Here is a 55,451-nt window from a genome sequence, read left to right as displayed (position 1 = left end):
CTTCGGCGCATCACTGGCGACCGTCAGCTGGGTATCCGCGAGCTACCTGCTCGCCCTGACCGTGACGATTCCGGTCACCGCCTGGGCCGTCGACCGGGTCGGCGGCCGGCGGCTCTGGCTGGCCGGACTGGTCGTCTTCCTGATCGGGTCGATCCTCTGCGGTCTGGCGTGGAACGTGGAGAGCCTCATCGCCTTCCGGGTGCTGCAGGGCGTTGGTGCCGGGCTGGTCGACCCGCTCATGCTCACCCTGCTCGCCCGGGCTGCCGGAGGCTCCCGTGTCGGCCGGGTGATGGGCCTGATGGGCGTGGTCGGCTCCAGCGGTCCGGTGCTTGGCCCGATCGTCGGCGGCATCATCCTGGAGTCGCTGTCCTGGCGCTGGATGTTCCTGGTCAACGTGCCGATCGGGCTGCTCGCCCTGGCATTGTCGCTGCGCAGCGTGCCCCGCGACGCCGACAAGACGGCCCCGGTCGGCCGGCTGGACGTGATCGGCATCGCCCTGCTCGGCCCTGGCGTCGCCGCCGGTGTGCTGGCCCTGTCCCAGGTCGCCGAGCGCGGCACGTTCACCACCAGCTGGGTGCTCACCCCGCTCGCCGCCGCGGTCCTGCTGCTCGGCGGGTACGCCTGGCACGCCCTTCGCCCGCGCCGCGCCGCGCCGCTGATCGACCTGCGGCTGTTCACCCGGCCCAGCTTCGCCGCCAGCGTCCTGGTCGGTGGCCTGGTCGGGCTCGTTACCTTCGCCAGCATCTTCGCCCTGCCGCTCTACCAACAACTGGTCCGGGGTCACGACACCTTCGAGGCGGCCCTGCTGCTCGCCCCGCTCGGTATCGGTTCAGCGATCTCCATGCCACTGGCCGGCCGCCGCTCCGACCGGGTGGGTGCCCGCCTGCTCGCCCTCGGCGGCGCCATCCTGGCCGGTCTCAGCGCCCTGGTTTTCACGCAGATCGGCCCGCAGACGTCGCAGGTGTGGGTGACGGCGGCCTCCTTCACGATCGGGTTCGGGCTGGGTGCCGTCGGCGCGCCGACCATCGGCTCGCTCTACCGCACACTTCCCGCCGAGCTGGTCCCGCAGGGCAGCTCGGTGCTCTACATGCTCAACCAGCTCGGTGCCTCGATCGGCATCGCCGCCGTCGCCGTGGTCATGCTGACCGCCGGAGACGGCAATCCGCTGAGCGGCTTCCACGCCGCGTTCTGGACGATGGCTGGCGCACTGGCTGTGCTCATCCTCGCGAGCAACCTGCTGCCCGGGCGCCTAGCGCCCCAGGAGCCGCAGGAGCAGCCGCCGGCCGGCAGCGAGACCTCCCTGGCCGGTGCGGAGAAACCAGCATGAGCGTCGTCGTTGTCGCCGGCGGCACCGACGGCATCGGCCGTGCCGTGGCATTGCAACGGCTGGCCGCCGGCCACACCGTCGTCCTCGTCGGCCGCGATCCGGTCAAGGCCGACGCCGTCCGGGCGCAGGCGTTTCAGCTGGGTGCGGGGGAGCGGCTCCACTTCGTGCACGCCGATCTCAGCCTGCTGCGCGAGACCTCCCGCGCCGTCGAGCACATCCGCACGGCGTACCCGTCGGTGGACGCCGTCGTCCTGTGCGCCCGCCACTACCACTCGCGACGCAGCGTGACCACCGAGGGTGTCGAGGAGAACTTCGCCCTCTTCTATCTCAGCCGCTACCTGATCAGCCACGGTCTCGTTCCCGCGATGCGCCGGGCGCCCCGAGCGGTGGTGGTCAACGTGGCCGGTCCCGGCGCCGAACTGAGCGTGGTCCGCTGGGACGACCTGGAACTACGCCGGGACTACCACGGCGGCGCCGCCCTGGGGCAGGGAGGCAAACTCAACGACCTGCTCGGCGTCGCGTTCACCGACCAGCACGGCCCGGCCGGCCCCCGTTACGTGCTCATCCATCCCGGTGTCACCGCGACTGGCTTCTCCGGCACCTACGACACCGCCACGCTGCCGCACATCCGCGCGATGCAGCAGAACGCCAAGCCGGTCTCGGCCGTGCTGCCACCGATTCTCGCCGCCCTGGACGATCCGCCGGCCGATCCGCTGAGCGCCTTCGTGGAAGGCGTCCGGCTCCGCGTCGACACCGCCGGATTCGATCCCCGGGCCGCGCGGCGCCTGGACGAGCTGACCCGGAAGCGGCTGGCCGCCCTGCACCTCGATCTTCACGAGGATTTGGGCGACTCCTGAACCACCGGCCAAAACCTTGCGAACTCCTGACGGTACGACCCTCCGGCCGGTCGGTGTGACCCTGCAGGCTCAAGGAGTCACACCGACCGCGCCGCCAGTTTGGAGCCCCTCGATGACCTCGGTTCAGCCCTCTCCGCGCCCCATCCTGGACGATCCCGGCACCGCCGTCGTGCTCGTCACCGTCGTCAAGGCTCGCAACCAGCAGCACCAGCAGGAGCTCGCGGACAGTGCGATCCGGCACTGGCAGAGCGCCGCCGCGCGGGATGCGGAACGTCGTGGGCAGACACCCCACTCGACGCGACCGGTGGCGCTCAGCGTGTTCGTCAGCGGCGACGGCCACGAGGTGCTGGCCTACGCCCGATACACCGGGGACAGCCCGCCGCCGACCGGGCCGGCCGCCCAGGGCGCGGGCGGACCCCGGTGGTGGACGTACGGACCGGATGAGCCGATGTCGATTCCGTTCCGGCCGTACCGCGTCGTTCGCGGCAGTGCCGAGGATGGCGCGACGTCGCCGGAGTCCTTTCCCGTCGCCTTCTTCACGATGGATGAGCAGACCTCCGCCCAGAGGTGGGTGGACGACATGCTGCGCGGGGAGGAGGAACGCGAGGGCGCCGACCGCGACTATCCCGGTGCTCTCGCCGCTCACCTACAGGTCAGCTTGGACGAGCGGCGGGTGCTGAGCTTCTCCGAGTGGCGCAGTGAGGCCCAGGCCGCAGCGCACATCGCTGAGGTTTGGGCGCCGTTCCTGGAACGGCTCGGTGCCACCGGAGCCCTCTACCGGCATTACCGTACGGTGGCCGCCTGACCCGGCTGGTGCTGTCGGCGGTAACGGCGCGTGGTCGCGGCCGAGGAGGTCGCGGGATGCCGACCTCGATCTCTGGATCGAGGTGGTGATGGAGTTCAACACCAAGGTCCCGGGTGAGAAACCCGCGAAAAAGACACCGACAGGTCGGCGCGGCCCGGGCCCAACGTCCCGGCTTTTCCGATCCCCGGCGGCGCGGGCCCTGGTTGCGCCGCCGCTGGACGGCGGGCGCTGCGCCCGGTGGCGGCGGCGACCTTCCAGCCGCAGCGGGTGACTTCGCTGACCAGCACGAGCCCAAGCCCTCGGGAAGCGCCCGCACGCCTTCCAGATCGCTCATTCGGTCCGTTACTCCCGAGCTGCGGGCTAGTTTGCCTATAACTATTAGGCAGGAGCATAATAGGCATAGGTAGTTAGGGGGAGGGTGATGGAGAGGCTAGGGCTGACGCCGGCGCGTCTGACCCGAGCGGGGGCGGAGCTGGCCGATGAGGTCGGCTTCGACGAGGTCACCGTCTCGGCGCTCGCCCGGCGGTTCGGCGTCAAGGTCCCGAGCTTGTACTCGCACCTGAAGAACTCGCAGGACCTCAGGATCCGCATCGCGCTGTTCGCGCTGGAGGAACTCGCCGATCGCGTCGCCGACGCCGTCGCTGGTCGTGCCGGCAGGGACGCCCTGGCCGCGTTCGCTCACGCCTACCGCGAGTACGCCAGGGAGCACCCGGGCCGGTATGCGGCCGCCCGGCTCCGGCTCGGTCCGGAAACAGCGGCCGCCAGCGCTGGCGGCCGGCACGCCCAGATGGCCCGGGCGATCCTGCGGGGCTACGACGTGGACGAGCCGGACGCGACGCATGCGGTCCGGATGCTGGGCAGCGTCTTCCACGGCTACGTCAGTTTGGAGCTGGCCGGTGGTTTCGAACACAGCGCTCCCGCTGCGCAGGAATCCTGGGACTGGATCGTGGATTCGCTCGACTCGCTGTTACGTAACCGCAGCTCTACCTGACCCGGACAACGGCCGCACCACCGCAAGCGGTTCGCTGCGCGGCGCGCCGATGAACACCGAGATTCGGTCGAAAGGCTTGAGGCAATGACCACCGAACGCCAATGGATCACCCCGGTCACCGCGGATCTCCTGCGCGGCTTTGTCGACCTGGAGTCGACCGCGCGCGGTCTGCTGCCGCATCGGCTGACCACCCAGGCGCGCCGGCAGATCCCCGACGACCAACTGGCCATGGCCGAGGCCCAGCCCTCCGGTGTGCGGCTGGCGTTCCGTACCCGGGCCACCACGATCGAACTGGACACGCTACCCACCAAGCGGGTCTACCAAGGCTTCCCACCACCGGCGGACGGCGTCTACGACCTGCTGGTCAACGGCCGCCTGGCCGCACAGGCATCGGTGCCCGGGGGCAACGTCCGGACCGTTACCGACATGTTCACCCAAACCTCGGTGCTGACCGAGGGGCCGGCCGGCACCGCCCGCTTCGCGGATCTGCCGGCGGGGGAGAAGGACATCGAGATCTGGCTCCCGCACACGGAGATCACCGAGCTGATCGCGCTGCGTACCGACGCGCCCGTTGAGCAGGCCCCGCCCAGTGGGCGCAGGACGTGGCTGCACCACGGCAGTTCCATCAGTCACGGCTCGAACGCCGCTCATCCCAGCGCCATCTGGCCGGCCCTGGCCGCGGCTGAGGGCGGCGTGGAGTTGGTCAACCTGGGGTTCGGCGGGAGCGCGCTGCTCGACCCGTTCACCGCCCGCGCGATGCGCGACATCCCGGCGGACCTGATCAGCCTGAAGATCGGCATCAACATCGTCAACAGCGATGTGATGCGTCTGCGCGCCTTCGCTCCCGCGGTCCACGGTTTCCTCGACACTGTCCGCGAGGGGCATCCGACCACACCTCTGCTGGTCGTGTCGGCCATCCTGTGCCCGGTCCAGGAGGACACGCCCGGCCCCCTCGCGCCCGACTTCGAGGGCGGGACCCTGCGGTTCAGGGCGACGGGGGATCCGGCCGAACGCAGCGCTGGGCGGCTGACGCTCAACGTCATCCGTGCCGAACTCGCCCGGATCGTCGAACAGCGCACGGCCGACGACCCGAACCTGCACTACCTCGACGGACGGGACCTGTACGGCGAGGCGGACTACGCCGAACTCCCGCTACCCGACGAGGTCCACCCTGACCCTGCTGGACATCGCCGCATCGCCGAGAACTTCGCGCGGCTCGCGTTCGGCGAGGGTGGCCCCTTCGCCGCCAAGACCGGCTGACCAATTGGGGTGCGCTGAGCAGCGACGGCCACACGCCGGTGCTGCTCGGCGCAGTCCGTGCCGGGTTGTCCCGATCGGCTCGCGCATGGGAAACAGGCGCGAGCGCGCTGGGATCGGCGGACACAACGTCGATCACTGGCCTTGCTCTCAGTGTGCTGATGGTGCCTTCCATGCCTCGGACAACTCGCGCTTGAACGCATGGACTTGGCACCTCGAAATGCCGAGACTGCGAATACGCACACGTCCTCCTCGGTCGGCCGTATGGTGACCGAGAGACTGCCGTCGGGACATCTTCCATGCTGAAGGGGCGTCGGTCGCGATGCGAGAAATCAGCGACGAATTTTTCTTTACCATGGCAGAGGTTTCTGGTGCTCTTGTCGGCACACTTCTCGTCGGAGTCTTCTTCTACCTCGACTCCGACCTGCACAAGACCCGCAAGGGCTCAGCTGCGGCCGACCGCTACATGCGCTCAGGAGTGCGGTGGATCTTCTTGGTCTCGGCCGTGCCGCTCATCGTGTCGCTCACACTCGCCGGCCTGGAGCCGATCTGGGGTGCTCTTACTTTCATCGCGCTCTCGGTCGTGCTGGTTGCCTCAACTGCCGACACGACCTACCGCACAGTCGCTCGCGGCAGCTCGGCCATATCAACCGCGTTCATTGTCAACGAAGTCGCCACCACGGCGGCGGTTGTCGTACTTGTCACGCTGCCCTGGGTGCTTGGTGGCTGGGTGCCACCGCCAGCTGCCTTCGTGCCCTCGCTTCTGCTGGCCTTGGGATCCGGCTTTTTCAGCATTGTGGCGCTCGTCATGACTCTCTTCGGGCCAGCCCGGCACGACGACGCCCCTGCATAGCACCCGCCCTGCGCTCGTGCAGGCTTCGCCCTGCTCGAAGGGTGCCGCACCGTGCTATGGCCGATTACGGAAGCTGGGGTCCTCGCTGGAGAGTTGCTCATTCACGCCATGGCGGGCGCGATGATCGCGCGAACGGCTCCGAAGATTTGCTCGACGGCCCGGGAAGTGGTCATTCATCCAACCGGGATGTATCAGGGTATGAACTGCGGCACCACGTCGGCGAGTGCATGGTCGAGGATTTCCAGGCCCAGGTCCAGCTCCGCGTGGGTGGAGGTGAGCGCTGGCGCGATGCGGAAGACGCCGCCCATGCCGGGCAGCTGCACCACGTTCATGTGCAGGCCCAGCTCCAGGCAGCGCCCTGTGACCGCGGCGCCCAGCGCGTCGGCCGGTCGTTTCGACTCCCGGTCGCTGACCAGTTCGAGCCCGACCAGCAGCCCGCGGCCGCGCACGTCGCCGACCACGGGGTGTCGTTGGCTGATCTCCTGAAGACCCTTGCGCAGGTACGAGCCCAGGTGCGCCGCCTGTTCGTCGAGCCGGTCGGCCTCCAGCACGTCCAGGACCGTGTTGCCGACCGCGGCCACCAGCGGGTCCGAGACGTGGGTGGTGAAGAAGAGGAAGCCGCGCTCGTGCGCCGTCTGCTCGATCTCCGGGCTGGTGACCACAGCGGCCAGCGGCAGGCCGGCGCCGAGCGTCTTGGACAGGGTCAGGATGTCCGGCACGACGCCGTCGCGCTGGAACGCGTACCACTCTCCGGTGCGGCACAGACCGGTCTGCGCCTCGTCGAGGATCAGCAGCCCGCCCCGCTCGTGCACCTTGTCGCGCAGCGCCAGGAGGTATCCCGGCGGCAGGTCGATCACGCCGCCGGAGCTGAGGATCGGCTCGACGATGCATGCCGCCAGGCTGCCCACCGACTGGGCGTCGAACAGCTCGAAGGCGAACTCCAGCTGATGCCGCCAGTCCAGCTCGCCGCTGGGAGAGGTGAAGTCGGGCCGGTACGCGTTCGGCGTGGGGATCGCGAAGTTGCCGGGCGCCGCGGGCCCGTACCCCTTGCGCCCCGAGCTGTAGGTGGCGCTCGCCGCAGCCTGCGTCATCCCGTGCCAGGACCGGGCGAACGAGATGATTTCGTGCCGGCCGGTGACCAGCTTCGCCATCCGGATCGCCGCCTCGTTGGACTCCGCGCCGGTGGTGAGCAGCAGGACCTTGTCCAGCGGCGCGGGCAGCGAGCCGGCGAGGCGGCGTGCCAGGTCGACCACGGGCCGGCTCAGCATGCCACTGAACAGGTGGTCGAGAGTGGCTGCCTGCCGCTGGATCGTGGCTACGACGGCCGGGTGGGAGTGGCCGAGGATCGCGCTCATCTGCCCCGACGTGAAGTCGAGCAGGCGGCGGCCGTCGGCGGTGAAGACGAAACTGCCCTCGGCGCGGTCGATGATCTCGCGGACGAAGCTGCCCGCGCCGATGTAGCGGACCAGGTGACGATCGGCGTCGGACCAGAAGGAATCAGCCATGGATCGACGCTAGGCAGCCAGGACAGGCACGTCCATCGCACATTTCCGCTGTCGCTGTTAAGCAAAGCCGTACAGTCGGCGGTCATGACGCTGAATCCGTGGCGACTGCGCCTGCTCGCCGACCTGGCGACCTACGGCACCGTCCGGGCCGTTGCGCAGCGCGGCAACCTGAGCCCGTCGGCGGTGTCGCAGCAGCTGACCACACTGGAACGGGAGACCCGGACCGCGCTGCTCGAACGCACCGGGCGGCGGGTGCGGCTCACTGCGGCCGGAATGTTGCTCGCCGGCCGGGCTCGGGAGATCCTCGCTGCCATGGACGCGGCCGAGGCGGAGCTTCGCCGCCTCGCCGACGAGCCAGCCGGCACGGTCACCGTGGCCGCGTTCCAGAGTGCGGTGCAAGCCCTCGCCGAACCGGCGCTTGTCCGTCTCGCGGCCCGACACCCGGATGTGAGCGTGGTGTTGCTGGAGTTGGAGCCGCACGAGAGCATGCCGGCGCTCCGTCGCGGCGACGTCGACCTGATCATCACCACGGCCGACTTCGCCGGCGCCGAGCTCTCCCCGGAGATCCACCTGGTGCCGCTCGCCACCGACCCGATCGTGCTCGTACTGCCACCGGAGCATCCGCTGACCAGCGCCGAGGCGATCGCCCTGGAGGCGTGCGCGCAGCAGCGCTGGACGTTCGACGTCGCCGGCTCGTACATGTCCGAGCTGTCCACCCGGCTGTGCCGGGAGGCCGGCTTCGAGCCCGTGGTGATCTGTCGGTTCAACAACTACATGCTGGCGCTCCAGCACGTGGAGAACGGCCGCTCGATCACCATGCTGCCGAAGCTGGCGGTGGACCCGCGATACCGGGTGGTGACCCGACCACTGAGCCCACCGCTGACCCGGCGCATCACCGCCGGCGCCCGGCGAGCGGCCGCGTCACGCCCCGAGGTGACGGCCGTACTCAATGCCCTGAGAGCAGGTGACTGACCTTGGCCGGACCGTCGGTCGGGCCAGCGCCCGCTCCTCGGCCTCGCGATCGGACCCGGTCAGCCCGCCGCCGTGCGTCTACAGTCATAGACGGCCGGGGGTGATCGGCCTGGGGTACATCGGTACAGCGGTTGACGCTAAACCGGTGGTCGAAGGCGGGTGACTTGCCGCCGTTGCTGGCCATGGCAGCACGACGGGCGATCTGGTCCGAGCGTTCGGGGACGACGTGCCGGATCCCGCGCCGCCGTAGGGCTCGGCGGGTGGAGTCGTGCGCGTAGCCCTTGTCGGCGATCAGCACGCCCGGGGCGCTTGCGGGGCCGTCCGGGTCCGAACTCGTTGACGCGGATCGCGTCCAGCAATGCCAGGAGCTGGGGGTTGTCGCCGGCTTGGCCGGGGCTGAACAGGATCGACAGCGGCCGGCCGCGTCCGTCGACCGCGAGGTGCGCAGCTTCCACAGAATCCCGTTGATGACCTGACGGTGATCACGCCACCGCCCCCGCGCAGCACCCGGGGGGACGCCGAGCCATTCGGTCACAGCGGTGACGGGTCGTCGCGCAGCCGGCTGTAGAGCCACCCGTCGCGCCAGGCGCCGGCCCGGAACTCGCAGGCCCGCACGACCCCCTCCAGTTGGAAGCCGGCCTTCTCCAGCGACCGCTGCTCGGCGGCGTTCTCGGCATGGGTGCTGGCCTGAATGCGCTGCGCCGGGGTGTGGCTGAACAGGTAGTCGCAGAGCAGCGCCTGGGCCCGCCAGCCGATGCCCTGGCCGCGCCACTCGGGCAGCAGCACGATGCCGATCTCCCAGTAGGGCGCCCGCCCACCGTACTGGCCCTGGAGATAGCTGAGGTAGCCCGCCCGGGCATCCGCCGCCGACTCGACCTGCACGACCAGGCCGCCAGTCCGCTCGCCGAGATAGCCGTCCTCGGCGAAGCGGCGGGCCGGCGCGGCCGCGTCCCGGAAGCCGGCCCAGTCGAGCCCGATCAGCCCGGGTTCGACCGCGAACCGGCGCAACATCGCCAGGTCGTCCTCGGCCACCGGGCGCAACCGTACGGTCGAGCCGGGCGCCTGGTGCACAATGCCGGCCACCAGCGGATGGGAACTGTCCATCCTCCGCACCGTAGTGACGGGCCGGGCCGCCCGCTGCCCCGGGCCGGCGGCCGTCACGTGGTAGCGCAGCATTCCCGGAGGGTGACCACGCCAGTGCCGGTGAGGTCGTCGCAGTACACGGCGCAGCCGGCCATCGCCATGGTCAGCGCCAGCATGCTGCCGCTGACCACCGTGCCGGTCGGCGGCGAAGGGCCCGCCCGTCGCCGCCACCCGCAACCCCTTGACGACGCTCTACTGGGCCAAGTCCACCACCTCGGCCACGTAACACGGACATCGAGCTGTGGGCATGCGCTTGACCAGACCAGGCAGAAGGATGCCGGACATGGTCCGCACGCCGCCGGTCCACGCCGGAGCATTGGCCGCGGTCGAGACGTTCTCGATTCGCCCGTCGGCGCCGATGTCGACCACCGCGTCGCGCAACACCGTGCACGTGATGTCGCACGGAATCACGATCGGAGCGCGGAGCCGCAACGGAACGCGTTTCGCTTCCACAGATGCATTGCAGACCGTGTGCCCAGAACAAGGTCAACCCCCATGCCGTACTCCTCGGTCACGGGCAGCGCCGGCGGCGCTCTTCAAGCCCGGCGTGGCGCGGCGGGCGCTGCCCGGGGCGAGACGGCAAGTGCGGACACTCCCTTGACCGTGTGGCGGCGACAGGGTTTTCACTGGTACGGCAAGTCTTGGATAGGGGAGTCAGATGCGAAAAACCTTGTCGGTCGTGCTCGTTTCGGCGGTCGCGGCAATGTCGCTGGTGTCGGTTCTGGGGGCTTCCCAGGCGACAGCGCAAAGCGGGTTGACGTGGGGTCCGTGCCCCGCCGACAGCGCGCTGCCCGGACTGGAATGCACGACGGTCCAGGTCCCCCTGGACTATCGGAAGCCGCAGGGGCGGCAGCTCGACGTGGCGGTCTCCCGTCTGCCGAGCAAGGACCCGTCGCAGCGGCGGGGCGTGTTGGTGACCAATCCGGGCGGTCCCGGCGCCGGGGGACTGATCTACCCGGGCCTGCTCGCCGGCAATCTGTCACCGCAGCCGCTGCCGCGCAGCGTCCAGGACCAGTACGACGTGATCGGATTCGACCCGCGCGGAGTGGGCCACAGCTCGCCGGTGACCTGTGACCTGACGCCGGAGCAGATCGCGCGGCGCAACCTTTGGTACCCGGCTGACGCGGCCGGCGTACGCAAGGACGCCGAGATCGCGAAGGCGATGGCCCGGCAGTGTGCGACATCGGAGACGGCCGCGCTGCTGCCCCACATCACCACCGCGAACACCGCACGGGACATGGACCGCATCCGGGAAGCGCTGGGCGAGCCGAAGATCTCTTACCTCGGTGTGTCGTACGGCACCTACCTCGGCGCGGTCTACACGACGATGTTCCCCCAGCGCAGTGACCGGTTCGTGCTCGACAGCAACCTCGGCCCCGGTGGTTACGACCTCACCGCCATGCGACGGGTCGGCCGCGGCCTGGAGGACCGGTTCCCGGACTTCGCGAAGTTCGCCGCCGCCAATCCCCAGTACGGGCTGGGCACGACGCCGAAGCAGGTGCGCGCGAAGTTCTTCGACCTCGCCGCGCGGCTGGAGAGGTCACCGGTGCAGGGCGTGGACGGTTCGTTGTTCCGGGGGATCACGTTCGACCACCTCTTCAGCGACGTGAGCATGCCCACCCTGGCCGCGGTGTGGAAAGCGCTCGACACGAATCAGCCGATGCCGCCCGAGCCGCCGCCGGCGAATGTCGACAACGCCGTCTCCGGCCGCCTGCATGTCATCTGCGGCGACTCGAAGTGGCCGAGTTCCGTCCGCGACTACCAGCGGGCCGTCGCGGTCCACCGGGTCAAGTACCCGTTGGTCGGTGCCGCCGCGGCCAATATCGGTCCGTGCGCGTTCTGGCCGTCCCCGGTCGAGCGGCCGGTGCGCATCGGTGACCGAGGGCCGTCGAACGTGCTGATGGTGCAGAACGTTCGCGACCCGGGGACCCCGCTGGTCGGCGCCCGCGAGCTCAGGAACGCGTTCGGTGCCCGGGCGCGGATGGTGACGGTGGACCAGGGTGGTCACGGCGCCTACTTGCTCTTCGCCAAGAACATGTGCGCCAACAACACGGTGACGGCCTTCCTCACCACCGGCCAGCGTCCGCGGCACGACGTCACGTGTGCGGCCGAGGCCGGCTGAAGGCTGACGCGTGGCGAGTCGATCAGTCGTACGGGTTCGGGCACCGGACAGCGTGACCGCCGATGCCCGCGACGGTCGCCGGGCGCGTTAGCGCCCGGCCCGCCGATCGGCCCGGTCCACGACGGACATCAGGGCGGCGGCCTCGGCATAATCGGTCACCGCGACGGTGACCGGTTCGGCACTGACGTCGGCGAGACCGGCAGTGAGAAGTCGGCGGCGCAGCGTGCGCCCGGTCGACGTTGCTGCCGGCAACGCGGGAGCGAGCTGTCGGTATGTCTCACTCAGCTGCGGCGTCCCGTCGAACAGCTTGGACTCCCAGTCGGTGTCGATCAGGCACGCCCGGCCGCCGGGACGCAGCACCCGCACCATCTCGGCGATGGCGGCATCGGGGATCGGTGACGTGTTGTAGCACGCGCTCGCACCGGACTCCGTCGAAATGATCGTCCGGGTACGGCAATGCGAGCGCGTCTTCCTGGTCGTACCGCGCTACTGCGGCGTTCGCTCGCTCGTGGGCGAACGCCGCGGCGGCCTCCGAGTTGTCGACGCCGATCACCTGGCCGGCCGGGCCGACCAGTGCTTTGAGGTCGCACACCACCTCACCTGCGCCCGAGCCCACGTCCAGCAGCCAGTTCGGATCCTGGAGGTCCCAAGCCTCCAGCGCCCTTCGGCGGACTCGGCGGATCGTCGGCAATTGGGCGGCCACCTCTAAGTGTCGCAACAGGAAACGCCGGTTGTCGGTGGTCTGTTCGTCCAGAGCGGTGAAGGGGGTTCGAACGTTGTTCACGTCCTCTGCGACGTGTCGGGGAGGCCGCAGTTCATGTCTGGTAAACCTCTCCTGGCTTCTATCTCAGTCGGTGACCTTGCTCCGGGCCTGGTACAGCAGGTCCTGGTACTCGGGGTGCCGGGCGATCCACCCCGTGTAGAACGGGCAGATCGCCAGCACCCGCAGGTTCGCGGCGCGAGCCTCGTCGAGGGAGGCCCGGGCGAGCGCCGCCCCCACTCCCTTGCCTTCGTATTTCGGAGGAACCTCGGTGTGCACGAACGCGATGAGCTCCGCCGTGCGAATGTATTCGGCGATGCCCGCCAGATCGGACTCTCCTTGCCGGGCTTCGTACCGTTTGGCCTCGGGAACGTCTCTCACGTGTACTGCCATATGTCCTCCATGTGTCTACTTCGGAGATCGAAGCCATCCGAGCCGTAGGGTGAGCTTGTGGCCCGCGTCCAGGGGGTTCCGCCAGGCCGGTGATGACATCGACCTCGGCTTCGATCGTCATGTCCGGCTCGAACCGCCGCCGTCAGCTGCCGGGCTGGGCCGGAGCTCCGCGCGCTCGACGGCCGTCAGGTGCTGCGGCACGCGTTGTCGCAGAACGGTCGCTCCAATGATCGGCCGCAACCGCACAGCGTCATCCGGTGTTTCGGGTGAGGTCGCGGGCCGGCGCCGGTCAGCGTCAGGTTGCCGTGCAGCAGGATCTGCCCGCGCTCGTTCGCGGTCACGACGGTGGGGTCGGGCGGTGTCTCCTCGGCGCCCCCGTCGTGCCGGCTGTATTGCAGCGCGCCGCTGGGGCAGCGTTCCACGACGGCGACCAGCGCGGCGCCGCCGGCGTTGTCCGGGGCGATCCAGGGCCGTGCGGCGACATCGAACACCTCCGGGAGCCCTCGCACGCACTCGGCGAAGTGCAGGCACCGGTCGCGGTCGAACGTGACCGTGATGTCGGATCCCGGGTACGACTTCAGATTCGGCTCACTCATCGTGCTCGCCCAGAACAGTGCGGGAGCTCTGGCCGCGACGGGTCAGATCCTGACACTCCGGGTGGATCTTGATGAACCTCGCGAAGAACGGGCACGCCGGCACCACCCGCAGGCCCCTTCCGCGTACGTCGACGTCGTCGTTCATCGTGTCAGCCAACACCGTGTGGTCGGAACACGGTCAAGCACCACCGGTCGGTACGCGGGCGGGTCTTCAGAGGCGGCGTTCTTCGAGGTTCATGGCGATCAAGGTCCGTCCCCTCCGATTGACTGTGTCCCGAGGACACGGTCTTGAATGACCGGGTGTTCGACGATTGGCGGCGGCGCCGAGCCATCCAGCGCATCAAGGCCGGGGACGGGCGCGCGCTGAAGAGATTCCGTTGGTGGCAGTCGCTGTCCCGGTCCCTGTTCTACCTTCCCGCGGACGCCGGCGCGGGCCGGCCGGTGGAATACGCGGTCGACGTGAACCACATGAAGAGCAACGACAACCTCGACACCGAAGCCCACCTGTACCGCGACGGCCGGCGCTTCGAGCGGGCGAGGCTCCCTGCGGTCTTCCCGATCGAGGGCGGCGCGATCGAGGTGAGGACGTCGGCCTTCGGCCTCCGGCGGTGCCACTTCGTCGCCGACGACGGGACCGAGCAGCAGCTCGTGCCGGATCCGCGCTCGGCCGAGGGGCGCCGCGCCCGGCTCGACCGTGAGCGTCCGTTGCTCAGCCGCTGGATCGGCGTGATCTCCCTCGTCCTGATCGTCGTGTCGCTGGTCCTCGGCCTTCCGCAGACCGTCGAGTCGATCTCCCGGTTCCCGCCGCTGGCCGAGCGGTTCGGTGTTCTCGAGTCGCCGATCGACGCGTCGGCCTGGCTCAACATCGCGCTTGCGGTCAGCGCGACGGTGGGTAGCACCGAGCGTGCTCTGCGCCTGCGGTACAACCGATGGCTGGACGCGGTGGCGGACTGACGGCGGATCGGGCTTCCGTCCGCAACTGCTGGCGGGCCAGCTCTTTGGCGCGGTGGATGACGTCGAACTGGGCCTCGTTGTGGAGTTCCCGCAACGCGTCGACGAACGTCTGCCGCGTCACGGCTCCCCCCGACGACACGTGCGCCATCGCGTCGTTGTCCATCCACGGATAGTCACGAAGGGTACGGACCAGGGACGGCGCATACTTCTCGGCGAGGTGCTGCCGCGTCGCCTCGTCGGCGTCCGCGGGCAGCGCGTCGAAGTCGGCGCTGACGTCGTCGTCGTCGCTGTTGTTCTCCACCGCGTGCCGCACGTCGGCCAGGGCCTGGTCGTCGAAGAACTGCGTGTACATGTGGATAAGTGAGCGATCGGCCTCGGACAGGCGGGCAGCGACGGGCTCGAAGCCCGGTGGCGTGTCAGGCGGCGCGTTCTCGCTCAGGATGGCTGCGATGCTCTGCCGGGCCTTTTCCAGCCGTTCGATGGCGGCCGCGTGGTCGACGTCGATCTGCTGGAGCGTCTCGGGGGAGCCCGCGCTCGGCTCGTTGATCCGGGACAGCGGCACGCCCAGCTCGACCAGCCGGCGGATGTGCAGCAAGCGTACGAGATGCGATATTTCGTACTGTTTGTAACCGTTGTGGCGGCGATCGGGCTCCTCGAGCAGGCCCAGACGATGGTAATGCCGGATCGTGTTCACCGTGGTGCCCGCGAGTGTCGCGAGTTCGCTCGTGCTCCAGGCCACGTCGATCCCCTTCCCGGCCCCTCGGGTGCGGACCTCGGCCGCAGGCGACAAGTACCGGGTGGTACTCAAGAAAGCCCGAGGTTAACAGCTGATTGCCGGCCGGCCTGAGCGTTCCCCGTCACTCTCGCGGGTCCTCGGGCAGGGCTCCGCGATGACGTTGACTGTGTGGCCAGCACACGGTGGGCCTCGACGTGTTCACCACCGGCGAGCACCACAACGTGCCCTTCGTGCCGTCCTCGCCGACCACCATGCTCGGCTGGATCGCCGCCCGTACCGAGAAGCTGCTGTTGAGCACGGCCACGACGCTGATCACCACAAACGACCCGGTGAAGATCGCCGAGGACTACGCGATGCTGCAGCATCTGTCGGACGGGCGGGTCGACCTGATGATGGGCCGCGGCAACACCGGTCCGGTCTACCCGTGGTTCGGTAGGGACATCCGGGCCGGCATCCCTCTGGCCATCGAGAACTACGCGCTGTTACGCCGGCTGTGGCGGGAGGACACCGTCGACTGGTCGGGTAAGTTCCGTCGCCAACAACACCCTCTGGCCCACCTCGCATACCCAGCGCATGGTCGGGCTCTACCGCGAGCGTTTCGCCCACTATGGCCACGGCGAGCCCGACCGGGCCATTCGCCGCCCGCAAACCGGCGCACGCCGGACGCCCCGACGCACGAGTCCCTGAAGAAGGCTGCGGCCACGGCGACGAGCACCGACTGAACACCCCCCGGGGTCCACCCGTGAACCGCCACGCCGATTCACGACGACCTGGGCAGACCGTCCTCTGGCAATCCGTCCGGGTACAGAAAATCCACGCTCAGGTGATCTTCCTCGGTCGGGCTGGAGACTGCTCCCAGCGCAAACCGTGTTCCACGAAAACAGTCAAGGCGATAGCGCCGGACGGGCGCGGCGGGCCGACCGCTTGACCCGGTTCCTGGAACAGGGTGTCGCATACGGGAAGACATTCATGGAAGGAGCCGGCATGACACTGGAAGCTGCGATCCGTTCCGACGACGCGGCGGCGGTGGCGGAACTGCTCGAGTCGGGCGCAGACCCGCACCGCCGCGGCGCCGGTGACCTCACACCCCTGATGGTCGCCTCCGGTCTCGGTCGACAACGCCTGGTGGAGCTGTTGCTGGAGGCCGGCGCGGACGTGTCGATGGTCGAGCCGCGCATGGGCGCCACGGCGTTGCACAAGGCGGCGCAGGCCGGTGCCGACGGCGTCATCGGCCTGCTCCTCGACCATGGCGCCTTCGTCGACCAGCAGTCGCCCCGGCTCGGTCACACGCCGCTGATGGACGCGGTGCAGTACAAGCACGAGGCGGCGGTCCGGCTGCTACTGGCCCGCGGAGCCCATACCTCGGTGCGGAACCACTGGCAAGAGACGGCGCTCGACCTGGCGGTGCGCGACGGCTCGGAGGCAATCGCCGCTCTCCTGCACGCGCGGACCGCGGCCGACGCCGACCGGATCCGGTCGCTTCAGCTGACGGCGGCGGTCAAGGCCGGCGACCTCACCGCAGTGCAACGGCTCATCGGGGCCGGTGCGGACCTCGACGAACGAATGCCGGCCGTCGGCGATCACGATGACGACTACACGCCGCTCGGGATCGCCGCTCGCGACGGGCACATCGGCATCGTCCGCGTGCTGCGTGCGGCCGGTGCGGATCCGCGCCGGCTCAACGGGCTGATGGGCGCGACGCCGGGCCATGAGGCCGCCTTCGCCGGGCACGCCGAGGTCGTCCGGGCTCTGACGACGCGAGGCCCCAGCGGTACGGCGACGCTCGAGATCGACGCGCAGGGCGCCTACAACGGCTTCACCGCCTTGCACGACGCGGTGTGGCACGGGCACCGGGAGGCAGCACAGGCCCTGGTCGAGGCGGGCGCCCGCCTCGACCTCACCTCGCACACCGGTCACACACCCCGGCAGCTTGCGGTCCTCTACGGCTACGACGATCTCGCGGCGTACCTGGCCGAGGCCGAGAGCGAAGCCGTACGGCCATCCCCCTTTGCCTTCCCCGAGGCCGCGCTCGACGATCTGCGCGAGCGGCTTCTGCGTACGCGATGGCCCGATCCCGAACCGGTGGAGGACTGGAGCCAGGGCGTGCCGCTGCGCAGGCTTCGAGCGCTGTGCGACTACTGGCGGGACGGCTACGACTGGCGGGCCTGCGAGGCCCGGCTGAACGCGCTCAGTCCGTCGACGACGCGCATTGACGGACTCGACATCCACTTCCTGCACCTGCGGTCGCCCGAACCGGAGGCAATGCCGCTCGTGATGACCCACGGCTGGCCCGGTTCGGTCATCGAGTTCCTGAAGGTGGCGCCGATGCTGGCCGACCCGCGGGCCCACGGCGGCGACCCCCGGGACGCGTTCCACGTCGTCCTGCCCACGATGCCCGGCTTCGGACTGTCCGGCAAGCCGACCGAGACCGGGTGGGGCCCCGATCGAGTCGCGGAGGCTTGGGTCGAGCTGATGCGGCGGCTGGGCTACGACAGCTTCGGCGCGCAGGGCGGTGACTGGGGGCACGCGGTCACGACCGCGCTGGGCGCCATCGGCGAGCCCACCGTGCGAGCCATCCACTCCAACATGTTCCCCACGTACGGCACCGAGGAAGTCACCGACGAGCAGGAGGAGCGCGCGCTGCAACGCTGGCGCGACTTCCAGGCCAACGAGTCGGGCTACCAGCACGAGCAGATCCAGAGCCCTCAGACGATCGGGTACGCGCTCACCGACTCGCCGGTGGGGCAGGCGGCCTGGCTCTACGAGAAGTACGAGCAGTGGACCGACTACGACGGCGATCCGGATAACCTGCTCAGTCGCGACGAGATGCTGGACAACATCACGTTGTACTGGCTGACCGGCACCGCCGCCTCCTCGGCTCGCATCTACTGGGAGAGCTTCCGCACCTACCGCGACCCGAAGGTCGAAGTGCCGGTCGGCGTCAGCCTCTTTCCCCGCGACATCTATCTCGCCAGCCGCCGCTGGGTGGAGCAGCGTTACCCGAACCTCGTGCACTACAACGAGCTGCCCAGGGGCGGGCACTTCGCCGCCTGGGAGCAACCCGAGCTGCTGGCCGCGGAGGTGCGTGCCAGTTTCCGTCACGTCCGCCAGAGATAAGCAATGCAGAGGACCGACGCTTCGTGAACTCGACCCCAACCATCGCTCCCCCCGACAGCACCACCCGTCCCTTCGGTACACACATCCGGATGGCCTGGTGGAAGTCGGTGATCGTCATCGCCGCGATACCCCTGACGTTGCTCCTGCTTCAGATCGTGCTTTACCAGCTGGCCAGTTCGATCGAGGGGAGCGACCCTTCCGAGCCGACGCTCACCCCGCTCAAGCTGCTGGCGGCCAATCTCAGCACCGGCCTGACCGCGCTGCTCGCCGTGGTGCTCGTTTCCCGGTTCGGGAAGGTGCCGTGGCGCACGATTTTCAGCTCGCCACGGCACTTCGACAAACGGCGCCTGGCGCTCTATTTCGGCGGTTCCGTCGTGCTCGTCGGGGCCGGCCTCGCCGTCGGGGCGACCTTTGCGCCCGACGCCATGAACTGGGTGGGTTTCGGGTTCACCGGCACCACCACGGCGCTGCTGGTCGTCGTAGTCGTCTCCACACCGATCCAGTCGGCCGGCGAGGAGATCATGTTCCGGGGCGCGATGCTCCCGGCGGCAGCATCGTGGTTCCGCGCCGTACGGCTGGCGTTCATCACCGGACTCGTGGTCTCCAGCCTCGCGTTCGCCCTCACGCACGCGGCCGGCGACCCTTGGCTGAACGGCTACTACCTGTTCCTGTCGGCCTGCACCGCCCTGATGGGCTTGGTCAGCCGCGGACTCGAGGCCGCGATGGCATTTCACGTCGCGAACAACGTGGTCGCAACAACCATCAACGCCCTCATGGCCGGAGGCGACGCCATCGTCGTCGACCGCACGGAGAGCGCAGGCGGCGGTCCTGCCCTGATCATCCTGGCCGTCGTCAACCTGGCAGTGCTCACGTTCGTCTGGCTACGCGAACGGTCGCGTCGCATCGGTCCGGAGCGAGGGGTGTAGCTCGTTCATCGCTTGGCCGGGACGGCCGCCGCGAGTATCACGTTGTTGACGGTGCTCGCGGCGGAAGCGGGTGGGGTCGGCGCCGGAGAGCGGCTTCAGTCGTTACTGGTTCTGCGGCGGAAGAACAGCCGCAGCGACGATCACGTTGCTGACGATGGTCGCGGTGATGGTGCGGGCGACCGCTTCGGCGGCAGCCTCGGCTCCCCAGTTGTCCTGCTCGAGCTTTCGGGCGCGGGTGATGACCGAAGCGGTCCAGGGGATCTCGGGATCGAACTGCGGAAGCGTACGGCTTCCCGACAGCAACGCCGCGAGCGCGACGACCCGGGGTTGTGGCTCCACACCGTCGACCAGCACCGCCCGCACGTCGGAGAGCAGACCGGCCCGCCGGCCGGATCCGCCGTCCTCGAGGACCTTCATGTCGAACAAGCCGAGCGCCTTGGGGATGGACTCGCGGATGTCGCCGCGGATGATGAGCCGATCGAGCAACGGGCTCCGCAGGGTTGGCCCGATCGCGGCGAGTGTGGCCTGCACACCGCGAGGCTTCACGGCAACGTAGTCCCACGCCGATCGCAGAACGTCGTCCGCGGGGGGACGGTCCGCGACGGCCTCCACCCGGGTCGATCCTCCCCAACCGGGGATGGTTCGCACATGTCCGCCGAGGCCGAGATCGGCGAGCACCGCACCCCCGAGAACGTAGACGAGCGTGTTCTCGCCGGCGATGACACCGGTGCCCCGCATCCCCGCGTTCGGCTGGAACAGAAGCAACAGGAGGTCTTCGCCCAAGGTGGCGGGCCCGAGCTGAGCCATGGTGCCTTCCTTTCGATTCGGGATGCTACGCACGAGGTCAGGCCGGAGGGTCCAGCCCCTGGTCGCGGCGCAGTTGCTCCTGAGCGAGGATGCTGGCCCGGCCCAGCACATCGACCTGGGCGGGGTTGTAGAGACCGACGACGGCGTCGATGAACATCTGGCGCGTGACGTGCTGGCTCTTCGACAGATGCCGGGCGGGGTCGCGCAGCCAGGGATAGTCGACCAGATGCTGCGCCAGGAGCCCGGCGAGCTTCTCGGCGAGGTTCTGGCGGGTCGCCTCGTCGGCGTCGGGTGGCAGGGTGTCGATGTCGTGGCTGATGGGATCCGTGTCGGCGTCCGCCATGCGCCGCAGGTCCTTCATCACGTCCTCGTCATAGAGTTGGGTGAAGACGTGGATGAGCGAGGTGTCGGACACGGTCAGCCGCGCCGCGACCGACTCGAAACCGCCGGGCGCGTCGGCTGGCGCCCCGTCGCGCAGAATGATCGCGATGTCCGAGCGGGCTCGGCGCAGACGCTCGACCTCGGCCGCCAGGTCCGCGTCGACCTGACGCAGCACTTCCGGGGCGGGGGCGCCGCCCGAGGTGATCGCGCCGATCCGGGACAGGGGCACGCCCAGCTCTACGAGCCGCCGGATGCGCAGGAGGACGACGAGATGCTGCACCCCGTACTGCTTGTATCCGTTCGGCCGGCGCTCGGGCTCGTCGAGCAGTCCGAGCCGGTGGTAGTGCCGAATCGTGTTCACCGTGGTGCCGGCGAGTTCCGCGAGCTCACGGGTGCTCCAGGCCACGTCGATTCCTTCCTGGTTCTGACCCGGCGGTCGGCGGTCAAGTGCTGGCTCGCAGTCGACACCGTGTTCCCACCACAGAGTCAATGCGCCGATAACTCGGATCTTGAAACTTCCGCAAGTCGCGGCTGCGCTTCGAACACCGCCGTGTCCAGCTCCGTCGTCCGGGCTGGTGCGTGCCGACGTGCGCAGAATCGGAGGCAACGATGCGAAGGGCTTCCCGTGCCTGACCCGGTATCCGGGTGCTGGCGGCCATCGGCAGGTCGGGTTTCCGGGCATCCCGCGGCGATCAAGCCGCCGGCGCCTTCCCGGGCACCTCGGTGCCGGAGGCCCAGTTGGTCGGCACCACCGGACGGATCCACCACTTCGAGGGACCGGGTGGGCAGTCCACCCGCGACGGCTCGCTCATCACCGAGAAGAAGCCTGCCGAGAGCGCACGGCCGGGGACCATTCCTTCTCGGCGGCCAAGCGCGGCTACCGATCCCGGCATCGCCGGCCGGAAAGGGGCTTGGCGGTCTGGCGGACGTTCGCCTGGACGGCTGCGAAGATCGGTGTCGAGCCTTGAGTGAGCTCGAGAATCTGCCGCCTCAGGCGGGGCTCGTGCAGTAGTTCCAGGAGAGTCGCCGGTCCAACAGGTGGTCGAATTAGCTAAATTACGACATTTATTGGCGACAGCGTAACAAGGATGAATTTTGCCAGGAACATTCCTGCCCTTCCGCCTCTCAGCGAGGCTGGACCAGGCCATTGTCGTACGCGAAGATCACCGCCTGGATCCGGTCACGGGCGCCGATCTTGAACAGGACCCGTCCGACGTGCTTCTTCACTGTCGACTCGGTCAACGTGAAGCGTTCGGCGATCTCGGTGTTGGTGGCGCCCTGGCCGATCGCCTCGAGCACCTCGCGCTCCCGCTCGCTCAGCGTGCTCAGGCGGGGATTCTCGGAGGTGGCCGGCGCCGGTTCCTGCAGGTAGGCGTCCATCAGCTTGCGGGTCAGGCTGGGGGCTACCACTGAGTCTCCGCTCGCGACGGCGCGGATACCGGCGATCAGTTCCTCGGGGCGCGCGTCCTTGAGGAGAAAGCCGCTCGCTCCGGCTCGCAGTCCGGCGTATACGTATTCGTCCAGATCGAATGTGGTCAGGATCAGCACGCGGGTGCGGGAACCGGACGCGGTTATGCGGCGGGTGGCCTCGATGCCGTCCATGCCGGGCATGCGCACATCCATCAGCACCACGTCGGGCCGGGTCTGATCGACTTTTCGCACGGCCTCGGCGCCGGTGGCGGCCTCACCCACCACGGTGATGCCGGGGGTGCCGTCGAGCAGCATCTTGAAGCCCATTCGTTGCAACTGCTGGTCGTCGACGATCAGGACGGTGGTCATGAGGGCTCCTGGAGGACTACGTCAACGAGCCAGCCGTTCTCCACCGGGCCAGCGGTCACCACCCCGCTGTACATGGCGGCGCGTTCACGTATGCCGAGCAGGCCGTGGCTTGGAGGGGCCGGGATGGCACGGCCGTTGTCGAGAACGCGTACCCGTACCTCGCCGCGGCAGGCAGCGAGAGTGACTGTCGCAGACGCGCTGCGCCCCCCGTGTTTGAGGGTGTTGGTGAGCGCTTCCTGGACGATGCGGTAGACCGCGAGCTGCAGCCCCTTGCCGAGGGTGTGCAGCTCACCCGAGGTGGAGTAGGTGACTGGCAGCCCGGCTGCCCGCACGCTTGGCAGCAGCCGGTCGAGATCGTCGATGCCGGGCTGCGGCCTCAGCTGCGGACCAGGGTCACCCTCGCGCAGCACGCCGAGCACCCGGCGCAGCTCCGCGAGCGCCTGGCGGCCGGTCTCGCCGATCAGCCGGAGCGGTTCGGCGGTCTGCTCCTGCCGCGATCTGGCGAGGGCGGCGCTGCCGTCGGCGAGGCCGACGATCACCGACACGTGGTGGCCGACGATGTCGTGCATCTCGCGGGCCACCCGGGCCCGCTCCTCAGCGACGGCCAGGCGGGCCTGCTGATCCCGCTCGATCTCGAGGCGGGCGGCCCGGTCCTCCAGGGCGATGAGGTACGCCCGGCGGGTGCGCACCGCGACGCCGGACGCGACCGCGGCCGCCTCTGTGCCGATCGCCAGGAGCAGGGTGGTGACGCGGTTCTCCGTCACCGGGTTGATCAGGTAGATCTCGGCGACCAGCAGCGCGAGGGCGATCCCGGAGGCCCAGGCCAGCGACCGCCATGCACCTCGGGAGGCCACCCCGAAGAGCATCACGAGCAGGATCACTCCGGCGCCGACGCCGACGTCCAGCAGTCCCTCGATCAGCTCGATGGTCGCGGCGGCCAGGAACGCCGGGAACGGGTACCGCCGCCGCCAGTAGAGCGGTGGCAGCAGCACCAGGGTCGCGATGGTCGCCGACAGGGGTTCCTCGATGATGTTCGGGATGCTGAAAAGCACGATCGGAACGGCTACCAGGGTGTCCATGACCCACGGGTGGCGTCGGTCGAACGCCCGCAGCCGTGCCTGCCGGTCCACGAGCCATCCCTGCGTGCTCATCGCCCGAGTCTCCCTTACGCGTCGGTCTTCTTGAGCCGATAGGCGGTAGCGGCGAGCGTCACGACCACGTACCCGGCGAAGACCGCGAGACCGGCCCACGGACCCAGCGTGCCGTCCGTGGGAGCCAGTGCCATCACGGCGCTGCCCGCGTTGCTGGGCAGGTAGGGGGTGACGGCATCGGCGATCGAGTCCGGCAGCAGCGGGGCCAGACCGGGCACGACCAGCAGCGCGCCGGACAGGATCGCGATGGCGCCGGCGCTGGACCGGACGAGCATGCCGAGCGCGACGCCGAGCACCGCGACCAACCCCAGATAGAGGCCGGCGCCGAACAGGGCCCGCGCGACGCCCTCGGCACCGAGGCCCAGACTGTCGACCTTGTCGTTGAGCACGGCCGACCCCAGGGCGAATGCGGCGAAGGCGGCGATGGTCATCGTCACGAAGGCGGCTGCCCCGGCCACGAGGCTCTTTGACCACAGCACCGGCAACCGGCGCGGCACCGCGGCCAAAGTCGCCCGGATCATGCCGGTGGTGTATTCGCTCGCCCCCAGCAACGCGCCGAGCACACCGACGGACAGGGCTGCCAGGGCGCTGCCCGACAGGGCCAGGTCGATCGGGGTCAGGTTGTCGCCCGAGAAGGACGCCGAGGCGATCATGCCGAAGGCGATGAGGAGGAGGGCGGAGATGCCGGTCGTGATCCAGGTGGAGCGCAGGGAGGAGAACTTGGTCCATTCGGCGGCGGCGACGCCACCAGGGGTGATCTTCATCGGGAGGCCTCGTATTCGACAGCGTCGCGGGTCAGGTCCATGAACGCCTCTTCGAGGGAGGCGTTCTGCGGGGTGAGTTCGAACAGTGGGATGCCGCGGGCGGCCGCGGCCAGCCCGATCTTGCGGGCGGAGGTGCCGGCGACGAGCAGTTCCTCGGCGCCGGTCGAGGTGACGGTTATGCCCGGGCCGGCAATCGTCGTGCGCAGCGCGTCGGGGGCGGGAGTGACGACCCGGACGCCCTCGGCGGTCACGAAGTCGGCCACGGTGGTGTCGGCGAGCAGTCTGCCCCGGCCGATGATGACCAGGTGGTCCGCGATCAGCGAGACCTCGCTCATCAGGTGTGAGGACAGCATCACGGTGCGGCCCTCGGCGGCCAGGCCGGTGAGCAGGTTGCGCACCCAGAGGACACCCTCGGGGTCGAGGCCGTTGACCGGCTCGTCGAGCATCACCACGGCCGGGTCACCGAGCAGGGCGGCGGCGATGCCGAGTCGCTGGCCCATGCCGAGGGAGAACGCACCGACCCGCTTGTGGGCGACGGCCGAGAGGCCGGCAAGGTCGAGCACCTCGTCCACGCGCGAACGCGGGATGCCGTGCGTACGGGCCAGGGCCAGTAGGTGGCTGACCGCCGTCCGGCCGGGGTGTGCGGCCTTGGCCTCGAGCAGAACGCCGATCTCGCGCAGTGGTGCCTGCGACGACGCGTACGGCTTGCCGTTGACCAGCACGTCGCCGGAGGTCGGCGCGTCGAGGCCGACGATCATCCGCATGGTCGTCGACTTGCCGGCGCCGTTGGGGCCGAGGAATCCGGTGACCTGTCCGGGCTTCGCGGTGAACGACAGGCGGTCGACGACCGTCTTCGCACCGTATCGCTTGGTTACTTCGCGTACCTGAATCATGCTCACCACGCTAGGTCCGGGCACAGCCCCCATCGTGGTACCGCGGTCGGCATTTCCGGCCCGCCGTTGGTACCCAGGTTCTACTGGCCATCGCTACGTAAGGGTGTTTCACCGACGCGAACGCCGCCCCGCCCGCCCGGGTCGGAGATCAGTTCAGCTCGACCCGCCGGGGCAGCTGTGCGGTGGACGGGGTGATGAGCTCGTCGGCGACCCAACGCGCGACGCCAGCGGGGTAGGGCGCCGGCAGTGTGAGCACGATGTGCCCGAAGCCGGCACCGATCGCCCTGCCGATGGCGTCCCGGGTGAGCCCGGGCTGGTCGTAGGAGACGGGCAGGTTGATCGAGCGGGTGATCGACGCTGGGTCGCGGCCGATTTCGGCGCAGTAGCGGTCCAGCAGGGCGCTGCGGCTGACGGCGTCGTCGATGTCTCCGCTGGCGATGTTCCAGATGTCCGCGTGCTCGGCGACCACCCGCAATGTGGCGGCGGAGCGGCCACCGACAACGATCGGCGGGTGCGGGCGCTGCACGGGCTTGGGGCTGGCGAAGGCTCCGGTGAGGTCGACGTACGTTCCGTGGAAGTCGAACGGCTCGTTGTCGGTCCAGAGCCGCCGGATGACCGTGAGCGCCTCGGCGAGGCTGCCCACGGCGTCGGCGGTGTCGGCGAAGGGCAGGCCGTGCGCGGCGTACTCCCGCCGGGCCAGGGGGTGACCAGGCCGTGACCCGACGCCGATGCCGAAGTCGAGGCGCCCGCCGGAGACGATGTCGACGACCGTGGCGATCTTGGCGAGCATCGCGGGAGGCCGGAAGCGGTTGCTGGTCACCATCACGCCCAGTCGCAGCCGCTCGGTCTGCGCGGCGAGGGCGGAGAGCAGTGTCCAGCCTTCGTACGCCGGTCCGCCCGGGTCGCCGCCGATGGGCATGAGGTGGTCGAACAGCCACGCGTGCTCGATCTCGGCGATGGCGTCCGCTTCCTGCCATACCCGCAGGATGTCGTGGTAGCCGACGTGCATCGGGGCGGTCATGAGCCCGAAGCTGGGCGAGGGCTTGCTTGGCATGGGTCCGTGCGTCCTTTCGGTGCCGAGCCTGGAAGATCTGGCGGGTCAGGCGGCAGTCGGACGCTCGGGCGCACGTCCGCCTGCCGCCTGGTCACTGGTGTGCCGGGTGGTCAGCGGCGGCGCAGTGTCGGCTCGAGCAGAGCGGGTGGGGTGTCGTTCTTTTCGTGGGCGGCGAGGTCGACGCCGGGGGCCACGATCGCGTCGATGGCGTCCAGCACGTCGGCCGGGAGGACCGTGTCGGCGGCGGCGAGCTGCGAGCGGAGGTGGTCCGTCGTGCGGGGGCCGATGATCGCGCTGGTCACGCCCGGGTGCGCGGTGACGAAGCCGAGGGCGAGTTGGATGAGGCTGAGGCCGGCCTCGTCGGCGACTGTGGCGAGTTGCTCGACGGCGTCGAGCTTGGCGCGGTTGGCGGGGATGCTGATGTCGTAGCGCTGCTGCATGAAGCCCGAGCGGTTCGTGCTGATGTCCTGGCCGGCGCGGATCGCGCCGGACAGCCACCCCGATGCCAGCGGGCTCCAGGCGAGTACGCCCATGCCGTACTCCTGGGTCGTGGGCAGCACGTGTGCCTCGATGCCACGCTGCAGGATCGAGTAGTTCGGCTGCTCGGTCACGTAACGGCTCAGACGTCCCTCGCGGGCGGCCCACTGCGCCTGCACGATGCGGTAGGCGGGGAAGGTCGAGGAGCCGAAGTAGCGGATCTTGCCCGCGCGCTGCAGGTCCGTCAGCGCCGACAGCGTCTCGTCGTCGCTGGTCGTCGGATCCCACCGGTGCATCTGGTAGAGGTCGACGTGGTCGACGCCGAGGCGGCGCAGGCTGTTCTCCAGCGCGGTGACCAGCCAGCGGCGTGAGCCGCCCCGCTGGTTGCGCTCGTCGCCCATCGGCAGGGTCGCCTTGGTGGCCAGGACGACGTCGTCGCGGCGACCGGCGATGGCCTTGCCGACCATCTCCTCGGACTGGCCGCCGCTGTAGACGTCGGCGGTGTCGATGAGATTGATCCCCGCCTCGAGCGCTGCGTCGACGATGGCGGTGGCGTCCTGCTGGGTGGTGTTACCGATCCTGCCGAAGTTCATCGCGCCGAGTACGAGGGTGCTGACCTGCACGCCGGTGCGGCCCAAGGTGCGGTACTGCATGACTGGTCTCCTTCACGTCCGGCGGTCCACGGTTTGGTGGCAGCCCGTCCGGTCAGTATGGTGAGCAAGCGGAACGCTGTTCCGATAACCAACATACGGAACTGTGTTCCGGTTGCCAAGTGACGTGACGGAGGTAACGCGACGTGGCCGACATCGACAACGGCTCGGCGCAACCGGCCCCGCGCAAGCGAGCCGACGCCCGGCGCAACGAGAGGGCCCTGCTCGACGCCGCCGCCGCGGCGTTCGTCACCTCCGGCGTCGACGTCCCCGTGCGGGACATCGCCGTCCGGGCGGGCGTCGGCGTGGGCACGATCTACCGCCACTTCCCCAGCCGGGCCGACCTCATCGTGGCCGTCTACCGGCACCAGATCGAGGCGTGCGCCGACGCGGGACCGGCCCTCCTGGCCGACAGCGACACCCCGTACGCCGCCCTGGCGCGGTGGATCGACCTGTTCGTCGACTTCCTGGTCACCAAACACGGCCTCGCCGCAGCGCTACAGTCCGACGACGCCACCTTCCAGACCCTGCACGCCTACTTCCTCGACCGGCTCGTCCCGGTCTGCGGCCAACTCCTCGACGCCACCGTCGCCGCCGACGAAATCCACCCCGACCTGGACGCCTACGGGCTGCTGCGCGGAGTCGGCAATCTCTGCATCGGCGCGGGCAACGACCCCCGCTACGACGCACGCCGCCTGGTCGACCTCCTCGTCGCCGGGCTTCGCGTCCGCTAGGTGCGGTGTTCAGGAACGTTCACCGGGTGTCCGCCGCCCGGGCTACGGGTGGCGATGGTGGCAGCCGCGACCAGGTCACGGCGCCCGGAAACCGGCGGTGCGGGCAGTGGTAGAGGTCTCCGGTGTGAAGTTCCAGCTTGGTCGCTGAACCACGCACCGGAGACCTCTCCGCAACATCGACGCCACCGACGAAACGCGACCTGGTCGGCCCGTTCTCAGAGCGCGGTGCCGCCCGAAGCGTCGATGACCTGACCGGTCACCCAGCGCCCCTCGTCGGAGGCGAGGAAGGCGATGATGCTGGCCACGTCGTCCGTCTCGCCGAGCCGGCCGAGGGCTACGCGTGCCGTCTGCTGCGCCGCGAGTTCCGGATTGTCGACCAGGTATTGGCTGTTCCGGGTCATGACGATGCCGGGTGACACCGAGTTGACGGTGATTCCGCGCGGGCCCAAATCCAGCGCCATGTCGTAGCTGAACCAGTTCAGCGCCGCCTTGCTGACGCCGTAGGCCAGCAGATCCGGGCTTCCGACTCTGGCCGCGGTGCTGGAGACGTTGATGATCCGGCCGCCGTCGCGCAGTCGCGGCAGCGCGAGCTTCGTGATGAAGAACGGCGCCTTCACGTTCACGGCCATCACCTGGTCGAACTCGTCCTCGGGGAGGTCGGCCAGCCGGGCGAAGCTTCCCCTGCCGGCGTTGTGGACGAGGATGTCGATCTTCCCGTCGGGCACGACTTCCCGGCCCGCCTTGTCGAAGGTTTCCCAGAAGCGAGCCGCGTCGCCGGGTGTGCCCAGCTCGGTGTGCACGGCGAAGGCACGTCCGCCGTCCTTGCGGATGCGCTCCACCGTGTCGCGGGCCGCCACCTCGTCGTGGCCGTAGCCGACGGCGACCGTCGCCCCGTCACGGGCGAACCGCTCGACGGTCGCCCGGCCGATCCCGTGACTGCCGCCGGTGACGACGGCCACTTTGTTCTCCAGTGCTCCTGACATGACCGCTCCTTTGTTGAATGATCGCTCAAGAGGAACCGTAGCTCGTTCTTGAGTGATCTACCAACAAGTCGCCGACCCACTTTTGAACGATCGCTCTAGAATGGGGTCATGGGCACACCAGAGGTACGGCGAGGCCGGCCGCCGACCTTCAACCGGGCGGCGGCACTGGCGGCCGCCACCCGCCTGTTCTGGGAGAACGGGTACGAGGGGACCTCGATCAACGACCTGACCCGGGAGATGGGCATCCGGCCCGGCAGCCTCTATGCGGCGTTCGGGGACAAGAGGTCTCTGTTCAACGAGGTCATCGAGGCGTACGGTCGCTCCCCGGCCGGCGAGTTCATCTGGGCCGCCATGGCCAGGGAGCCGACGGCCTTCGATGCTTTCCGCCGCATCCTGCTCGACGCGGCGGCGATGTACACCGACGCCGAGACGCCGGCCGGAAATCTGCTCTGCAGCGCGGCCGCGGCCGACACCGATGTCGCCACCTACATGCGCGACCTGCGCAACGCCAGCGTCGGCACCTTCGAGAAGCGCCTGACAACCGCCCGGCACGAGGGCGAAATACCGGCGACAGCCGACCCCCGCAAGCTTGCCGCGTATTTCACGGCCGTCATGCACGGCATGTCCCAGCGCGCCCGGGATGGCGCCACGGCGGCGGAGCTCACCGATACTGCGGAACTGGCCATGGCCGCCTGGCCGGCGCGCTGACCAGGGCGCGTACCGCACGGCCCGCAAGGCCGAGGACGGCATGGGGGCGCGCGGCCGCGGGTGGGCACGGTGGAAAGCACTGATCGTGTACGCCGACTGACCTCGTCCAGGTGGTAGCCGACGTGGGGCAGTTCGGATGTGCGGCCTACCCCTGTGAAGGACCGTCGTCGGCGGTGGCGGCGCGCAACTCCTTGAGCACGTACGTGGCTGCCTTCTCGACGACGCGGATGCCCTCCTTCTGGCTCACGTGATGGTCGGAGAGCACGGCGATCAGCCAGTCGTGACGAGCCTCGACGATCCGCCCGATGCTGTTGACCAGCCAGCGGCCCCCGTCGACGTCGGCGGTGTCCCAGCCGTTCTTGACGTACTCGGAACGACTGCCCGGCTCCCGCGCGGCGGTGACTCCCCATCGCTGCTCGGGGATCACCTTCTTCATGAGGCCCATGACGAAGGTACGGTCCTGCGGGGTCAGCGGTCCCGTCGGCGACGTCAGCGCGGTCAGCAGACGGAGCTGGTCGGCAGCCGTGGTCGTGGTGAGTCCCCAGTGCGTGTTGGGCTTGGTCTCGCGCAGACCGAGCACGCGGTTCGCGGCGGTGAGGCCACGCGAGCCCTCGATGCGCTGCCACAGGGCGACCGCCGCGTCGTTGTCACTGGACACGATCATGACCTCGGCCAACCGCCGGGTGTCAGAGCCCAGGGCCTTGCCCGGCGGGTTCTGGCGCAGCAGAAGGGCCGCGAGGATGTTGACCTTGACGATGCTGGCGGTCTCGAACCGTCTGGCGCCGACCGTCACCGCGGCCGTTCCTTGTCGGTCCAGTGCCGCGACCGCCAGGTGGCCGTCGTACCGCTGCACGTAGGCCTTGATGCGCGTTCTCGCCTGGTCGATCCGGTCGATGGCCGGCGTGGTGGGGATCGGACTGGCCGGGGATGGACCGTGCGATGCCCCGGCCCCGGCCCCGGCGCCGTCGCGGGCGCGCGTGGCGCCGAAGGCGGCTGTCGCGACGCCGGCCAGTGACATGGTGGCTGCGGAGATGACCCAGCGGCGCGGCAGCTGCCGCCCTGCGCGTTCAGTCAAGGCGGGCCACCGCCCTCGCCGCGATCTCGTCCACCACGACCTGGCTGCCCGGATCGGGCAGGCGGACCGTCGAGACCGTCTCGCCTCGCTTGAGCATCACGAAGTACGTGACGGTGTTCGGGGTGTCCGCGTGCGCGATGCGACCTCGAACGAGCATGCCGGTGCCCTTCAGGTAGTGCGGGTCGACGACGTCGAACGAGACCTGTGATCCGAGGACCGGGTAGCTCGCGCACCGCAGGAGGACCCGACGGACGTCCTCGACGTTCCGCTCGGCCCATCCAGGTTCGTACGTCTCCACGACGTGGTGGGCCGGCGACGAGCCGTCAGACAGCCGGTAGTAGCGCTGCACGGCAGCGCGCCGATGTGACTTGGCCGGGTAGTCGCTGCTCTTGTAGTTGGGGCAGCTGCCCTGCTCCCACGGCCACTGCGGCAGACCGGTTCGCGCGTCGTCCTCATGCCAGTCCGCTCCCAGATCGCCCGCCACCAGCAGCCGGCTCGGATCGCCCCGTTCCGCGTTTGCGGTGTGCAGCTCGTCGGGGCCGACACCGGACTCCCCCCGATGGCACCCTGCGGCCATCACCAGCAACGCCGACAGGACCGCGACCGCACCTCGGCCCCTGCCGCGAATCCGGCCTCGGCTCGTCCTGCTGCTCGATACGGACACCGAAAACCTCTCCCACACACAGATACTTGCCACCGCAGCTGGCGCTTCAGCCGACGACGCGTGGCGGCACCTTCGTCGCCGCCGCAGCACCGACGCGGCGGTTGCCGGCCGACGGTTCGACACCATCGGGATCCGCCACACCCCGGCCGCAGACGGGACCGGTCAATGGCGTTCCTCGGCGAACAGCTCGGAACGGGTCTCGCCGAGCAACTCGCGCAGGCGGTTGAGGGAGCGCATGCTCTGGCTCTTCACGACGGCGGTGGAGACGCCCACAACCTCGGCGGTTGCCTCCACGCTCAGGTCGTCCCAGTAGCGCAGGACGATGATCGCCCGGTCCCGTAGTGGCAGGGTGGCGACCGCGTCCAGCAACGTCATGCGCAGCTCGGCAGGGTGTTCCTCGCCCCGCTCCGGCGGCGCCGACATCGCCAACTCGCGGCTGGAGCGACGCCGTTGCTGGTCGATCATGCAGCGCAGCAGGATCTTGCGGGCGTACGCGTGGGGGTCGTCGGCCCGGCGGACCCGCCTCCAGTTGGCGTACACCTTGGCCAGCGTCGTCTGGGTGAGGTCCTGGGCGAGATGCCAGTCGCGGCACATCAGGAACGCGGCGTCGCGCAGCCGGCCGGCGGCCGCCTGCGCGAACTCCACGAAGTCTTCGTCAGCCATTCGACCGGGCCAGCTTCGGGAACCTCTTGGTCCCGTTGATGACGTACTCGGCCGGTAGTGTCGTTCCCCAGATCGGGTTGGCGGCGATCTCGATCGCCTCCTTCACGGAGAGGGCGGGCGGTGCCGGCACGGTTCCCTTGGCGTCCCAGACCAGACAGGTGGAGATCGTGAGATCAACCTGGAGGCCAGCGCGGTGGTGCACGCTGACCATCTGGTTCTGCACGCAGTTGTCGGGTACTTCGGTCAGCTCCACAGTCCCCGGGGCGGGGTCGCCGCCGAGGCGGTCCCGGTAGATGGCGAGCCGCAGCATGCCCGGTCCGTCGCCTCGGTCCAGGTAGAGCTGGACGTACGGCATCCCGGGCCCCGCCCCGCTGCTCTCCAGACTCGCATAGCCGCTGGTCCTCCCCTCGGGCAGCAGCCGGGTCAGCAGTTCCAGGGCACCCTGCGGTGTGGTGGTGAGCAGTTCGCCGTCCGGCCCCTCCCCGATCCTCACCGTGTCGATCACCGTGGTCGACGGGGTCGGCGACACTGATCGAAAGGGGTCTCGTCCGGCGCCCTGCTCGAACCCGCCCGGAGCACCACCGGAGGACCCAGCCGGGGACGGCGTGGCGGTGTCGACCGATCCGCTCGGCAGACCCACGTTCGGACCCCCGGGCTGACCGGCGTCATCCGCTCCGACGCCGAGCGGCCCGGCGGCCAGGCCGATCACGAGCAGCATCGCCAACGCCGATCCGCCGGCGCCGAACTGCGCCAGGCGACGCTGGCGACGAATTCGTCGGCCCTGCACCACCGACTGCTGGACCAGGTCACCCAGTGGCGGGGCGGGATGTTGGGCCAGGTCGTCCCGGAAACGCCCACGCACGTCGCCCATGTCCTTATTCCTCCTCGGCCGACCGCCAGCAGTGGCGATCCGTCACTGACCTGACGGGTTGACTCGCCGATTTGGTTACCGCGTTTCGGCGCGAATTCTCAGCCACCCCGGTCGACTGGCGGGGGTGCCTTCAGTGCGCGCGCGCCCAGCGACACAGAGTTAGGTTTTCCCTGCCAGGGGCGCTACCGCGGAAGGGCAAAGGGCGGCAGGCGCGTTTCGTTCCGCCAGTGCTAGGCGTCGTATCTGAAGGGATGTGCGGCTTGCCGGGAACAGCGCGCCGGACGTTGGCAAGCCCAGCACCCACCAGGAACTCCGAGCGTGGACCAACCTCACCGCCGACGACGGTGGGAAGTCGCTCGCTCCGACAACGTCTGGGCGAGGAACCACAACACCACCGACAACCCGGTGAACGTCAGTGGTCACAGCACTAGATGCGGAGCCTTGCGCGTACGGATACCGGCCGCTGCTGCGGCCACGGTGAGCAGCAGGCAGGTGACGCCGATGCCGAGCAGCGGGAGCCATGGGATGGTGATGGGCACGGCGACGCCGACCAGGTCGGCGGTGATGGCGCGGCGTACGAGCCAGCCGAGCAGCAGGGTGGTGGCACCGCCCAGCAGCAGGCCGGTGCCGCCGACGAGGGCGGCCTGCCAGATGGCTGCTCGCCGGACCTGGTCGGGGGTCGCGCCGAGGAACCGAACCAGGTCGCGTTGCCGGCGCCGCTGGGATCCGCCGATGAGGGTGGCGTTGACGATCGCGATGGCGGCGTAGAGGCCGGCCGGTCCGAGCAGGATGGTGAGGCCGAGGTTGTTGGCCTGGCGGGTCTGGGCCGTGGTGGCGTCGATCCAGTCGCCGGAGTCGAGCATCCGGCTGTCGGTGCCGGCGAGGGTGCGCTGGAGGGAGACGCGCGCCGCGGCGGCGTCGGCGCGCGGTAGGACGAAGACCGTCCCGGTGGCACGTTCGCTTGCGGGCGGGAGCAGGCCGGCCGGGATGACGAGATCGCCGTACAGGTCGGGTGCGTCGGGGATGACGGCGACGACCCGCAACGGGACCCGCTCGCCGGCGATCCAGACCGGGAGAGTGCCGCCCAGGCCGACGCCGGCGTCAATGACCCCCGAGGCGGTGACCGCCACCACGCGTCCCTGGAAGTCGTCGAGGGTGCCGCGGGTGGCGGTCAGGCCCCGGGCGGCGGAGGCGGTGACGGGGTCGAGGATCTCGACCTGATCGCGCACGCCGGGACGGCCCTCCTCGTCACGCTGGAGCATGCCCTGCCGGCGTACGTCGGCGATCGCGACGGCCTTGTCGGACGCGACCGCCGCCGCCGCGGCCGGACTGTCCGCCTCGACGACGAGCGGTGCGCGCAGCCGGGCCCGGTCCTGCGCGGTCGTCCAGTCGGCGAGGAAGCTGAGGGACAGCAGCAGCGACCCGGCGATGGCGGAGATGGCCACGACCGGGGCGGCGACCGCGGCGGTGGTGCGGGCGGCGGCACGCACCTCGTCGCGGGCCATCCGGGCCGTGACGTCCCGGGCGACGAACGGGCGGGCGAGCAGGGCGGCGAGCCGCGGGATGACGGCGTGGCCGATGCTCATCAGGCCAATCACGACCACCTCGGGCAGCAGGATGGAGGCGATCAGGGCGAACAGCGGCGGCATCTCGGCGACGACGACGACCACCACCACCAGGCCGCCGAAGCACAGCGTCGCGACGGCGAGCTGGAGAATGCTCGGCCGGGTTCGTTCGATCGTGGCCTCCCGCAGGGCGGCGCTCGGGGCGATCCGGGCGGCGCGGCGCGAGGATCGCCAGACCCCGAGGAGCGCGATCACGGCACCGGTGGGCACGGCGACCGCCCAGGCGATCCACGGGCGCGGCGCCCGAAGGTCGAGCGTGGTGATCCCGATGGCCTCCACCAGCCAGAGAACGGCGGGGGCCAGCGCCGTGCCGAGCAGACCGCCAACCGTGGTGGCCGCGGCCGCGACGACGAGGGACTCGCCCAGCAGAAGCCGGCGCACCTGCCCTGGCGTCGCGCCGACCAGGCGCAGCAGGCCGAGCTCGCGCCGGCGGCCGGCCACGACGAAGCCGAACGTGCTGCTGACCACGAACAGCGCCATGAACGCCGAGATCGCCGACATCATCCCGAACACCGCGGCCAGGTCGTCGAGTTGGGCGCGCTGGTCGGTGGTGACGCCGGGCCGGCCGCCGGTGGCGTCGACGCTCCCGAGGAGCGTCACGGTGACGGCGATCAGGACGACGCCGAACAGCAGCGCGACGAAGGCGCCCAGGTAGCCGCGCCATGAGCTGCGCACCGTCTGCCGGCTCAAAGTCAGCATCATCGCTCCAAGTCGGTCATCGTCGCGGCGATCTGAGCGGCGTCGGCGTGCGTGAGGTGACCGACGATCTGCCCGTCGGCGAGGAACAACACCGCGTCCGCGTACGAGGCAGCCAGTGGATCGTGGGTCACCATGACGACGCTCTGGCCGCCGTCGGCCAGCGAGCGCAGGAGTTCCAGCACGTCGCGTCCGGTGCCGCGGTCCAGGGCGCCGGTGGGTTCATCGGCGAACAGGACGTCGGGCCGACCGTGCAGCGCCCGGGCGATCGCGACCCGCTGTTGCTGGCCGCCGGACAGCTCCGATGGCCGGCGCCTGGCGTGTTCGGCAAGGCCGACGTGAGCCAGGGCGGTCTGCACGGCGGCCGGGTCGACACGGCGTCCGGCCAGGCGGGCGGGAAGCGCGACGTTTTCGAACGCGGTGAGCGCGTCGAGAAGGTTGTAGGACTGAAAGACGAACGCCATCGACGTGCGCCGGAAGCGGGTCAGCGCGGTCTCGTCCAGCTTGTCGAGCTGAGTGTCGCCGACGAGCACCCGCCCGCCGGTCGGCCGGTCGAGGCCCGCGGCGAGCTGCAGCAGGGTGGATTTTCCGGAGCCGGACGGTCCCATGATCGCGGTGAACGTGCCGCGTTGGAACACATGGGTGACGCCGCGCAGCGCATGCACCGTGCCGGCGCGCGAGCGGTAGGTGCGGGTGAGGCCGTCGAGCGTGACGGCCGCCGGGGATGCCTGGTTCATGCCCTGAGTACACCTGCCGGCGCGGCCCACCACACGGGCTTCGACGCGACTTCGGGGGTAGCGCGCACGCTACCCCGCCCGGCCGGTGCGAACCGTAGGGTTGGGCACGTGGATGATGCCTGGACAGCCGTACGGGGACGCCCCACGCGGTTTCTGGCGTCGGTGTGGCCGTGGCGCTCACTCGCGTACGTGGCCACCACCGTGCCCATCGGTCTCGGCTGGCTGATCCTCCTGCTCGTCGTACTCACAGTGGGCGTGGCCACGATCGTGGTGGTCGCGGGACTGTTCGTGCTCGCCGGCCTTCCGACGCTCACGCACCTCGCCGCCGCGGGCGAGCGGCGCCGGCTCCAGCTGATCTTTCCCGGGCGGCCGGTGAGCCGGTTACCTGCGCCGCGCGATCGGGAACATGGCCGCGTGGCCTGGCCGGAGACGGGCGCCACGGTCCTGCTGGTGACGCTGTTCTGGCTCGTGGACGCCGCGGTGGTGGTGCTGCTGACGGCTGCGGTCGTGCTGATCCTCGCTCCGGTGCTGGTCCGTCACGACGTGGTCGAGGTCGCCGGGTGGCGGGTGGGCAACACCGGTGAGGCGTGGTTGGCGGTGCTCGCCGGCATCCTCACACTCGTCCTGCTGGCGTACGCGGTCACCGCGCTGGCCTGCGGCCAGGCCGCCCTGGTGCGGCACCTGCTGGACCCGCCCGAAGCCCAACTGGCCGAAGCGGTCCAGCAGCTGCGCCGCTCCCGAAGCGGGCTGGTCGACGCGTTCGAAACCGAACGCCGCCGGATCGAGCGCGATCTCCACGACGGCGTCCAACAGCGCCTCGTCGCGCTGACCATGACACTGGGCAGCGCCGAACTGGACCTGACCGACGGCCCCGGCCTCGACCTCGTGCGCGAGGCCCATCAGCAGGCCGAACAGGCCCTCGCCGACCTGCGCACCACGATCCGGGGCATCCATCCCCAGGTACTGACCGACCATGGTCTCGCCGCGGCCGTGCACGAGATCGCCGGTCGGTCACCGGTCCCGGTCCACCTCGATCTCGCCCTCGACGGCCGGCTTCCCCCGGCCGTCGAGGCCGCGGCCTACTTCTTCGTCAGCGAAAACCTCACCAACGTCGCCCGCCACTCCCGGGCCCGATCGGCACAGGTGCACGCGTGGACCGAGGACCACGCACTCATCGTCTCGGTGGTGGACGACGGCGTCGGCGGCGCTGACCCGCAGGCCGGCACCGGCCTCGCCGGACTGCGCGCCCGGCTCGACGCCCTCGACGGCGACCTGCACATCACCAGCCCCGCCGGCGGCCCGACCCAGGTGAGGATGACGTGCCCGATCCACTGACGCCGCCGCCGAAGGCACTGCGCATCGTGGTCGCCGAGGACGCGGCCCTGCTCCGCGAAGGGTTGGTCCGAATCCTCGAACGCGCTGGCCACGACATCGTCGCGGCCGTCGCAGACGCGCCGGCCCTGCTCACGTACGCGGCCAACTGCCGCCCCGACCTCGTCGTCACCGACATCCGCATGCCACCCACCCACACCGACGAGGGCCTGCGCGCGGCGGCCACCATCCGAGCCGCCCATCCCGGCATCGCGATCCTGCTGCTGTCCGCCTATGTCGCCGACGCCTACGCCGACGAGCTGCTCGACTCCGCCCCCGGCGGCGGCATCGGCTATCTGCTCAAGGACCGGGTCGGGCACGTACGCGACTTCCTCGACAGCGTCGACCGTGTCGCCGCGGGCGGCACGGTCATCGACGCCGAGGTCGTCCGCCAGCTCGTCGTCCGCCGGCACACCGACGGTCCGCTCGCCGGCCTCACCGAACGCGAACTGGAGGTGCTGGCGCTCATGGCCGAAGGCCACACCAACCACGCGATTGCCGGCAAGCTGTTCGTCAGCGAGGCCGCGGTGCGCAAGCACATCGGCAACATCTTCGCCAAGCTCCCCCTCGACCCGCACTCGGACCGCCGGGTGTCGGCCGTTCTCACCTACCTTCGCGGCTGACCGAACGGGATCGAGCACGCCTGTCAGGCGTGCCATCGGATCGGCCGGACCGCGGGTGCCGCGTGCGTCGGGGGCGTGGAACTGGAGCTGGTCGAAGTCGACGTCGACCTGGTCACCGATCCCGTCCTCGGGCGCGCGGTCGAAGCACTCGACGCGTGGCGCATTCGCTGGTTCCTCGACGAGACCGCCGATGACGGCTACAACCATGAGGACATCGTCGAGGCGTGTATCCGCCCTGCCCGCGAGGGTTACCTACGCGAGGTGGTCGAGGGCCGTTGGAGGCGCCAGCTTCAAGACCACGAAGTCGAGCACGATCTTCATGGCTTCGCTCGACGTCCGCACCCCTGCGGCGGTCCGGCGGCAGCCCGGCTTCGTGAGAATCCGGGCTACCGCCGGGCGTACGCCCGTTGACCAGGCCGCTTACTCCGGCAGGCGGATTACCGGTGAAGTCAGGCGAAGAGATTGCCGGTGATGTCGGCGTAGAAGTCGGCGGGATCGCGGGAGAGGGAGGCCTTGACGTTGGCGGTGGGCTTGTCAGCGATGACTTCGATCTTGCCTGCTTCCAGTCCGTCGAGGGCCTGGGCGACCACCTCGTGGGGCGCGAGCTTGGGGATGTCGAAGCCCGCCATCATGTCCGTGTCGGCGATCGCCAGCGCCAGGGCGGTGACCAGAGTCTTCTGGTCGGCCAACTCGAGTCGGATGCCGTTCGTCAGGGACCACTCCGCGGCCTTGGAGGCGGCGTAGCCGTTGCTGCCGGGGCTGAAGGTGTACCAGCTCAGCGCCGAGATGACGTTGAGGATGGCGCCGCCGGCCAGCCTGGGCGCGAAGGCGCGGGTGACGTTGAGAGTGCCCCAGAAGTTGGTGTCGAGGTCGCGGCGGATGTTCTCCGTGGAGGGGCCGAGCAGCGGGGCTTCGGTGGAGGTGCCGGCGTTGTTGATGAGGATGTCGAGGTCGCCCACCTTGCCTGCGGCGGCCTCGATGGACGCGGGATCCGTGATGTCCAGCTGGAGCGTGATGGCACCGGGAATGTCGATGCTTTCCAGGCGGCGGGCGGTCGCATAGACGGTGGCGCCCCGGGCGAGGAGGGCCTCGGCGAAGGCCTTGCCGAGGCCGCGGTTAGCTCCGGTCACGAGGGCTGTTGAGCCGTTGATGTGCATATCGCCACGCTAAAACCTCACGTTGACGTCAGGGGCAAACTTGTGCGAGGTGAATCACGCTCGCCCGTGTCAGCGGCGCTCGGCTCAGGGGAGGGAGGTGGTACCGCGGTACTACTCCCGGAGGGCCGTTCGACACCCGCACGAGAGCCCTGCCGCGTTGCTCACCCGGTTTGACGGCTGTGTCGCCTGGGCCCTGCCGACCGGTCTGATCACCGGATTAACGGTCGTCTCAGATTCGCTCGGTACGAAGTTGGCCTCAGACAAGCGACGCAACCCGCCAGGAGGCTATTGATGTCAGTCAACGCAGCGCCGCCCAGGGAGGCGCCGGCCGGTCGGTTGGCAGGCCGGTGGGTGCCGTGGTTGGTGATTGGCCTATGGGTGGCGCTGGCGGCGGTAATGGTGCCGTTGAGCGGAAAGTTGAGCTCGGTCACCACCGACAGAGCCGTGGACACCCTGCCGGCCAGCGCCGAGTCCACCAAGGTGGCGGTGCTGGAGGACAGTCTCCCCGGCGGCGAGGACAACACGTTCGTCTTCGTGTACCACCGCGCCGGCGGGATGACCGACGCCGACCGCGCGACGGTCGAGCGCCACCACAACACCCTTGCCGAGCGGTACCCGCCGAAGGTGGCGGCCGGCGAGGACGACGAGGGCCCGGCGACGAGACTCTCCACCGACGGCAAGGCGATGATGTTCACCCTCGACGTGAGCACGACCTACGGCGCACCGGAGGCCATCGTCGGCCCGTTGCGCGACGCCGCGAAGGACCGCCCCACCGGCCTGGAACTCGACGTGACCGGCCCGGCCGCGATCGACGGTGACATGGACGCTGTCTTCGACGGCATCGACCTGCAGGTCTTCCTCACCACTGTCGTCGTCGTCACGCTCTTGCTCATCCTCACCTACCGAAGCCCGGTGTTGTGGTTCATCCCGCTCGTGGTCGTGGGCGCGGCCGCACTGACCGCGATGGCGACCGTCTACCTGCTCGTCAAGGGCTTCGGCATCGTGGTCAACGACCAGAATTCGGCGCTGCTGACGATCCTGGTATTCGGCGTCGGCACGGACTACGCGCTGTTGCTCATCGCTCGGTATCGGGAGGCACTGCACCACCACGAGAACGTCAGGGTTGCGATGGTCCACGCGCTACGCGGCGCGGCGCCGGCCATCGTCGCGTCCGCGGCCACCGTGATCGCCGGCCTGCTCTGCCTGCTCGTCGCGGACCTGAACAGCACCAGCGGGTTGGGCCCAATCGGCGCGGCCGGCATCCTGTGCGCGCTGGTGGCCATGCTGACGCTGTTCCCGGCGGTGCTCATGGTGCTCGGCAGGCGGATCTTCTGGCCGACCATCCCGCGCTTCAGCACGGCCGTGGAGCAGAAGCCGGGGCTGTGGGGACGGCTTGGCGCCGCCATCAGCCGCCGACGGTGGGTGGCGACGCTCGGCTCGCTCGGAGTCCTCGGCGTGCTCGCCCTCGGGCTGGGGGGCAATACCGGCGCCCTGCGGGAGCAGGACCAGTTCCTGTCCGCGCCGGAGTCGGTCACCGGCTTCACCGTTCTCCGCCAGCACTTCCCGGAGCTCGGCGGCCAGCCGATGACGATCTTCACGCGGCCGGCGTACCAGGAGCGAGTGCTCGACATCGTCAAGGGCACCCGCGGTGTGGCCATGGCCATCCCGGGCCAGACCAAGGGTGGCTGGGCCGACATCTCCGTGTTCCCGACGGACGCGCCGGACACCGTCGCGGAGTACGACACGATCAAGCGTGTGCGCACCGCTGTGCACGCGGTGAGCGGGGCGGAGGCGATCGTCGGCGGGCCGAGCGCGGAGAACCTCGACACCGAGGTGACCACCAGCCGCGACGAGAAGCGGGTGATCCCGCTGGTGCTCGCCGTCGTCCTGATCGTCCTCGGGCTGCTGCTGCGCGCGATCGTGGCCCCGCTGGTCCTGATGGCCACCGTGGTCGTCTCGTTCGCGGCGGCCTTCGGCGGCAGCGTGTTCGTCTTCGACACGATCCTCGGGTTCGAGGGCATCGACTATTCGGTGCCGCTGCTGACATTCCTGTTCCTGGTAGCGCTCGGCGTCGACTACAACATCTTCCTGGCCAGCCGGGCCCGGGAGGAAACCGTGCGGCTCGGCACCCGAGAGGGCATGCTCAAAGCCCTCTCCGCCACCGGTGGCGTCATCACCTCGGCGGGGCTGGTCCTGGCGGCCACGTTCGCGGTCCTCGCCACACTCCCGCTGGTGATGCTGATCCAGGTCGGGTTCCTGGTCGCCTTCGGCGTGCTGCTCGACGCCCTGCTGGTGCGGTCGGTCCTGGTGCCCGCCCTCACCCTCCTGATCGGCCGGCGGATCTGGTGGCCGAGCCGGCTGTCCCGTGCAGCGGCAGGGCCACCGATCGGTCGACACACGCTCGCCGGCGAGGAGGAGCCCGCGCTGAAACGGTGAGCGCGGCGGCACGGACGAGATCCGGGACGGGCACCCAGCCCGTCCCGTGTCCTTTCGTGGGTCCGACGGCCGCCGCCCTCCGGTCCTGCGCGACGCACCTGGCCTGGGGTCGCGCACTGTGGTGTCCGGCCCCGAAGGTGAACGGCGCGGGGTCATGCCCGAAGGCGGCCGTCTCTTGTCCTGGGCCGCACCGCCGGGACGGGGTCAACGCGCCGCGGTGTCCTCCCCGGCGGTGCGGCGCGCGATCGGGGCGGGCGGGGCCGCGGCCGGAAGGTCGACACGAAGCAGCGCGCCACCGCGTGTGGAACGGGCGACAGCGGCCCGGCCGCCGTGGGCGTTGACGACCCGCTGCACGATCGACAGCCCCAGACCGGATCCCGGCAACCCCCGGGCGCTGTCGGCACGGTAGAACCGGTCGAACACCCGCGGTACGTCGACTGCGTCGATGCCCGGCCCGGCGTCGTCGACCTCGAGCACCGCCGACGCGCCCTCGGCACGCAGCCGGACCTGGACCGGCTGGTCCGCGGGGGACCACTTGCCGGCATTGTCGATGAGGTTGAGCACCGCCCGCTGGAGCGCAGCGGGACGCCCGCTCACCCACACGGAGGTCACGTCGAGCGCGACCTCGATGTCAGGCACGCGGGAACGCGCCCGGGTCGCGGCGGCCACCACCACGTCGGCGAGGTCGAGCAGCTCGGTGCTCTCGTCGCTGACGTCACCGCGCGCCACCTCGGTCAGCTCGGTAGCAAGGGTGCTCAACTCGGCCACCTGGGCGCCGAGATCGTTGAGCAACCGGGTCCGACTCTCCGCCGAGAGTGCGTTGTCCAGGGTGCCGCGCCGATCGAGCCGGATCAGCAGCTCGACGTTGAGGCGCAGGCTGGTGAGCGGGGTCTTGAGCTCGTGGGCGGCGTCCTCGGCGAGCAGCCGCTGGGCCCGCCGGGAGTCCCGGAGCGCGGCGAGCATCTCGTTGATCGACTGGATCAGCCTCCGGATCTCCCCACCGCCCTCAGCCGGGATGTCGGCGTCGAGAACCCGGGTGTGCGCGACACGTACCGCTGCGGCAGTCAGCCGGTCGATCGGTGCCAGCCCGGCCCGCGCCACGGTCCGCCCGACAAGGGCGCCGCCAACCACGCAGAGCAGCCCGATCACCAACATCCCGAACCCGAACCGGTTGATCGGGCTGTCGTCGGCCACGCGGGCCACCTGGACCGCGCCGTCGCCCGCCCGCAGTGTGTAAATGTGGTAGCCGTCCTCGTCGCTGTCGTTCGTCTCCATCAGGTCGGCCGACGCGCCCTGCGCCACGCGCCCGGCGTGCCCGCTGACCGGAGGCAGCGCGGGTTGGCCGACCGGCGTCCGGGTCGAGCCGTCGGGCAGGATGACCCGTACCAGCCGACCGGACCCGGGATACGGCGGTAGCTGAACCTGCGCCACACCGGCGCGCTCCGCGTCCGTCGCCAGGACGCGGGAGTCGGCGCGTAGCTGACCCTCGGCGGTGTCCCGCAGCTCCCAGTCCAGCAGCTCGCTGGCCACCTGGAAGGCCATGAACACGCTGACCGCGATGGCCGTCGCCGCGATCACCGTCAGCCTGGTCCGCAGGGACCGCCGGCGCCACCATCGGGTCAGCCGGCGCGGTACCCGGCCGGCGGGCCTGCTCACGGAGGAGTCTCGCGCAACGTGTATCCCAGGCCGCGCAGCGTGTAGATCAATCGCGGCTCACCCTCGGCCTCCATCTTGCGGCGCAGGTAGCTCACATACACCTGGAGGTTGTTGGCGGTAGCGCTCATGTCGAAGCCCCAGATCGCCTCGAACAGCGCGTCGCGGGTCAACACCCGGGTCGCGTTGCGCACGAGGACCTCCAGGAGGGAGAACTCGGTCCGGGTCAAGCGCAGCGGGCGCCCGCCACGCCACGCCTCGAACCTGTCGGGATCGACCCGGACATCGGCGAACGACAGGACCTGCGACTCCCCGTCGGCCGGCGTGCGCCGGCGCAGCAGGGCCCGCACCCGGGCCAGCAACTCCTCGGTGGCGAACGGCTTGGGCAGGTAGTCGTCAGCGCCCGCGTCCAGCCCCGCGACCCGGTCGGAGACCTGATCCCGGGCGGTCAGCATCAGCACCGGCAGATCCCGACCCGCCGCCCGCAACCGCCGGCACGTCTCCAACCCGCCGAGGCGAGGCATCATCACGTCGAGGATCAGCAGATCCAGTGCGTCACCGCCGGCCCCACCGACCCCGTCGAGCACGGCGAGACCGTTGGCGACGGTGCTGGTGTCGTAACCCTCGACCTGGAGAACCCGCTCCAGCGACTCACGGATGGCCGCGTCATCATCCGCGATCATGATCCGCACGCCGGCGCGCCCCCTTCCAGTCGATGCTTTGCCGCTCATCCTCCCTGATCAACCTGAAGCCAGGATTAGAACCGTCGCCACTCTCGCCGGCAGCGCGCCCTGCGCCACCGGCTGAGTTGACAGCAGGCCGGCCGACGCGATCAGTCGCCCGAATCGGCCACGGTGTTCCCAGGCACGCGGAGTCAGGTTGGTGCGGGTGAGACCGGGGTGGGCCAGGGCGCTGACGATCGGCGTTCCGGCGGCGCGCAGGCGAGCATCGCATCCTCCGTGGATACCTCTTCGGCGGATCCGAAGTGGAGCGCGTCTGGTGCGCTGACGAATCGGCGCTTTTTACCCGGTCAACGTGCCGTCCGAGCGGGATGGGCAAGCAGATGAGGGGCCAGGCCCACGCGCTGCCGTGGGATCGGCGACGGATGTGCTACGGTAGCCGAGTTGCAGTTTTGATTTCCGTAGACGTTATCCGGCGCCTGATGGGGTATCTGAAACCCATCTAGGCGCTTTTCGTTTTTCGTGTCGATTCGACGCGGGTGATCAACGCGGCGGCGTAAGGGTCCGCACATTGCGGTCTCTGACAGCCTGCGAGGAGCAGACATGACTACAGGTACCGTGAAGTGGTTCAACGCCGACAAGGGCTTCGGCTTCATCAGCCCGGACGACGGCGGCGTCGACGTCTTCGCCCACTTCTCTGCGATCTCGGCAAGCGGCTTCCGCAGCCTCGACGAGAATCAGAAGGTGGAGTTCGACGTCACCCAGGGCCAGAAGGGCCCGCAGGCGGAGAACATCCGCCCGCTCTGATCCACATTCTGTGAGCGGCGGCCCGACTGGTTCAGCGGGCCGCCGTTTGGCGTTTAGCCAACCGACGTTGCTGTGTCTCGGCACTAACGGGGCCGACCGACTGCATCTACTCGATCGACTTCAACAACGATGGCCCCCGTACCCCGACCATATGTTCGAGGTCCTGTTCGTGCTGGCCGTTCTGGTCGCTACCGTGCTGGGAATAGTGGCGGTGCGCAGACAAACTGACGGACTCGAAGGTCCAAGGAACCTCGACGTCGGCGGGCGACCACCGCCGATTTTCACGCACGGCACGGACGGCGCGACAGAGTCGTCGGGGACAAACTGACGGTGCGGCACCCCTCCCCGGAGAGCCCAGTGGGATGTACGGTCCATCGCCATGAGCTATGACCTGATCTTCGTGCCCCGAAGCGACGACCAGTCCTGGGATGACGCGTTGGAGGCGGCCGAGGCGGCCGACACCGACGAGCGTCCAAGCGGCGAGGCTTGGGCCCGACTGGTGGCGGCGGCGCGGCAGGTGCTCGGTGAGGTCTCCGTCTTCGAGGGGGCCCACAACTACGAGCTGACTCACGAGCCGACCGGTATCCAGGTCAGCTACTACGCAGAAGAGGCTGGGATCACGGTTCCCTACTGGTACCGAGGTGGAGATGCCCGGGCGATCGTCACGGCGATGTATCGGATCGGCGAAGCCGTCCAGGCGGTCACGGGCCTACCCGGGTACGACCCCCAGCTGGAGCTACCACTGTCGGATGCCGTCGCGCAGCCGGAGCTTGCCGTCAGGGTCTTCGACGACGTCGCTGCGTCCTTTGCGGAACGAGGAATCTCTAGTCCCAGCAACGGCTGAGTGACTATCTGGGTGACGAAGGGAACGAGCAGCGGTGGACGCCTATGACTCCGGTGGAAGGCTTCCGCAGCTAGGTGCTCATGAGGGCGCAGGTCAGCACGCCCTGTTGGTTGCCTGGGGGTCGGGGCCGGGCGGCGGCGTTCACTCACGGGCGCCGGCCAGCTCCACCGGGCGGGTGCGCAGCGCGCCGGCGGCGGGGAGCACGGAGGCGACCACGGCGACCACCACGCACGCCCCCAGCGTCGCCGCGAGCGTCTGCCAGGGCAGCACCACGCTGGACCAGACCGACAGGGCGGCCAGTGAGCCCCAGATGCCCAGGATGTTGACCGCCGTCACGATCGTGCCGAGCACCGCGCCGACCACCACGACGGTCATCGCCTCCACGGCGACCAGGATGAGGATCTGCCGCTTCGTCGCACCGGCGAGGCGCAGCACCGCGAGGTCGCGTACCCGGTCCGAGGTGGCCATCACCATGGTGTTGCCCAGCGCGATGCCGGTGTAGATCAGCGCGATGCCGAGCACCACCAGGTAGCCGACGCGGGTCTGCCGGCTGTTGCTCGGGTACTCCGACCGGATCCACTCCGCCCGAGTCTGCACACCCGCGGCGGTGGGCTGCAGGGCGGCCCGGACCGCCGCGGTCCCGGCGCTCGCGTCGGTGCCCGCGGCCCAGGTGACCTCCAGCCGGTCCGGCGGAACCCCCGGCGCGTTACGCGGGGTCACGTAGACGCCGTTGTTGCCGGTGCCGGCGGCGATCACGGCCGCGATCCGCAGCGACGTCCTGGTGCCGTCGCCGAGCCACACGTCGACCTGCTCGCCGACGGTGTGCTGCGCCCACTCCTCGTTGACGACGATGCTGCTGTCGTCGAGGTCGGCAATGTCGCCGGCCCGCACCGGCAGCTTGCGCGCCCCGGTGAGCTCGCCCGGCTCGACGGCCTGCGCGTCCGAGCGGATCAGCGCCGTGCCCTCCTCGAGGTGGTAGACGGCGGTGGCGGCGCTGGCCATGACCGTGGCTCCGGGCACCTGGCGGACCTGCGCCACCGTCTGGGCGGCGAAACCCCCGGCGGCGTCGTCGGCCTGCACGATCAGGTCGGCGCGGGTCTGCTCCCGGATCTCGGTCGCCTTCGCCTCGTTGATGGTCGCCGTCGCACCCAGCAGCGAGCCGGCCAGCGCCACGGTCACCAGCACGGGCGCCGCGATCGCCGCGGTGCGCCGCACGCCGGCGGCCGCGTTCTCGTGCACCAGCATGCCGGTGGCGCCGGGCAGTTGGGCCGGGAGCCACGCGAGCAGCCGGGTCAGCGGCCGCACGAGGATCGGCGCGAGCAGCGCCACCGCGGTGATCAGCAGCATCGGCTGGGTGGCGTACGTCTTGCGGTGCAGCGCCTCGCCCGGGTCGGTGAGCAGCCGCCAGACGAGCATGCCGAGCCCGGTGGCGAGCAGGCCGGCCCCGAAGATCCAGCGCCCCAGCGTCATGGCCCTGGTGTCCACCGAGGCCTCCCGCAGCGCCTCGACGGGACGGATGCGCCCCGCCCGCACCGTGGCGACCGTGACCCCGCCGAGCGCGACGAGCAGCCCGGTCCAGAACGCCACGTGGTACGGCCAGGTGTACGCCCCGATGGTGAACCACGGGGGTGCGAGCTGCTCGTCGACGAGCAGGCTCGCGAGCCACGGGGCGCCGTACGAGCCCAGCACACACCCGGCGACCGAGGCGAGCACGCCCACCACCATCGCCTCCATGAACAACATCGAACGCACCTGCCGCGGGGTGGCGCCGGCGGTGCGCATCAGCCCGATCTCGCGGCGCCGCTGGGCGACGGCGAAGGCGAAGGTGGACGCCACCACGAAGACGGACACGAACGTGGTGACGCCGCCCGCAGTGCCCAGCAGGGCGTTCATGGCGATGAGGGCGTCGCGGTCGCGGTCGGGCTCCGGGTCGGCCTTGCGCCGGTCGCTGCCGGTGAGCACCTGGACGTCCGAGCCGGCACCGAGCACCGTACGCACCATCTCGGGCGCCGCCTGCACGACCAGGTGGTCGATGCGCGGCGACAGTTTGGCGGCCTCCGCGTCGGCGAAGAAGATCGCCTCCTCGAAGCGGGCCGGCGCGACCACGCCGGCGACCGTACGCGTGCTCAGCCCTGCCGGGGTGCGCACCGGCACCGCCGTGCCGACCAGGGACGCGTCGCCGGGGAGCACCACCTCGGCGGGCTTGCGGGGCTCGTGCCCGGCGGTCAGCCGGTATCCGCCGAACGTGGCGATCGACCACGGATGCCCGACCAGGCCGGCGTCGTCGCCGTCGGGTCCGGTGACGCGTACGGGGAACGACCGGTCGGCGACCGTGGGGGCCTTCGCGGCGAGCGCCGTGGCGACCTCGGGCGCGACGCCGCGCGGCTGGGCGAGCGGCTGGGTGCGATCACCGATCGGCGAGGGCACCCGCAGCTCGTCGGCGCCGCGCACCACGACCGGCGCTCCGGCGAAGCGCTCGGGCTTCTGGTCGGGGGCGTCGAGGGTCGACGCGAGCCCGAGGCCCATCGTGGCGATCAGCGCCACGCCCAGCGCCAGCGCGACGAACGTGCCGACGAGCGTCACCCAGCGGGACCGCAGGGTGCTGAGGGTCACGGTCAGCACGCGGCGGTCTCCATCTGGGTCATCCGGGCGGCGACGGCCTTGGCCGTGGGCGCCGCGAGCTCGCCGTTGAGGTGGCCGTCGGCGAGGAAGACGACGAGGTCGGCGTACGACGCGGCGACCGGGTCGTGGGTGACCATCACGATCGTCTGCCGCTGCTCGTCCACCATGCCCGCAGCATCGTGAGGACCTCGCGGCTGGTGGTGGAGTCCAGCGCGCCCGTGGTCTCGTCGGCGAAGAGCACCTCGGGCTGGGTGATCAGCGCCCGGGCGATCGCGACGCGCTGCTGCTGGCCGCCGGACATTTCGCCCGGCCGGTGCTTGGCCCGGCCCGCGAGCCCGACCTGGGCCAGTACGTCCTGCACCTGCGAGCGGCCGGGCCGGCGCCCGGCCAGCCGCAACGGAAGCGCCACGTTCTGCTCGGCGGTCAGCGCCGGCAGGAGGTTGAAGGACTGGAACACGAAGCCGATGCGCTCGCGGCGCAGCAGGGTCAGCTTCGTCTCGTTGAGCGTCGTCAGGTCCGTCTCGCCGAGCAGCACCGCGCCGGAGGTCGGCCGGTCGAGGTCGGCCGCGCACTGCAGCAGCGTCGACTTGCCCGATCCGGAGGGACCCATGACGGCGGTGAAGGTGCCCTCGGTGAAGGACAGGGAGAGGTCGTTCAATGCGGTCACTGCTCCATCGCCCGCGCCATAGGTGCGGGTGACGTTGCGGAGCCGGATCGCGTCACGGGTCATGGTGCAACCTTGGTGTACGGCGAGGCTGCGCACAGCCTCGGGGGAGCGAGTCTCTGGGGTAGTGCCAGCGAAACGGGGAAGGGGCACCCGTGTTGGGAGACGCCGGTGCCCCTTCGTGGATGGAACGGTCAGACCCCTCCGGTCTGGGGTCGGGGCACGTTCAGCGCGGCACCCGGTCGCGGGGTCACCAGTTGGGCGGCGACGCGCGCACAGACGCGTGCGCCGTAGTCGAGACCGTGCTGGTCCGGGTAGCGCACCTGCACCGCGAGTACCCAGTTGTTGGTGATGGCCAGACAGTTGACGTGCCAGTTGCCGTCATAGTCGAGCGAGGTCCAGCCGTTCTTGATGCTGACCGGGTCCTTCTCGAGCATCTCCATCGGTAAGCCGTCGATGATGCCCCACCGGCCACCCTCTCGCGCCTCCTGCTGATCCTTCTTGGCGGTGGTGCCCCAGACGTTGCGCATCTCCTTGAGCAACCAGTCGGTCCATTTGGGACCCGCGGCCTTGCCACTCTTGACACACTCGCCCATTCGTACCGCGTCTTGGGCGGTCATCTCGGTGAAGCTCCACCAGCCCGCGTAGCCAGGCATGGTGCCCGGCCTCGTCTTGGTCAACCGGCACAGGCTGATCATCCGTCTGATCACCGCTGTGCGACCGCCAGCGTTGTAGAGCGCTTCGGCCGAGTCGTTGGAGCTGTAGCGGATCGCTTGGCTGGCCTGTTTCAGGCGTTCGTTCGAGGGCGTCTTGTTCGCCTCCGCCGTTCGGCGCAGGAAGTCCGCGACGATCCAAACCTTGATCATCGATTCGGTGGAGTTGGTCGACTTGGCACTGTTGGCCGAGCCGGCGGTCTGCCCGCTCTCGCGGTCCAGCAGTGCCCACGCGAAGAAGCCGTCCACCGGCACCGATATCGGTGCGGCGGCCAGGGTCGGCGGCGGTGGCGGGGTCAGCGCGGGCGGCGGGGTGGTGGGGGTGGCGGATGCGGAGTCGGTCGGATCGGGGGTGGTGGCGAGTCTGGCGTACGCGGCAGGGACCAGCAGGACCCCGCCGAAAACGATCGCCGCGACCGCAAACACCATAATCACGCGAGGGCGCATAGAAGGCTCCAGGGGGATGGGCCAGGGGGTGTGTTGCAGATGGGCGGTACGGGGCGGGCCGCGCCGAAGTGACCCGACCCGCGCCGTACCGTTGTCAGCTGGTCTGGCCGACTTCGTTGACGGTGGCGAGGTCCAGCACGGCTCAGAAGGTGATCTTCGCGGCGCTGCTCGGCAGGCCGGCGGAGGAGCCGATGAAGAGGTGGTCGGCCTCCTCGGCCGGTAGGTGCATCGAGTGGGTCACCCGACCGGTCAGGTCGACCACGAGCAGGCGGTCGTACTCGTCATCACCTGGTCCGAGGGCTGGGGCGGGCTGGTCCGATGCCGGTATCCCGCCCGCGTCGTGGTAGACGCGGATCAGCAGGTGCTGGTCGTCCGTCCAGCCGATCAGGCTGCCGGCAAGGGGCACCTTGACGCTGTGCTGGACCGCCCCGGTGACCGGATCGACCACCGTGACCGAGGTCTGCCGCACCCCATCGGAGTACGGCGACAGCGCCAGTTGCCCGCCGTCCGGAAAGAAGCTGACGTCGTCCAGCTGGCCGCCGCTGACGGGAACGGTACGCACCACTTTGCCAGCCAGGTCGTAGATGCGGATCCCGGTCACCGTGGGCTCATCGAGAGATTTGGAGAGCGTCAGCGCGAGCCCGTTACTGTCCGGCGTCCAGATCAGGCCGGTGGCCTGGTCGTTCTGCTCGGCCAGGTCGGGCAGTGGGACGAACGTTGTCGTGAGTGTCTCCGAATCCACCAGCACGAAGCCGGGCGTACCCGTGCGCGGCAGGTGGGTGAAGAGGATGCGCTGCCCGTCCGGCGACCAGCGCCCGTCGGTCGAATAGCCGGGGAAGTGGGCGTGGCTGGTTCTGCCGAGTTCGGCGATCCACCGTACGTTCCCGCTGGTCCGGTCAAGTACGCCCGCCCGGGTGGGATAGCGCTGACTGTTGTCGCCCGTCGCGACCAGCACCTGGCTGCCGTCCGGGGATGGCATGGCATACCGGTACGGCACCCGGTCGTACCGGCCGGTCTTCGCGTTCAGTAGGAGCGAGTACAGAAAGTTCGGGCTCGGATCATCGATTTTCGGATCGCGGATGCCGCTGTACGCGGTCACCACGAGTGGCCTCAGCCCGTTATCGGCGAACTGGTCGCCGGCCGTACCGCTGATCGGGGCGACGACGGCGACCACGCCGATCAGCGCGGCGCAGATCGCCGCGGCGAAGCCACCGCCGACGGCCTGCCGGGTGACCCGTTGCCGGCGGGCGCTGACCAGTGCGGCCTGGGCCAGCCCGACCGGCGCCGGCGCGGTCTCGGCCAGTTCCTCGAATGCGGTCCGGAGCGCGCTGGTGAGGTGCTGGTTCATCGGTCTACCGCCTCCTTCGTGGCGAGGATGTCGAGCCTGGGACAGAGTTCGCGCAGCCGGGCGAGAGCCCGTGCGGCCTGGCTGCGTACCGTGGATTGGGTGCAGCCCAGAATCTCCGCGATCTCGCTGTCCGGCCGGTCTTCGAAGTAGCGCAGCACAAGCACCGCCCGGTGTTTGGGCGCGAGCTGCGCCAACGCCTGCCTGAGCGCCAGGTTGAGGTCGACGGTGGCGGTGGCGTCGCCCGTCGTCGCGACCTCCGGCACCTGTTCAGCGCTGACCTCGCGCCCCCGGCGGAGGCTGCGCCACCAACTCGTCTGCTGGCGGTACAGCGCGGTGCGCAGGTACGCCTCTGGGTTTCCGGTGCGGATCCGCCCCCAGTGTCGGGCGCCCTTGGTCAGTACCGTCTGGAGTAGATCCTCGGCCTGCTGACGGTGCCCAGTCAGGGCGAGCGCGGTCCGGAACAGGGCGTGCGAGCGGGCCGCGACGAAATCGCTGAACTCCCGGTCGAGGTCAGCGTCCATGGGTGTACCTATCCCTCATACCGATAACAACGCCAGCCCCGCGGTGGCTGCTGCTTTGCCGGCCAAGACAGCGCCGCCTGCCCTCGGACGAGCACGATCTCAGACCCGAATCCGGGCCGGGTGGCTGGCACACAGGTTCACGCCCGCGATCGTTGCAGTGGGACGCTTCTGGGGTGGCGACGGCGGCGGTGCGCCCCGGGGACATGGCTATGTCGACGCTGTGAGCAGCCTTACCACTGATCTCGTCCGTGCTGGCAACCGTCCCTGACACGTACGTCCTACTGTCGTGGGATGAGTTCTGCCGCTCGTCCTCCCTTGCCGCCCGACGTCGACCCGCACCTGTGGTTCGACACTGAGCAATGCGGACGCCACTACCTTCTCGATGGCAACCCGCACACCGGCGCCGGCCGCATGGACGCCTACTGCGCGGAGCGCGGCATTCGAACCCGGGTGTCGAAGGGGGAGATCGGCGACTGCTCCGAGCAGACCCGGTACTTCGTACGCGGGTTCCTGTCCGGCAGTGAGCTGGCCCCGCCGGAGTCGCGCGACGGCACCGATGCGGCCTATCTCGCCTGGCGCGAGGCGGCTGCTCGTTTCCGAGACACCGGTTCCTGGGTCGACGTCGACGCTGCCGGTGACATCGCTACCGCCCCAGCGGAGGAAACCGAGGCGGAGGAACTCCCCGACGAACTGCGGGCCTTGGTCCGAGAAGAGGCGACGGTGCGGGTGGCGCTCGTGGTCGACGTGCCGGACAGTGCTGCGGACCGCGCCGTGGAGGTGGCCACGACACTCGCCGGACGGGTCGGCAGGCGGACCTGTGACAGCCCCGGCCCCGTCGAGGTCAGTGGGCCGGTGTCGATCACCCGGGTGTACGCGCTGGTCGGTGTCACCGGACATCGCCCCTGGGTGGCGGTGCAGACGGCGATGACAGCACTGGGCCGCAGCGGCTGGTCTCCCGCGACGGCGGTCGAGGGCGAGCAGTACGTGACAGCGGAGTTCCAGGCGCACCGCGAGCTCAACCGAGGGCTCGACGCGCTGGGAGTGAGCGCGGTGGAAATCCATGCCGGGTATGGACTGGGCCACGACCCGTCGCGCACGCCGGACAGTCGGTGGCGGGGCGAGTGACGACGGCGGTCGGCCCGCTAGTGGGCGGTCAGCTGGATTGCCGGTGGCGGCCGAGTGACAGGACCAGGCCGACGGCGGCCAGGGCGATTCCGGCGGCGGCGGTGTAGGTGGGGAGTTGCGCGGGGACGCCGAGGTGAACGGTGATCCCGAGGATGCGGGACAGGCCCCAGGGCAGCAGCGCGAGCTGGTCGTTCCACACCGTCAGCGCGCGTTCCAGGCCCACGACCGAGACCAGGGCGGACAGCACGCCGAGGGGCACACCCGCGGCGGTGAGGGTCAGCCCGACGGCGCTTCGGCGGCGCAGGCCGTACCGGTCCCGCAGGACCACGGCGACGACCACGAACAGCCAGCAGAATGCCGCGAACGCGACGGTGACGTACGACGCCCGCAGACTCGGCGCCGTCCAGAAGGCGAACCAGTAACCGCCCGGTCCGCGCCCGGCGAGCGCCCCCAGCAGCAGTACGCAGCGCAGCAGCGCGACGCCGCCGATGACGGCCCAGAGGTGGAACGGATCCCGGCGACCGACGACGAGGCGTACGACGAGGGCGAACAGCGCCCACCCACCGAGGGTGACCAGCAGGTGCGCCGGGGCGGCGAACCAGGTCAACACGAGCCGGCTCGCCACCAGCACCACGGCCGGGACGAGCCACACCAACACCCGGTCTGCCCGTGTCATGGGCGTGGGCAGCGCGGCGACCCGCCACGGCCGGAGCGCGCCGAGCAGCAACCCGCGCGCGGCGGCTGCCCCGAATCCACGCCCGTACCGGCCGAGCAGCACCATCAGCAGGATCGACCCGAGTATCGCCCGGGCCGCCCAGGCCATCGCCGGGTCCCGGTCGGCGCGCCGCGCCCCGAGGTCGGCGGCGGTGAAGTTGTACGCGGGCAGGTCCAGGTCGGCGCCGTAGCGCTGCCGGTGCGCGTCGCGCGCGTCCTGGTACTCCGCAGCGGCCAGTTGCCAGTCGTGGCGGGCGGCCGAGGCACCCGTGTCCAGCCACTGCGCGTGTCGCAGCACCATGGTGCGGTACGCGCTCAGCGTCTCGAACAGGTCGACCTGGTAGTCGAGTGTCGCGGCGAAGCGCCCGCGCAGGTCGGGGTCCCGCCAGGTCGCCGGTTCGGTGGCGGCGACCAGGTCGCGCATGCGCCGGGCCAGCGCGACGGCCTGGGTGCCCTCCTCGATCGCCTCGTCGACGCGGCCGCCGGTCACCGCGTAGATGCTGTCCAACGCGGCGGAGTCGCCGGTCACGATGTCCCACTCGAAGATCCACATCATGGGTGGCGGTTCCAGCCCGAGCGCCCGCACCGACCGGTCGGCGTACGGACCGATGTAGAGGCCGCTGGTAACCGCCTGTCGGGACAGCGCCATGGCCTGCCCGATCGCGGCGACGGTGGCCGGGTCGTCGGAGAACGTGCGGTACGCCCAGTCCGCCGTGACCTGCGCCGGGTCGACGTCCGGGTCCCAGGCCAGCCGGCCGACGGCGTACGTGTTGAGGTCGTAGAGCTGCCAGAACCCCGTGCGCAGGTACAGCGACATGGGTCCGGCGCGCAACGGCCCGCCGTCCTGGGTCCAGTTCCAGACGCCCTCGACGTTCGGGTTGGCGGCAAGGAACGCGCGCAGGGCCTGGCGGTGCAGCGGGCCGAGGTCGTTGGGCAGCGAGCCGAACGCCTCGAACTCGCGCCGGGCCTGGAACTCCACGATGCGGCGATGCCCGCCAGCCAGCAGGGTGGTGTTCAGCGGCAGATGGCTGTAGAAATCGCCAAGGGTGTACTTCGTGGACACGATCAGATGCGGATCATCGAGCCCGCCGAGGACCTGCGCGTACGACACCGGGTTGGTGTGCAGGTCGCCGACGGCGCCGACGCCCACCGTCCACGTCCGGAAGATGATCTCCCTCCCGGCTCGGCCCGCGGTGTCCAACAGCGCCCGCAGCATCGCGCGCACGGACGCTTCGGTGGTGACCGCGAGCCGCGACGAGTAGTCCCAGCCGGTCCCGGCGTACACCTCGCCGCCCTCACCGACGCGGACCATCAGGCCGTCGACGAACGGCATGCTCTCGAACAGCTCGGCCAGACCGGCCTGGTAGACCGCCCACAGCCGGGGGTCGGCCGCGTCCAGGCCGCCGACGGTCCGCGTCAGGTATGCCTCCAGCGGGGGCGACACCGCGAGCATGTCGGTCAGCAGGTAGACCCGCACGCCCATGTCCTCGGCGTACCGGAAGACGGGGCCGAACGCCGCGACCATCGCCCGTGCGCGCTCGACGTGCGGGTCGCCGGGCGGGTAGACCGCGCGCCCGTCGCCGACCTTCACGAACGTGACGTACTCCAGGAAGCCGGGCACGACGATTCCGTTGAATCCCTGCGCCACCGAGTGGTCGACGAACTGCCGAAACTGCGCGTCGATGCGGGCCACCGCGCCA

The 55,451-nt window shown here is 70.0% G+C and carries 52 protein-coding genes and 3 pseudogenes (2 of these 55 only partly in view); 21 read left to right on the top strand and 34 right to left on the bottom strand.

What is annotated here, in order from left to right; genetic code table 11:
* The 6 genes from AB0C01_RS06670 to AB0C01_RS06645 form a co-directional block, all read left to right on the top strand.
* Positions 1-1,327, top strand: the 3' portion of a protein-coding gene (locus tag AB0C01_RS06670) for a DHA2 family efflux MFS transporter permease subunit (RefSeq protein WP_357240440.1). The gene continues 131 nt to the left of window position 1, outside the view; the window shows 1,327 of its 1,458 coding nt (coding positions 132-1,458); the start codon falls outside the window, past its left edge; the stop codon is at positions 1,325-1,327.
* Positions 1,324-2,184: an SDR family NAD(P)-dependent oxidoreductase gene (locus AB0C01_RS06665; RefSeq protein ID WP_357570460.1), complete on the top strand. Its 861-nt coding sequence runs from the start codon at positions 1,324-1,326 to the stop codon at positions 2,182-2,184. Before AB0C01_RS06670 ends, AB0C01_RS06665 begins: the two co-directional genes overlap by 4 nt.
* A 112-nt stretch (positions 2,185-2,296) precedes the next feature.
* On the top strand, positions 2,297-2,989 hold the full coding sequence (locus AB0C01_RS06660; protein ID WP_357570459.1) for a hypothetical protein: 693 nt from the start codon (positions 2,297-2,299) through the stop codon (positions 2,987-2,989).
* A 421-nt stretch (positions 2,990-3,410) separates the two neighbouring features.
* Positions 3,411-3,980, top strand: coding sequence for a WHG domain-containing protein (locus AB0C01_RS06655; RefSeq protein WP_357570458.1), 570 nt, complete (start codon positions 3,411-3,413; stop codon positions 3,978-3,980).
* Positions 3,981-4,064: 84 nt separating this feature from the next.
* Complete coding sequence (locus tag AB0C01_RS06650) at positions 4,065-5,240, top strand: GDSL-type esterase/lipase family protein (protein ID WP_357570457.1); 1,176 nt, start codon at positions 4,065-4,067, stop codon at positions 5,238-5,240.
* A 319-nt stretch (positions 5,241-5,559) separates the two neighbouring features.
* Complete coding sequence (locus AB0C01_RS06645; protein WP_357570456.1) at positions 5,560-6,090, top strand: hypothetical protein; 531 nt, start codon at positions 5,560-5,562, stop codon at positions 6,088-6,090.
* A 191-nt stretch (positions 6,091-6,281) separates the two neighbouring features.
* Here AB0C01_RS06645 and AB0C01_RS06640 read toward each other — a convergent pair whose 3' ends face one another.
* On the bottom strand, positions 6,282-7,595 hold the full coding sequence (locus tag AB0C01_RS06640; protein ID WP_357240420.1) for an aspartate aminotransferase family protein: 1,314 nt from the start codon (positions 7,593-7,595) through the stop codon (positions 6,282-6,284).
* 84 nt (positions 7,596-7,679) lie between these two features.
* On the opposite strand from AB0C01_RS06640, the gene AB0C01_RS06635 reads away from it, so the two are divergent.
* Positions 7,680-8,567, top strand: a complete 888-nt coding sequence (locus AB0C01_RS06635; RefSeq protein WP_357240417.1) for a LysR family transcriptional regulator — start codon at positions 7,680-7,682, stop codon at positions 8,565-8,567.
* 205 nt (positions 8,568-8,772) lie between these two features.
* Here AB0C01_RS06635 and AB0C01_RS06630 read toward each other — a convergent pair.
* The 3 genes and pseudogenes from AB0C01_RS06630 to AB0C01_RS06620 all read right to left on the bottom strand — a co-directional run.
* Positions 8,773-9,010: pseudogene (locus tag AB0C01_RS06630) on the bottom strand (IS5/IS1182 family transposase); the annotation flags it as partial.
* A gap of 88 nt (positions 9,011-9,098) precedes the next feature.
* Positions 9,099-9,671: a GNAT family protein gene (locus AB0C01_RS06625; RefSeq protein ID WP_357240414.1), complete on the bottom strand. Its 573-nt coding sequence runs from the start codon at positions 9,669-9,671 to the stop codon at positions 9,099-9,101.
* Positions 9,672-9,902: 231 nt separating this feature from the next.
* The gene (locus AB0C01_RS06620; RefSeq protein WP_357570455.1) at positions 9,903-10,163 is read right to left on the bottom strand and encodes a hypothetical protein; all 261 of its coding nucleotides are present in this window, start codon (positions 10,161-10,163) and stop codon (positions 9,903-9,905) included.
* A 406-nt stretch (positions 10,164-10,569) separates the two neighbouring features.
* On the opposite strand from AB0C01_RS06620, the gene AB0C01_RS06615 reads away from it, so the two are divergent.
* Positions 10,570-11,832, top strand: coding sequence for an alpha/beta hydrolase (locus AB0C01_RS06615; RefSeq protein ID WP_357570454.1), 1,263 nt, complete (start codon positions 10,570-10,572; stop codon positions 11,830-11,832).
* 87 nt (positions 11,833-11,919) lie between these two features.
* Here the strand turns inward: AB0C01_RS06615 and AB0C01_RS06610 are convergent, their stop codons facing one another.
* The 5 genes from AB0C01_RS06610 to AB0C01_RS06590 form a co-directional block, all read right to left on the bottom strand.
* Complete coding sequence (locus tag AB0C01_RS06610; RefSeq protein ID WP_357570713.1) at positions 11,920-12,192, bottom strand: hypothetical protein; 273 nt, start codon at positions 12,190-12,192, stop codon at positions 11,920-11,922.
* Positions 12,110-12,535, bottom strand: a complete 426-nt coding sequence (locus AB0C01_RS06605; RefSeq protein WP_357570698.1) for a methyltransferase domain-containing protein — start codon at positions 12,533-12,535, stop codon at positions 12,110-12,112. The genes AB0C01_RS06610 and AB0C01_RS06605 overlap by 83 nt, the downstream gene beginning before the upstream one ends.
* 144 nt (positions 12,536-12,679) lie before the next feature.
* Positions 12,680-12,985 (bottom strand): GNAT family N-acetyltransferase, encoded by a 306-nt coding sequence (locus tag AB0C01_RS06600; protein WP_357570453.1) that lies wholly within the window; start codon positions 12,983-12,985, stop codon positions 12,680-12,682.
* Positions 12,986-13,170: 185 nt separating this feature from the next.
* Positions 13,171-13,581, bottom strand: coding sequence for a (4Fe-4S)-binding protein (locus AB0C01_RS06595; protein WP_357570452.1), 411 nt, complete (start codon positions 13,579-13,581; stop codon positions 13,171-13,173).
* The gene (locus tag AB0C01_RS06590) at positions 13,574-13,726 is read right to left on the bottom strand and encodes a hypothetical protein (RefSeq protein ID WP_357570451.1); all 153 of its coding nucleotides are present in this window, start codon (positions 13,724-13,726) and stop codon (positions 13,574-13,576) included. Before AB0C01_RS06590 ends, AB0C01_RS06595 begins: the two co-directional genes overlap by 8 nt.
* A 143-nt stretch (positions 13,727-13,869) precedes the next feature.
* Between AB0C01_RS06590 and AB0C01_RS06585 the strand changes: the two genes are divergently transcribed.
* Positions 13,870-14,535: a hypothetical protein gene (locus AB0C01_RS06585; protein ID WP_357570450.1), complete on the top strand. Its 666-nt coding sequence runs from the start codon at positions 13,870-13,872 to the stop codon at positions 14,533-14,535.
* On the opposite strand, the gene AB0C01_RS06580 is transcribed toward AB0C01_RS06585, so the two are convergent.
* Positions 14,459-15,274, bottom strand: a complete 816-nt coding sequence (locus AB0C01_RS06580) for a MerR family transcriptional regulator (RefSeq protein ID WP_357240382.1) — start codon at positions 15,272-15,274, stop codon at positions 14,459-14,461. The genes AB0C01_RS06585 and AB0C01_RS06580 overlap by 77 nt on opposite strands.
* 179 nt (positions 15,275-15,453) lie before the next feature.
* Here AB0C01_RS06580 and AB0C01_RS06575 point away from each other — a divergent pair.
* The 3 genes and pseudogenes from AB0C01_RS06575 to AB0C01_RS06565 all read left to right on the top strand — a co-directional run.
* Positions 15,454-15,907: pseudogene (locus AB0C01_RS06575) on the top strand (LLM class flavin-dependent oxidoreductase); the annotation flags it as partial.
* 348 nt (positions 15,908-16,255) lie between these two features.
* A complete protein-coding gene (locus AB0C01_RS06570; RefSeq protein ID WP_357570449.1) occupies positions 16,256-18,388 on the top strand; it encodes an alpha/beta fold hydrolase in 2,133 nt (710 codons plus the stop codon).
* 89 nt (positions 18,389-18,477) lie between these two features.
* Positions 18,478-19,314 (top strand): type II CAAX endopeptidase family protein, encoded by an 837-nt coding sequence (locus AB0C01_RS06565; protein WP_357570448.1) that lies wholly within the window; start codon positions 18,478-18,480, stop codon positions 19,312-19,314.
* A 102-nt stretch (positions 19,315-19,416) separates the two neighbouring features.
* Here AB0C01_RS06565 and AB0C01_RS06560 read toward each other — a convergent pair whose 3' ends face one another.
* The 8 genes from AB0C01_RS06560 to AB0C01_RS06525 all read right to left on the bottom strand — a co-directional run bounded on the left by AB0C01_RS06560 (position 19,417) and on the right by AB0C01_RS06525 (position 27,273).
* A complete protein-coding gene (locus AB0C01_RS06560) occupies positions 19,417-20,121 on the bottom strand; it encodes a GPP34 family phosphoprotein (RefSeq protein ID WP_357570447.1) in 705 nt (234 codons plus the stop codon).
* Positions 20,122-20,158: 37 nt separating this feature from the next.
* A complete protein-coding gene (locus AB0C01_RS06555; protein WP_357570446.1) occupies positions 20,159-20,908 on the bottom strand; it encodes a MerR family transcriptional regulator in 750 nt (249 codons plus the stop codon).
* 719 nt (positions 20,909-21,627) lie between these two features.
* Positions 21,628-22,281, bottom strand: coding sequence for a response regulator transcription factor (locus AB0C01_RS06550; RefSeq protein ID WP_357240368.1), 654 nt, complete (start codon positions 22,279-22,281; stop codon positions 21,628-21,630).
* A complete protein-coding gene (locus AB0C01_RS06545) occupies positions 22,278-23,432 on the bottom strand; it encodes a histidine kinase (protein WP_357570445.1) in 1,155 nt (384 codons plus the stop codon). The genes AB0C01_RS06550 and AB0C01_RS06545 overlap by 4 nt, the downstream gene beginning before the upstream one ends.
* A gap of 14 nt (positions 23,433-23,446) precedes the next feature.
* Positions 23,447-24,196 (bottom strand): ABC transporter permease, encoded by a 750-nt coding sequence (locus AB0C01_RS06540; protein WP_357240362.1) that lies wholly within the window; start codon positions 24,194-24,196, stop codon positions 23,447-23,449.
* Positions 24,193-25,089, bottom strand: a complete 897-nt coding sequence (locus AB0C01_RS06535) for an ABC transporter ATP-binding protein (protein WP_357240360.1) — start codon at positions 25,087-25,089, stop codon at positions 24,193-24,195. The genes AB0C01_RS06540 and AB0C01_RS06535 overlap by 4 nt, the downstream gene beginning before the upstream one ends.
* Before the next feature lie 148 nt (positions 25,090-25,237).
* On the bottom strand, positions 25,238-26,143 hold the full coding sequence (locus AB0C01_RS06530; RefSeq protein ID WP_357570444.1) for an LLM class flavin-dependent oxidoreductase: 906 nt from the start codon (positions 26,141-26,143) through the stop codon (positions 25,238-25,240).
* A gap of 110 nt (positions 26,144-26,253) precedes the next feature.
* Positions 26,254-27,273 (bottom strand): aldo/keto reductase, encoded by a 1,020-nt coding sequence (locus AB0C01_RS06525; protein ID WP_357240354.1) that lies wholly within the window; start codon positions 27,271-27,273, stop codon positions 26,254-26,256.
* 152 nt (positions 27,274-27,425) lie between these two features.
* Here AB0C01_RS06525 and AB0C01_RS06520 point away from each other — a divergent pair, with 152 nt between their 5' ends.
* Positions 27,426-28,004, top strand: a complete 579-nt coding sequence (locus AB0C01_RS06520) for a TetR/AcrR family transcriptional regulator (RefSeq protein ID WP_357240676.1) — start codon at positions 27,426-27,428, stop codon at positions 28,002-28,004.
* 215 nt (positions 28,005-28,219) lie between these two features.
* Here the strand turns inward: AB0C01_RS06520 and AB0C01_RS06515 are convergent, their stop codons facing one another.
* Positions 28,220-28,987, bottom strand: coding sequence for an SDR family oxidoreductase (locus AB0C01_RS06515; protein ID WP_357240352.1), 768 nt, complete (start codon positions 28,985-28,987; stop codon positions 28,220-28,222).
* Positions 28,988-29,095: 108 nt separating this feature from the next.
* Between AB0C01_RS06515 and AB0C01_RS06510 the strand changes: the two genes are divergently transcribed.
* Entirely contained in the window at positions 29,096-29,695 is a 600-nt protein-coding gene (locus tag AB0C01_RS06510; RefSeq protein WP_357240349.1) for a TetR/AcrR family transcriptional regulator, read from the top strand.
* Positions 29,696-29,840: 145 nt separating this feature from the next.
* Here AB0C01_RS06510 and AB0C01_RS06505 read toward each other — a convergent pair whose 3' ends face one another.
* The 6 genes from AB0C01_RS06505 to AB0C01_RS06480 all read right to left on the bottom strand — a co-directional run bounded on the left by AB0C01_RS06505 (position 29,841) and on the right by AB0C01_RS06480 (position 36,026).
* Positions 29,841-30,770, bottom strand: coding sequence for a serine hydrolase (locus tag AB0C01_RS06505; protein WP_357240345.1), 930 nt, complete (start codon positions 30,768-30,770; stop codon positions 29,841-29,843).
* Complete coding sequence (locus tag AB0C01_RS06500; protein ID WP_357240342.1) at positions 30,763-31,347, bottom strand: hypothetical protein; 585 nt, start codon at positions 31,345-31,347, stop codon at positions 30,763-30,765. Before AB0C01_RS06500 ends, AB0C01_RS06505 begins: the two co-directional genes overlap by 8 nt.
* Before the next feature lie 249 nt (positions 31,348-31,596).
* On the bottom strand, positions 31,597-32,097 hold the full coding sequence (locus AB0C01_RS06495; RefSeq protein WP_357240339.1) for a SigE family RNA polymerase sigma factor: 501 nt from the start codon (positions 32,095-32,097) through the stop codon (positions 31,597-31,599).
* On the bottom strand, positions 32,090-32,968 hold the full coding sequence (locus tag AB0C01_RS06490; RefSeq protein ID WP_357570443.1) for a hypothetical protein: 879 nt from the start codon (positions 32,966-32,968) through the stop codon (positions 32,090-32,092). Before AB0C01_RS06490 ends, AB0C01_RS06495 begins: the two co-directional genes overlap by 8 nt.
* Before the next feature lie 419 nt (positions 32,969-33,387).
* Positions 33,388-35,292 (bottom strand): FtsX-like permease family protein, encoded by a 1,905-nt coding sequence (locus AB0C01_RS06485; protein ID WP_357570442.1) that lies wholly within the window; start codon positions 35,290-35,292, stop codon positions 33,388-33,390.
* Positions 35,292-36,026, bottom strand: coding sequence for an ABC transporter ATP-binding protein (locus AB0C01_RS06480; RefSeq protein ID WP_357240331.1), 735 nt, complete (start codon positions 36,024-36,026; stop codon positions 35,292-35,294). Before AB0C01_RS06480 ends, AB0C01_RS06485 begins: the two co-directional genes overlap by 1 nt.
* Before the next feature lie 108 nt (positions 36,027-36,134).
* Here AB0C01_RS06480 and AB0C01_RS06475 point away from each other — a divergent pair, with 108 nt between their 5' ends.
* The 3 genes from AB0C01_RS06475 (at position 36,135) to AB0C01_RS06465 (ending at position 38,431) form a co-directional block, all read left to right on the top strand.
* The gene (locus AB0C01_RS06475) at positions 36,135-37,361 is read left to right on the top strand and encodes a histidine kinase (RefSeq protein WP_357570441.1); all 1,227 of its coding nucleotides are present in this window, start codon (positions 36,135-36,137) and stop codon (positions 37,359-37,361) included.
* 17 nt (positions 37,362-37,378) lie between these two features.
* On the top strand, positions 37,379-38,020 hold the full coding sequence (locus tag AB0C01_RS06470; protein ID WP_357240673.1) for a response regulator transcription factor: 642 nt from the start codon (positions 37,379-37,381) through the stop codon (positions 38,018-38,020).
* Between the two features lie 75 nt (positions 38,021-38,095).
* Complete coding sequence (locus tag AB0C01_RS06465) at positions 38,096-38,431, top strand: hypothetical protein (protein WP_357570440.1); 336 nt, start codon at positions 38,096-38,098, stop codon at positions 38,429-38,431.
* 38 nt (positions 38,432-38,469) lie between these two features.
* On the opposite strand, the gene AB0C01_RS06460 is transcribed toward AB0C01_RS06465, so the two are convergent.
* On the bottom strand, positions 38,470-39,177 hold the full coding sequence (locus tag AB0C01_RS06460; protein WP_357570439.1) for an SDR family oxidoreductase: 708 nt from the start codon (positions 39,175-39,177) through the stop codon (positions 38,470-38,472).
* A gap of 291 nt (positions 39,178-39,468) precedes the next feature.
* Between AB0C01_RS06460 and AB0C01_RS06455 the strand changes: the two genes are divergently transcribed.
* Positions 39,469-41,613: an MMPL family transporter gene (locus AB0C01_RS06455; protein ID WP_357570438.1), complete on the top strand. Its 2,145-nt coding sequence runs from the start codon at positions 39,469-39,471 to the stop codon at positions 41,611-41,613.
* Between the two features lie 204 nt (positions 41,614-41,817).
* Here the strand turns inward: AB0C01_RS06455 and AB0C01_RS06450 are convergent, their stop codons facing one another.
* Positions 41,818-43,191 carry an ATP-binding protein gene (locus AB0C01_RS06450; RefSeq protein ID WP_357570437.1) on the bottom strand — a complete coding sequence of 458 codons (1,374 nt, stop codon included), beginning with the start codon at positions 43,189-43,191 and terminating at the stop codon, positions 41,818-41,820.
* Positions 43,192-43,265: 74 nt separating this feature from the next.
* On the bottom strand, positions 43,266-43,958 hold the full coding sequence (locus AB0C01_RS06445; RefSeq protein WP_357240316.1) for a response regulator transcription factor: 693 nt from the start codon (positions 43,956-43,958) through the stop codon (positions 43,266-43,268).
* Positions 43,959-44,549: 591 nt separating this feature from the next.
* Between AB0C01_RS06445 and AB0C01_RS06440 the strand changes: the two genes are divergently transcribed.
* Entirely contained in the window at positions 44,550-44,753 is a 204-nt protein-coding gene (locus tag AB0C01_RS06440) for a cold-shock protein (protein WP_357240313.1), read from the top strand.
* A gap of 379 nt (positions 44,754-45,132) precedes the next feature.
* Positions 45,133-45,597 (top strand): hypothetical protein, encoded by a 465-nt coding sequence (locus tag AB0C01_RS06435; protein ID WP_357570436.1) that lies wholly within the window; start codon positions 45,133-45,135, stop codon positions 45,595-45,597.
* 141 nt (positions 45,598-45,738) lie between these two features.
* On the opposite strand, the gene AB0C01_RS06430 is transcribed toward AB0C01_RS06435, so the two are convergent.
* The 5 genes and pseudogenes from AB0C01_RS06430 to AB0C01_RS06410 form a co-directional block, all read right to left on the bottom strand.
* A complete protein-coding gene (locus AB0C01_RS06430) occupies positions 45,739-48,219 on the bottom strand; it encodes an FtsX-like permease family protein (RefSeq protein WP_357570435.1) in 2,481 nt (826 codons plus the stop codon).
* Positions 48,213-48,949 (bottom strand): annotated as a pseudogene (locus tag AB0C01_RS06425) (ABC transporter ATP-binding protein). The gene AB0C01_RS06430 and the pseudogene AB0C01_RS06425 overlap by 7 nt, the downstream one beginning before the upstream one ends.
* A 128-nt stretch (positions 48,950-49,077) precedes the next feature.
* Positions 49,078-50,043, bottom strand: coding sequence for a hypothetical protein (locus AB0C01_RS06420; protein ID WP_357240301.1), 966 nt, complete (start codon positions 50,041-50,043; stop codon positions 49,078-49,080).
* Between the two features lie 142 nt (positions 50,044-50,185).
* Entirely contained in the window at positions 50,186-51,391 is a 1,206-nt protein-coding gene (locus AB0C01_RS06415) for a hypothetical protein (protein ID WP_357570434.1), read from the bottom strand.
* Positions 51,388-51,912 carry a SigE family RNA polymerase sigma factor gene (locus AB0C01_RS06410; protein ID WP_357240295.1) on the bottom strand — a complete coding sequence of 175 codons (525 nt, stop codon included), beginning with the start codon at positions 51,910-51,912 and terminating at the stop codon, positions 51,388-51,390. Before AB0C01_RS06410 ends, AB0C01_RS06415 begins: the two co-directional genes overlap by 4 nt.
* A gap of 291 nt (positions 51,913-52,203) precedes the next feature.
* Between AB0C01_RS06410 and AB0C01_RS06405 the strand changes: the two genes are divergently transcribed.
* Positions 52,204-53,037, top strand: coding sequence for a hypothetical protein (locus AB0C01_RS06405; RefSeq protein WP_357570433.1), 834 nt, complete (start codon positions 52,204-52,206; stop codon positions 53,035-53,037).
* A gap of 28 nt (positions 53,038-53,065) precedes the next feature.
* Here the strand turns inward: AB0C01_RS06405 and AB0C01_RS06400 are convergent, their stop codons facing one another.
* Positions 53,066-55,451, bottom strand: the 3' portion of a protein-coding gene (locus AB0C01_RS06400) for a hypothetical protein (RefSeq protein ID WP_357570432.1). It continues 713 nt past the right edge of the window; only the last 2,386 of its 3,099 coding nucleotides appear in the window; the start codon falls outside the window, past its right edge; the stop codon is at positions 53,066-53,068.

Origin of the sequence: Micromonospora sp. NPDC048905 (assembly GCF_040649655.1) — a bacterium.
GTDB lineage: Bacteria > Actinomycetota > Actinomycetes > Mycobacteriales > Micromonosporaceae > Micromonospora.
This window is presented reverse-complemented; position numbering and strand designations above follow the sequence as displayed.

What these genes read in the sequence shown, in the direction of transcription:
- AB0C01_RS06665 (WP_357570460.1), top strand. Translation starts at nt 1,324, where the DNA reads ATGAGCGTCGTCGTTGTCGCCGGCGGCACCGACGGCATCGGCCGTGCC.
- AB0C01_RS06660 (WP_357570459.1), top strand. Translation starts at nt 2,297, where the DNA reads ATGACCTCGGTTCAGCCCTCTCCGCGCCCCATCCTGGACGATCCCGGC.
- AB0C01_RS06655 (WP_357570458.1), top strand. Translation starts at nt 3,411, where the DNA reads ATGGAGAGGCTAGGGCTGACGCCGGCGCGTCTGACCCGAGCGGGGGCG.
- AB0C01_RS06650 (WP_357570457.1), top strand. Translation starts at nt 4,065, where the DNA reads ATGACCACCGAACGCCAATGGATCACCCCGGTCACCGCGGATCTCCTG.
- AB0C01_RS06645 (WP_357570456.1), top strand. Translation starts at nt 5,560, where the DNA reads ATGCGAGAAATCAGCGACGAATTTTTCTTTACCATGGCAGAGGTTTCT.
- AB0C01_RS06640 (WP_357240420.1), bottom strand. Translation starts at nt 7,595, where the DNA reads ATGGCTGATTCCTTCTGGTCCGACGCCGATCGTCACCTGGTCCGCTAC.
- AB0C01_RS06635 (WP_357240417.1), top strand. Translation starts at nt 7,680, where the DNA reads ATGACGCTGAATCCGTGGCGACTGCGCCTGCTCGCCGACCTGGCGACC.
- AB0C01_RS06625 (WP_357240414.1), bottom strand. Translation starts at nt 9,671, where the DNA reads ATGGACAGTTCCCATCCGCTGGTGGCCGGCATTGTGCACCAGGCGCCC.
- AB0C01_RS06600 (WP_357570453.1), bottom strand. Translation starts at nt 12,985, where the DNA reads ATGGCAGTACACGTGAGAGACGTTCCCGAGGCCAAACGGTACGAAGCC.
- AB0C01_RS06595 (WP_357570452.1), bottom strand. Translation starts at nt 13,581, where the DNA reads ATGAGTGAGCCGAATCTGAAGTCGTACCCGGGATCCGACATCACGGTC.
- AB0C01_RS06590 (WP_357570451.1), bottom strand. Translation starts at nt 13,726, where the DNA reads ATGAACGACGACGTCGACGTACGCGGAAGGGGCCTGCGGGTGGTGCCG.
- AB0C01_RS06570 (WP_357570449.1), top strand. Translation starts at nt 16,256, where the DNA reads ATGACACTGGAAGCTGCGATCCGTTCCGACGACGCGGCGGCGGTGGCG.
- AB0C01_RS06565 (WP_357570448.1), top strand. Translation starts at nt 18,478, where the DNA reads ATGGCCTGGTGGAAGTCGGTGATCGTCATCGCCGCGATACCCCTGACG.
- AB0C01_RS06560 (WP_357570447.1), bottom strand. Translation starts at nt 20,121, where the DNA reads ATGGCTCAGCTCGGGCCCGCCACCTTGGGCGAAGACCTCCTGTTGCTT.
- AB0C01_RS06550 (WP_357240368.1), bottom strand. Translation starts at nt 22,281, where the DNA reads ATGACCACCGTCCTGATCGTCGACGACCAGCAGTTGCAACGAATGGGC.
- AB0C01_RS06545 (WP_357570445.1), bottom strand. Translation starts at nt 23,432, where the DNA reads ATGAGCACGCAGGGATGGCTCGTGGACCGGCAGGCACGGCTGCGGGCG.
- AB0C01_RS06540 (WP_357240362.1), bottom strand. Translation starts at nt 24,196, where the DNA reads ATGAAGATCACCCCTGGTGGCGTCGCCGCCGCCGAATGGACCAAGTTC.
- AB0C01_RS06535 (WP_357240360.1), bottom strand. Translation starts at nt 25,089, where the DNA reads ATGATTCAGGTACGCGAAGTAACCAAGCGATACGGTGCGAAGACGGTC.
- AB0C01_RS06530 (WP_357570444.1), bottom strand. Translation starts at nt 26,143, where the DNA reads ATGCCAAGCAAGCCCTCGCCCAGCTTCGGGCTCATGACCGCCCCGATG.
- AB0C01_RS06525 (WP_357240354.1), bottom strand. Translation starts at nt 27,273, where the DNA reads ATGCAGTACCGCACCTTGGGCCGCACCGGCGTGCAGGTCAGCACCCTC.
- AB0C01_RS06515 (WP_357240352.1), bottom strand. Translation starts at nt 28,987, where the DNA reads ATGTCAGGAGCACTGGAGAACAAAGTGGCCGTCGTCACCGGCGGCAGT.
- AB0C01_RS06510 (WP_357240349.1), top strand. Translation starts at nt 29,096, where the DNA reads ATGGGCACACCAGAGGTACGGCGAGGCCGGCCGCCGACCTTCAACCGG.
- AB0C01_RS06500 (WP_357240342.1), bottom strand. Translation starts at nt 31,347, where the DNA reads ATGGCCGCAGGGTGCCATCGGGGGGAGTCCGGTGTCGGCCCCGACGAG.
- AB0C01_RS06495 (WP_357240339.1), bottom strand. Translation starts at nt 32,097, where the DNA reads ATGGCTGACGAAGACTTCGTGGAGTTCGCGCAGGCGGCCGCCGGCCGG.
- AB0C01_RS06490 (WP_357570443.1), bottom strand. Translation starts at nt 32,968, where the DNA reads ATGGGCGACGTGCGTGGGCGTTTCCGGGACGACCTGGCCCAACATCCC.
- AB0C01_RS06485 (WP_357570442.1), bottom strand. Translation starts at nt 35,292, where the DNA reads ATGCTGACTTTGAGCCGGCAGACGGTGCGCAGCTCATGGCGCGGCTAC.
- AB0C01_RS06480 (WP_357240331.1), bottom strand. Translation starts at nt 36,026, where the DNA reads ATGAACCAGGCATCCCCGGCGGCCGTCACGCTCGACGGCCTCACCCGC.
- AB0C01_RS06460 (WP_357570439.1), bottom strand. Translation starts at nt 39,177, where the DNA reads ATGCACATCAACGGCTCAACAGCCCTCGTGACCGGAGCTAACCGCGGC.
- AB0C01_RS06455 (WP_357570438.1), top strand. Translation starts at nt 39,469, where the DNA reads ATGTCAGTCAACGCAGCGCCGCCCAGGGAGGCGCCGGCCGGTCGGTTG.
- AB0C01_RS06440 (WP_357240313.1), top strand. Translation starts at nt 44,550, where the DNA reads ATGACTACAGGTACCGTGAAGTGGTTCAACGCCGACAAGGGCTTCGGC.
- AB0C01_RS06435 (WP_357570436.1), top strand. Translation starts at nt 45,133, where the DNA reads ATGAGCTATGACCTGATCTTCGTGCCCCGAAGCGACGACCAGTCCTGG.
- AB0C01_RS06420 (WP_357240301.1), bottom strand. Translation starts at nt 50,043, where the DNA reads ATGCGCCCTCGCGTGATTATGGTGTTTGCGGTCGCGGCGATCGTTTTC.
- AB0C01_RS06415 (WP_357570434.1), bottom strand. Translation starts at nt 51,391, where the DNA reads ATGAACCAGCACCTCACCAGCGCGCTCCGGACCGCATTCGAGGAACTG.
- AB0C01_RS06410 (WP_357240295.1), bottom strand. Translation starts at nt 51,912, where the DNA reads ATGGACGCTGACCTCGACCGGGAGTTCAGCGATTTCGTCGCGGCCCGC.
- AB0C01_RS06405 (WP_357570433.1), top strand. Translation starts at nt 52,204, where the DNA reads ATGAGTTCTGCCGCTCGTCCTCCCTTGCCGCCCGACGTCGACCCGCAC.